The following is a 55,803-nucleotide window of genomic DNA, read 5'->3' as shown; positions in this document are numbered from 1 at the left end:
CTCGAAATCGTCCAGGTCGACGCCGAGGCGGTCCTGTATGGCTTCCAGGCGGCGGTAGAGCGCGGGCCGGGAGACATGGTGGAGCCGGGCGGTGCGGGACTTGTTGCGGCCGGTCGCCAGATAGGTGCGCAGCACGCCGAGCAGTTCGGGTTCGGCCGTGCACAGCAGCCCGTCCAGCTCCCGTTCGGCGAAGGACTGCACATGCGGGTCGTCGCGCAGCAGCCGGACCAGGCCCCGCAGATGGACGTCCTTCAGCCGGACGACGGCCGGCAGGCCGAGCGCGGCCGCGGAGCCGGCGACGGCCTCGGCGACGTGCCGGGCCTCGCGCAGTCCGGCGGGCACCTCGTCCCAGACGGTGCGCGGGTCCGCGGCGGCGACCACGGCGTCCGGCCGTCCGGTCGCCTCGCGCAGCCGGGCCGCGAAGAGCGTGAGCAGGGTCTGCGCGGGCCGGTCGCGGGGCAGGCTGAGCAGTACGGCGGTGACCCCGTCGGACAGCTCGCCGGCCAGCCCGGCCAGGCCCAGCACTCGCAGCATCCGGTCGAGCACGGCCGGTTCGGCGTCGGGGACGACGAGCGGCACGAAGGTGCGCAGATTGACCGGCAGCCCGGCCGCGCGGGCCCGCGGCAGCAGCTGCCGGGCCGGTACGACGCCGGAGACGAGGTCGGTGAGCAGGCTCTGCGCGCACTGCTCCTCCCAGCTGTGCGCGGAGCCGCCGCCGAGCATCCGGTGCAGGACCAGGGCCTCGGCGGCGCGGTCGGCGAGCAGCCGTCCGGTGGCCGCCTCGCCCCGGTAGCCGCACAGCAGCAGCCGGCCCCAGCGCTCGCCGCGCCCGCCGAGTTCGGCGCGGATCCACTCGTCGCCGGCGCCGCCGGTCTGCCGGGCGATGCGCTCCCAGTCGCGCAGCACGTCGTCCACCGCGGACCGCTCCCCCGCGGTGGCGAGGACGCGGTGGGCGAGATTGGTGACGACGACCGGGCAGCCGCCGTGCCGGGCGACCTCGTCCAGCAGCCGTTGCAACGGGGCGCCGGCCGTGATCAGCGCGGTGAGGTCGGTACGGACCGTCTCGGAGAGGCTGACGGCGGCGAACTTGCGCCGCAGCAGCAGGGACTGGACCTCCTCGGTCAGCTCGGCGAAGGGGAAGGGACGGTGCAGGACGACCAGCGGCAGCCCGCAGCGCTCGGCGGCCCGGCGCATCACCTCGGGCGGCGCGGGAAAGGCCCGGCCGAGGCCGAGGACCACGGCGGCGGCCTCGGCGCGGTGCAGGGACCGGATGTACTCGGCCTGCTTGGCCTCGTCGCCGGCGAGGAGCACACCGGTGGTGAGCACCATCTCGCCGCCGGTGAGCATCACGCCCACGTCGGCGGCCTCGGCGACGTGCACCCAGCGCACCGGCCGGTCCAGGCCGCCGGCGCCCGCCACCACCTCGGGCCGGCCGGCGAGGACCCGCTCCAGGGTCAGCACCTGGCGGACCGAGAGGGCGGGTTCCGGCGGGGCGGCGGGTCCGGGTCCCGAGGTGGTGGTCATGGCCGTATCCCCTTGGTGCTCGGCGGTGCCGGGTGTTCCCTTCGGTGTCAGTACGCGCTCCGCAGCGCGCTTTCGAGGATGGCGGCGCCCTCCTCGGCCTCGGCGACGGTCAGCGACAGGGGCGGGGCGATGCGCAGGGCGCTGGTGTCGTGGCCGCCGCCCTTGCCGATGAGCAGGCCTCCGGCGCGGGCCGCCTCGAGGACGGCGGCGGCCGCCTGCGGGTCGGCCTCGTCGGTGCCCGGTTTCACCAGCTCGATGCCGATCATCAGCCCGCGTCCGCGGACCTCGCGCACCCCGGGCAGCTGGGCGGCGACGGACCGCAGCCGCTCGATGAGCAGGCCGCCGACCCGGCGGGCGTTGCCCTGGAGGTCGTGTTCGAGGAGGTAGGTGAGGTTGGCGAGGCCGGCGGCCATGGTGATCTGCGTGCCGCCGAAGGTGGAGATGCTGTTGGCGTCGAGGCAGTTCATGATCTCGGAGCGGGCGATGACACCGCCGATGGACATGCCGTTGCCGATGCCCTTGGCGAAGGTGACGATGTCGGGCGGCCCGCTGCGGGCGTGCGCCTGCCAGCCCCAGAAGTGGTCGCCGGTGCGGCCCCAGCCGGTCTGCACCTCGTCGGAGATCCACAGGATGCCGTACGCGTTCAGCAGGGCGCGGAATTCCGCGTACAGTCCGTCGGGCGGCGAGGTGAATCCGCCGACGCCCTGGACGGGTTCCGCGATCAGCGCGGCGGGCGGACGGGTGTGCCCGAGGACGTCCTTCAGATCGGCGACGCACGCGTCGATGAAGGCGCGGTCGTCCAGGTGGGCGAAGGGGCCCCGGGTGCGGACACCGCCGTGCACGTACAGGGTCTGGAGCGGGGACAGCGAGGTCGGGGACCAGCTGCGGTTGCCGGTGATGCCGACGGTGGAGAAGGAACGGCCGTGGTAGCTGTTGCGCATGGCCAGGACGGTGTTGCTGCGCCGGTAGGTCGTGGCGAGCAGCAGGGCGGCGTCGTTGGCCTCGGTGCCGGAGGTGGTGAAGAAGACGCGGGCGTCGGGGATGCCGCTCACCTGGGCGACGCGCTCGGCGAGTTCGACCATCGGCCGGTTGAGGTAGAGGGTCGAGGAGTGCAGGATGCGCCCGGCCTGCTCGCTGACCGCCTTGGTCACCTCGGGCAGCGCGTGCGCGGTCATGGTGGTGAGGATGCCGCCGAAGAAGTCCAGGTAGCGGCGGCCGTCGGAGTCCCAGACGTGGCGGCCCTCGCCGTGGGTGATCTCGATGGGGTCGTCGTAGTAGAGGGCGAGCCAGTCGGGCATGACCCTGCGGTGTCGGGAGTAGAGGTCGCTCACGGCTGCACCAGTCCTTCGTAGGCGTCGGGACGGCGGTCGCGGTAGAAGGCCCACTGCTGCCGCACTTCGTCGATCAGGTCGAAGTCGAGGTCGCGGACGAGGAGTTCGTCGGCCTTGTCGCCGGCGGTGTCGCCGACGAACCGGCCGCGCGGGTCCACGAAGTACGAGGTCCCGTAGAAGTCGTTGTCGCCGTACTCCTCCCGGCCGACCCGGTTGATGGCGGCGATGAAGTACTCGTTGGCGACCGCGGCGGCGGGCTGCTCCAGCTGCCACAGATGGCTGGACAGGCTTCGGTGGGTGGCCGACGGGTTGTACACCAACTGTGCTCCGCCGAGGCCCAGTTGCCGCCAGCCCTCCGGGAAGTGGCGGTCGTAGCAGATGTAGACGCCGACCCTGCCGACGGCGGTGTCGAAGACGGGCCAGCCCAGGTTGCCGGGTTTGAAGTAGTACTTCTCCCAGAAGCCCTTGAGCTGGGGGATGTGGTGCTTGCGGTACTTGCCGAGGCAGGTGCCGTCCGCGTCGATCACGGCGGCGGTGTTGTAGTAGAAGCCGGGCTGCTCGACCTCGAACACCGGGGCGACGATCACCATCCCGGTCTCGCGCGCGAGCTGCGCCATCCGGGTGACGGTCGGGCCGTCCGGCACGGGTTCGGCCCAGCGGTAGTGCTCCGGCTCCTGGACCTGGCAGAAGTAGGGGGCGTTGAAGACCTCCTGGAACCCGATGATCCTCGCGCCCCGGCGGGCCGCCTCGCGGGCGTGCTCCTCGTGTTTCGCCACCATGGACTCGGTGTCGCCGGTCCAGGTGGCCTGGACCAGAGCGGCGCGGACGACGTTGGCCATGAGCTGCTCCTTCGACACGACGTCAGAGCCTCTACGCCCGTAGAGCAGGCCGTAGAGGCACGAACGTAAGCCTCTTGGCGCCCCTTGCCAAGACCATTGCCGTCAAGCCTCGGAGTCGATCCTGTTTCGCACTCCTGTGGGTGAGCGCGGGCGCGGCCCTCAGGCGGCGGCCAGGGTGCAGTGCGCGGCGAGGTCGTCCATGGACAGGCCGAGCACGGCGGCCACGGCGGCCACGGTGAAGAACGCCGGGGTCGGCGCGCGTCCCGTCTCGATCTTCCGCAGGGTCTCGGCCGAGACGCCCGCCGCGGCGGCGACCTCGACCATGCTCCGGTCGCCGCGCGCCGCACGCAGCAGTCGCCCGAGCCGCTCTCCGCGGTCGCGCTCTTCGGGGGTGAGGGGGGTGCGCACCATGCGTCCATTGTGCCCGCCCCCGCCGTCCAATTAAAATACCGGTGCACCGCATCGTCGTGGTCGCGCGGCCGGCACCCCACGACGGCGGCCCGCATTCCCACCCCGGACGACCGGCCCGGCGGCGGTTCGCCCGGCCCCGCGGTGAGCCACCCACGCCCCGCCGACCCGCGGCCCAGCGGCCTCGGCGGCGATACGTTCGGCTTCGCGACCGGCGGTCGTCGGGGGCCGCCACAGCGACGGCCCCGCTCCCCGGGCCGGGGCGCGGACCCCGTACGCACACGGGTCGCCGTGTCCCGCAGGGGCCGCTTTCGGCCCCGTCGGCGAACATGCCCGCCCCCGGAGTTCATGCCATCGTGGGCATGAGCACCCCCCACCCCGGTTACCCGGCGGAGCCACCGTCAGCGAAGGAAAGCATCGCCATGACCAACGGCTACCCTCCTGACCCCTTCGGGGAATTCCTCGCCCGCTTCTTCAGTGGTGCCGCCGGCGGAGCCCCGGGCCCGCGCCACATCGACATCGGCCGGCTGCTCAGCCAGCCGGCGCGGGAGCTGGTCAGAGGAGCCGCCCAGTACGCCGCCGAGCACGGCAGCCGGGACCTGGACACCCAGCATCTGCTGCGCGCCGCCGTGGCCACCGAGCCCACCCGCAGCCTGCTGAGCCGGGCCGGTGCCGACCCAGACTCGCTCGCCACGGAGATCGACGACCGGGCGGGCCCGGTGCAGCACCCGCCGGGCGAGGTGCCGCCGCCGACCTCCCTGTCCCTGACCCCCGCGGTGAAGCGGGCCCTGCTGGACGCGCACGACATGGCCCGCTCCAGCGGCGCCGGGTACATCGGCCCCGAGCACGTGCTCAGCGCGCTCGCCTCGAACCCGGACTCGGCCGCCGGGCACATCCTGCACGCGGCCCGGTTCCCGGCGGGCGCGCTGCCCCCGGAGCCGCCGGAGAGCACCGGCCAGGTCCGCGTGGAGCGGCAGCGGCCCTCCACCACGCCCACCCTGGACAAGTACGGCCGTGATCTGACCGACCTCGCCCGGCAGGGCCGGATCGACCCGGTGATCGGCCGGGACACGGAGATCGAGCAGACCGTCGAGGTGCTGTCCCGGCGCGGCAAGAACAACCCGGTGCTGATCGGCGACGCGGGCGTCGGCAAGACGGCCATCGTGGAGGGCCTCGCGCAGCGGATCGCCGACGGCGACGTGCCGGACGGGCTCGCCGGGCGGCGGGTCGTCGCGCTCGACCTCACCGGGGTGGTGGCCGGCACCCGCTACCGGGGCGACTTCGAGGAGCGCCTGAACAACATCGTGGAGGAGATCCGCGCCAACTCCGACCGGCTGATCGTGTTCATCGACGAACTGCACACCGTCGTCGGCGCGGGCTCCGGCGGCGAGGGCGGCGCGATGGACGCGGGCAACATCCTCAAGCCCGCGCTCGCCCGGGGAGAGCTGCACATCGTGGGTGCCACCACCCTGGAGGAGTTCCGCCGGATCGAGAAGGACGCGGCGCTGGCCCGCCGCTTCCAGCCGGTGCTGGTGCCCGAGCCGACGGTGCAGGACACCATCGAGATCCTGCGCGGGCTGCGCGACCGCTACGAGGCCCACCACCAGGTCCGCTACTCCGACGAGGCGCTGGTCGCCGCCGTGGAGCTGTCCGACCGGTACCTCACCGACCGGCGGCTGCCGGACAAGGCGATCGACCTGATCGACCAGGCGGGCGCCCGGGTCCGGCTCGGCGCCCGCACCAAGGGCACCGATGTGCGCGCGCTGGAGCGCGAGGTGGACCAGCTGGTCCGGGACAAGGACCAGGCGGTCGCCGACGAGGACTACGAGGAGGCCAAGCGGCTGCGCGACCGGATCGCGGAGCTGAAGCAGCGCATCACCGAGACCAGCGGGGACGGCCAGGCCGACGAGGGCCAGCTGGAGGTCACGGCGGAGTCCATCGCCGAGGTGGTGTCCCGGCAGACCGGCATCCCGGTCAGCCGGCTCACCCAGGAGGAGAAGGAACGGCTGCTGGGCCTGGAGGCGCACCTGCACCAGCGGGTGGTCGGCCAGGAGGAGGCCGTCGCCGTGGTCGCCGAGGCGGTGCTGCGCTCGCGCGCCGGGCTCGCCAGCCCCCGTCGGCCCATCGGCAGCTTCCTCTTCCTCGGCCCGACCGGTGTCGGCAAGACCGAGCTGGCCCGCGCGCTCGCCGAGGCCCTGTTCGGCAGCGAGGACCGCATGGTCCGCCTGGACATGAGCGAGTACCAGGAGCGGCACACCGTCTCCCGGCTGGTCGGCGCCCCGCCGGGGTACGTCGGGCACGAGGAGGCCGGTCAGCTCACCGAGGTGGTGCGCCGGCACCCGTACTCGCTGCTGCTGCTCGACGAGGTGGAGAAGGCGCACCCGGACGTCTTCAACATCCTGCTCCAGGTGCTGGACGACGGCCGGCTGACCGACTCCCAGGGCCGCACGGTGGACTTCACCAACACGGTCATCGTGATGACCAGCAACCTGGGCTCCGAGGCGATCACCCGGCGCGGCGCGGGGATCGGGTTCGGTCCGGGCAGCGCGGACGCCGACGAGGAGGCGCGGCGCGAGCAGATCCTGCGGCCGCTGCGCGAGCACTTCCGGCCGGAGTTCCTCAACCGGATCGACGAGATCGTGGTCTTCCGCCAGCTGACCGGTGAGCAACTGCGGCAGATCACCGACCTGCTGCTGGAGAGCACCCGGCGGCTGCTGGACGGCCAGGGCGTCTCGGTGGAGTTCACGGACGCGGCCGTCGACTGGCTCGCCGAGCGCGGCTACCAGCCGGAGTACGGCGCCCGGCCGTTGCGCCGCACCATCCAGCGGGAGGTGGACAACCGGCTGTCCCGGCTGCTGCTGGACGGCACCATCTCCGAGGGCAGCCGGGTCACGGTGGACGTCGCGGACGGGCGGCTGGACTTCCGTGGTACGCCCGGGCCGTCGGCGCCCGCGCCCGAGGCCCGGCCGGCCCCGCCGCCCGATCCGATGGGCTGAGAGTCCTGCGGTGCCGGGGGCGGCTCGCTCCCGGCACCGCAGGGACGGGCGCTACGGCGCCGGGTCCACCACCATCGCCGAGCCGCCGCCGCGTCGTACCTTCTCGGCGGCGGCCAGCCATCTGCCGTCCGGGAGCCGCTGGACGCCGGTCGCGGCGCCGATCTCCGGGTTGCGGCTGAACCGGTGCCCGATGGCCTCCAGCTGCCCGCGCAGCGGGCTGTCGTACAGGGCGGGTTCGAGTTCCGTCCGGGCCGCGTTGCGCTGGCTGGCGCGGGGTGCGGCGATGGCGTCGACCAGCGGCAGCCGCCGGTCGAGGAACTCGGTCAGGGTCTGCAGGACGGTGGTGACGATGGTCGCGCCGCCGGGCGAACCGAGGGCCACCACGGGCCGGTTGTGCCCGTCGAGGACGATGGTCGGCGAGATGGACGAGCGCGGCCGCTTGCCCGGTCCCGGCAGGTTCGGGTCGGGCACGGACGGGCTCGCCGGGGCGAAGGAGAAGTCCGTCAGCTCGTTGTTGAGCAGGAAGCCCCGGCCGGGCACGGTCATCGCGCTGCCGCCGGTCTGCTCGATGGTGAGGGTGTACGACACGACGTCGCCCCACCGGTCGGCCACCGTCAGATGGGTGGTGTTCTGGCCCTCGTACGTCGTCGGGGCCGCCTTGCCGCCCTTGGCGCACGGCGCGGGGTGGTACGGGTCGCCGGGGGCGAGCGGGCTGGTGAGGACGGCGTCGTCCTTGACGAGGCAGGCCCGCGAGTCGGCGAACCGCTGCGACAGCAGCTGCTTGGTGGGGACCTTCTCGAAGGCGGGGTCGCCGACCCAGCGCCCGCGGTCGGCGAAGGCGATCCGGCTGGCCTCGATGAAGTGGTGCAGGTACTGCGCCTCGCTCATCCTGGACAGGTCGGAACCCTCCAGGATGTTGAGCGCCTCGCCGACCGTGGTGCCGCCCGAGGAGGACGGAGCGATGGAGTAGACGTTCAGACCGCGGTACGACGTCCTGGTGGGGGCCTGCTCCTTGGCCCGGTAGACGGCGAGGTCCTTCTCGGCGAGCTTGCCGGGGCGGGCCTTCCAGCCGGAGGCGGGGTCCACGCGCGGGTGTTCGACCGTCTTGACGATGTCGTCGCCTATGCCGCCGTGGTAGATCGCCCCCACGCCCTTCTGCGCCAGCTCCTCGTAGGTGCGGGCCAGCTCCGGGTTCTTGAAGGTGGAGCCGACGGCGGGCAGCTCGCCGCCCGGCAGGAACAGCTTGGCGGTGTCCGGGAAGTGACGGAACCGGGTCTCGTTGGCGGCGGTCTGGGAGCGGAAGGTGTCGTCCACGGTGAAGCCGTCGCGGGCGAGCCGCTCGGCGGGCCGCAGGACCGAGGCGAGGCCCCTGCTGCCCCATCGGTCCAGGGCCGTCTGCCAGGTGGCGGGCGTGCCCGGAGTGCCGACGCTGAGGCCACTGCTGACGGCGTCGTCGAAGGAGAGCGGCTTGCCGTTCTCCAGGAACAGGTCGGAGCCGGCGGACAGCGGGGCGGTCTCCCGGCCGTCGATGGTGTGGACCGTGCGCGTCCTGGCGTCGTAGTAGACGAAGTAGCCGCCCCCGCCCACGCCGGACGAGTAGGGCTCGGTGACGCCGAGCGCGGCGGCCGTGGCGACGGCCGCGTCGACGGCGTTGCCGCCGTGCTCGAGGACCTCGATGCCGGCGGCCGTGGCGCCCTTGTCGACGCTGGCCACGGCGCCGCCGTAGCCCACGGCCACGGGGGTCTTGCCGGCCGGTCCGCTCGCCCTCGGGGCGGGCGGTGCCGCGGCCCCCACCGTCACCATGGCGGCCGACACCGCCAGAACCGCCAGTCTGCGCGTGCCTGGACGACGCATCCGTACCTCCCGTCGGGACAGTTCGCGCAGCGTAACCAGATTGTCGCACTACCGACAGTACGCCTGGGGCACCCGCCACACGACCGTCACATTTCGAACGCCGGTACGCCCCCGCTCCCCTGGCCCGTTAGCATGCGCGGCCATGAACGACGACGTGCGCAACATCGTCCTCGGGCTGGTGGCGACCGGCATCTCGGCATCGCTGGGCTGGCTCGCCCGCACCTGTCTGTGGCGCCGCAAACTGCGGCGCAAGCAAGCCTTCTTCGGGCTGCCGGAGAACGCGGAGGCGCTGCTCGTCGTGAACCGTGACCCGGCCGCCGCCGAACCCGCGGTCCACCGCTACGACGTGTTCGCGCTGCTGGAGCTGTCGGCGCTCATCAAGGAGTGCGGGGCGCACGCCGACCTGGTCACCCAGGACGCGGTCCGCCAGGGCTTCGGCGAGCGCGCCGAATTTTGCGTCGGCGGCCCGGCCTCCAACCGCCGTACGGCCGCCCACATGGCGGCGATGCTGCCGGGGCTGCGGATCACCACCGATCCCGAACCGGTCGCCGAGCGGGGCACGTTCCACATCGGCGGCGAGCGCTACCGCAGGGAGCGGGGCGTGGCGGAGTACGTGCTGCTCGCCCGGGTCACCGCCGAGGAGCGGGCCCGCCCGGTGTTCCTGTTCTGCGGCCAGAGCGCGATCACCAACCAGGCTGCGACGCGCTATCTCGCCCGCCATCACGAGCGGTTGGCCCGCCGTTACGGCGACGGCACCTTCGTGCTGCTGCTGAAGGTCCTCAACTCCGAGGCGTACGGCCCGGACGTGGTGGAGCCGGTCGCGGATGTGACCCGGGCGGCCCGGACGCCGCCGGAACCGGCGGCGGCCGCTGCGGAGTGACGCCCTGTCGGGGTGAGCGCGCGTCGGGGTGACTGCCTGTCGGGTGGGGTGGCCGTTGGGCGGGGCGCCGTCTGCCCGCCCGTACGGCGAGCGCAACTCGTCCGGCGCGCAGCTGACCTTCTCCTCGCCCGCGCGAGCAGTGATCTCCGGCTGCCGCCGGACGAGCCTGGCCCGTGTGAACTGCCGCCCCTCTCACGGTGCGGGGACCATGGGGTCCCCGCCCGGCGGCAGTGCCTCCGTCCCGGTGCGGTGCGGCGGGATTGCCTCACCACGGGGCGGAACGCACCATCGTAGTCGAGGCCTCGGGGACCGGTGGTCCCGGCATGGGAGAACGGCCCTCGGGCCGTCCCCGGGGCCGCGTGGCGGATGGTCAGGGAATCCCGGGTAACGGACGGGAATCCACGGGGCGCCGGGTGAACCGGCCGGTGCGCGTCGCCTCGTACGCCTTCTTCCAGTCGCCGTTCGTCGGTTCGATCAACGGATCGACGGCCATACGCAGCCCTACTCCACTCTCCGCTGTGTGGTGGTGGTCGCCGCAAACTATCCAGACGGCCGGGGAGCCGAGGGACGACACGCACCTTTCCGGCATTAGCCGTATTTAAGCCCGTGTTGGGCGGCGGGTTCAGATCTCGGCGATCTCGCCGTAGAGCTGGGAGAGTTCGGGCACTCCGCTCATGGCCCACTGCCGCCCGGCGTCCACCACCTCCACCTCGCGGCCGGAGGCGAGGCACAGGACGGGCTCGCCGTCGGCGCGGATCCGCCAGGCGGCGCCGGGCACGGTGCGGACCAGCACCGTACCCAGGTACAGCCCGGCGTCATTGCCCAGCCAGGGCAGCGTCTCCGCGTCGTCGCGCCAGCGCGGGACCATCTGGTCCAGGGCCTCCAGGGAGGCCGGGGTGTCGTCCAGGCGCACTCCGGCCCGGGCCGCCTGGGCGCGCAGCAGCTCGCACTCGGACAGCAGCGCGGCGACCGACTCGGGGTCGGCCGGGAGCGCCGCGGTGGCGTGCTTCTTGTGCCGGGGGCCCAGGAACGGAAGGTTCATGGACCCAGCGTGGCATCAGACGTCGAGGTCGACCACCACGGGCGCGTGATCGGAGGCGCCCTTGCCCTTGCGCTCCTCGCGGTCCACGTAGGCGTCCTTGACGGCCTTGGCGAAGGGCGCGTTGCCGTACACCAGGTCGATGCGCATGCCGCGGTTCTTGGGGAAGCAGAGCTGGCGGTAGTCCCAGTAGGTGAAGGGCTGGTCGTACTTGAGCGGGCGCGGGACGACGTCGCTCAGGCCGGCCTCGCGCAGGGAGGCGAGGGCGGCGCGCTCGGCCGGGGTGACGTGGGTGGCGCCCTCGAAGGCGGCGGTGTCGTACACGTCGTCGTCGGTCGGTGCCACGTTGTAGTCGCCGAGGACCGCGAAGGGACGGCTGCCCTGCGCGTCGCCGAGCACGGCCGCGCGCAGGGCCTCGAACCACTGGAGCTTGTACGCGTAGTGCGGGTGGCCGACCTCGCGGCCGTTGGGCACGTACACCGACCAGACGCGGACCGGGCCGCAGGTGGCGGAGACGGCGCGGGGTTCGGTCACGCCGTCGTACCCGGGGTCGCCGGGCAGCCCCTTGACGACGTCCTCCAGACCCACGCGGGAGAGCACCGCCACGCCGTTCCACCGGCCGGTGGCGTGCACGGCGGCCTCGTAGCCCAGCTCGCGCAGCGGCTCGACGGGGAACTGCTCCTCGGCGACCTTGGCCTCCTGGAGGCAGAGCACGTCGGTGCCGCTGCTCTCCAGCCAGGCCAGCAGGCGCGGGAGGCGGGCGGTGATCGAGTTCACGTTCCAGGTGGCGATGCGCATGTCTCACAACCTACCTGGCGGGTACGACAACCGGTCCCGCTCACACCTCGGCGGACGCCCCGGGGCGCAGCCGCTGGTGGTCGGCGCCGCCCAGGGCGCCGATCTGGTGGTCGTAGATCGGCCGGGCCAGATCGGTGAGGAGGGCGTCGTGGATGTCGTAGGCGCGCCGCGGGCGCACCTCGCGGACGTAGTCGATCACCTCGGAGATCTTGCTCCAGGGCGCCATGACCGGCAGCATCAGCGTCTCCACCGCCTGGTCCGGCACGGTGAGGGCGTCGCCCGGGTGGAAGACCTTGCCGCCGTCGATCAGATAGCCGACGTTGGTGATGCGCGGGATGTCCGGGTGGATCACGGCGTGCAGCTCGCCGTGCACCTGCACGTCGAAGCCGGCGGCGCGGAAGGCGTCACCGTGCCCGACGGTGTGCACCCGCCCCGGGAACGCCGCCGCGATCCGCTCCGCGACCGACTTCAGCGTGTAGATCTCCGCCGCCGGGTTGTTCTCCATCGCGGCCCGCAGCCGGAACTCGTCGAAGTGATCGGCGTGCTCGTGGGTGACGAGGATGACGTCCGCCCCGAGCGCCGCGTCCTCCTCGCTGAACCCTCCCGGGTCGATGACGAGCGTCTGCCCGCCCTTCTCGATCCGCACACAGGCGTGGGACTTCTTGGTGAGCTTCATGGCACCCCATCCTGCCGGACGGGGTGCGAGGACGCGTGAGGTGGAGGCGGTGCCCGGGGCGCCGGGCGCGCTCACTCGGTGGGGGTCGTCTCCTCCTGGATGACCCGCTGGGCGACCCGGAACGCCCCTGCGGCGGCGGGCAGGCCGCAGTACAGGGAGGTCTGGAGGAGGACCTCGCGGATCTCGTCGGGCGTGAGGCCGTTGCGGAGGGCGGCGCGGGTGTGGGCGGCCAGGTCCTCCAGATGGCCGCCGGCGGCCAGCGCGGTGAGCGCGATGCAGCTGCGGGTACGGCGGTCCAGGCCCGGCCGGTCCCAGATCTCGCCCCAGGCGTAGCGGGTGACGAACTCCTGGAAGTCCCCGGAGAACCGGTCGGCCCCGGCCAGCTCCTGGTCCACGTGCGCGTCCCCCAGCACCTCCCGCCGGATCTTCAGCCCGGTCTCGTACCGGTCGGGCCGGCCCTCGGACGGCGCCGCGGCGGCGGCCGGGGCGATCTCGGCGACCGGCACGGGCGCCTGCGGCGGCACGGCCGGCACCGGCATCGCGGCCGACGCCCCCGGCAGCGCGATCTGGCCGGTGTCGAAGGGCTGCTGCCAGGCCGTGGCGAAGTGGTGGACCAGCAGGTCCGTGACGGCGGCCGGCTGCTCGACGGGGACCAGATGGGAGGCGCCGGGCACGACCGCGAGCCGGGCGTCCGGGATGCCCGCGACCAGCGTGCGGGCCTCGGCCGGGCCGGTGACCTGGTCCTCCGAGCCGACCAGCACCAACGTCGGCACACCCACCCGGCCCAGCTCGGCCCGGACGTCGAACGAGGCGAGGATCTCGCAGGCGGCGATGTAGCAGCCGGGGTCCGTGGTGCGCACCATCTGCACGGCCCACTCGGTGATCGCAGGCTGCGCCGCGGCGAACCCGCCGGTGAACCAGCGCTCGGGTGAGGTCCGCGCGATCGGGTCGAGCCCGTTGGTGCGGACGATCACCCCGCGCTGGCGGAACTCGTCGGCCGTGCCGAACCGGGGCGAGGCCGCGACCAGCGCGAGCGAGGCCACCCGCTCGGGGTGGCGCAGGGCCAGCTCGATGCCGATGGCGCCGCCCAGCGCGCAGCCCGCGTATCCGAACCGCTGCACACCGAGCCCGTCCAGGGTCGCCAGCAGCCGCGCGGCCAGCTCGCCCGCCGAACCGGCCGGATGGGCGGGCGCTCCGCCGTGCCCGGGCAGGTCGAACCGGAAGACCCGCCACTGCTTGGCCAGTTCCGGAACCTGGCGGTCCCACATGTGCCATGTGGTACCCAGTGAGGGACCGAGGATCAGGACGGGCGCCTCTTCCGGCCCGTCAAAGCGGTATTGCAGGGTGTTCGACGGTGTCTCACTCACGCCGTAGACCCTCTCACGTCTCACGGACGCCCCTATAACGCGGGGGCGCGGGAAACCGGTCCGACCAGGGTGAAGACCTCGCGGGCGGCACACCGCTCGAGACATCGGATGATCTCGCGTCGGCCTTGCCTTCCGGGGTGCGGCGTTCTGCACGGCCGGGGCACGACGTCCGCTCATTGTCCTCTCCGGCGGGCGAGGTACCAGCGTCGGCCAGTGGCAAAGGCGCGCCGTGTCGTGCGGACGGCGGCGATCTGGGTGGCAAGGTGGAGTTGATGATGCCAGGGGTTCTGGCCCCCGTGGCGTACCGACATGGCGTGCGCGAAGGCCACAGCATCGCGGTCGATGTACGGGTCCAGGTGCTCGAACCACGCCATGCTGGTACGCGCGGCCGCCTGCACCGGATGGAGTTCCGCGCGGCGATGGCGGTCGTACTGACGCAGCGCGTCCTCCACATCGAGGTATTCCTTCAGACTGTGTGCGAGGACGATCGCGTCGATGATTGCCAGTCTGGTGCCCGAACCCAGCGTGAAGTGGGTGGTATGGGCAGCGTCGCCGACGAGTGCCGTCGTGCCGTGGTACCAGGTCTTGTTCGTCACCTGCGCGAAGCGCTGCCAGTGCGGCGGTGCCTGCCGCGACCGGCTGATCAGGCGGTGGCCGTCGAGTGCGCGTTTGAAGGTGTCCTCCAGCAGTCGCGTTCCCTGGTCGTGGGCCAGCTCGTCGAGCCCCAGACCATGCCAGGTCTGCGGTGAGCATTCGACGATGCAGGTGCTGATTCCCGCGACCGACGGATAGGCGTGAAACCAGATCCATCCGGCCGACGTCCGCTCGAAGTCGAACACGAAACTGCGGAACGCCTGGTCCGTGCCGAGCCAGATGTAGGGATTGAGACCGAACTCGATGCGCGTTCCGAACGCTGCGCTCTGTCCACGGACTCGGCTGTTCGCACCGTCGGCGGCAACGAGAAGGTCCGCCTCGGGAAGCGTCGAGGCATCCGCGACACGGTGGCCGTACCGGAGGTCGACGCCGAGTTGTGCGGCACGCCGGGCCAAGACGTCGAGCAATGCTGATCGGCTGATGCTGTATCCGTAACCCCCGAAGTACGCCGTCTGCTCGCCGCCGGAGCCGTGCACCCGCACCTCCTGGTCCTGCCACAGCACGGACCTGGCGGTGACTTCCCGGGCGCTTTCCGGATCGTTGCGGTAGAGGACATCCAACAGGTCGTCCCCGTACACGACGCCCCACCCGTAGGTGGCCGCGGGCGGGTCGCGGTCGTACACGGTGACCTCGTGCCCGGCATCGCGCAACTTGGCCGAGATCGCGAAGTACAGTCCGGCAGGCCCCGCACCGACACACACGATCTTCACCGCCGCGCACCGCCCGTCCACCGGTCGATTGGAAGGCCTGCCGCCTTGGAGCGGTCCGGATGCCCGAGTTGGCCCGGGCATCCGGATACAGCACTCACACAACTGCCGCACGTTGATCGCGAACTCACTGCGCAGGAGCGTCAGTAGCCATGCCCGCCACCACCGTGATCGCCACCGCCACCGTGGTCACCACCGAACCCGTAACCACCACCGAACCCGTAGCCACCACCGAACCCGTGGTCACCACCGAACCCGTGATCGAAGCCCCAGCCGTCGCCGGAATGGCCGTTGTCTCCCCAGCCCCAGCCCCAGCCGTCGCCGAAGAAGCAGCGATCTCCCCAGCCGTCGCCGAAGTAGCAGCGATCTCCGCGGCTGTTGCCGTCATAGGAGGGGGCCGAAGCGACATGGGAGGACGAGGGGAAAGCGGCCGCGCTTGCAGCGCCGGCTCCGGCCGCGAGGGCAAGGATGGGAGCCGTGCACACCACAGCGGCTATGCGCCGCATCTTGCTCGTAGTTGCGCGCATTCTATGTACCCCCCTCCGGGGGTGGGAACAGGAACCTCGGGCGCTCACGGGGAACGCCTGCACGCGCCAGATCCTGCGCGCGGGTCCGGCGTGCGGTGATCCATCCGCCGGAGGCACTGGACGACGTCACAGCATTTTCCAGGCAGGCTTGCGGATCTTACTATTGAGTACAAGTGAGGCTTTACGGTACGAAACGCCCCGTTTCGTCAACAGTGACTCGCTTTATGGACAAAGTCAACGGGGGTCAGTGGCGAACAGAGGGAGGCATGCGGTGGACGTTCCGAGGTCGCAGGACGGCCGTCCGAACAGGATGACTCCTCAGTGTGCCGAGCCCGACCGCAGCACGCATGACTCGCGGCGGCGCCGCCCGGAGTCTCACAAAGCGGTGCTCAAGGCGACGAAAGACCTCCTCGGCGAGGTCGGATACCAGCGGCTCGCCTTCGAAGGCATCGCCCGGCGGGCCGGTGTCAGCAAGGCCACCATCTACCGGTGGTGGCCGAACAAGGCCGCACTCGTGATCGAAGCCCTCAGTGGGGAAGTTCCCCTGCCTGCCATCGACGAGACCGGTGATCTGGAAGCCGACCTACGCGCCGCCGTCCGTCTCACCATCGACCTCGTCTCCGCCATGCCCACGTGCCTGATCCTTCCGGCGCTTCTCGCCGACGTGATCGAGGACCCCACCGGCACCGGTGCCTTCGCCGAGCTCATCGAACCACGCCGCGCTTCGGTCGTGAACCTGCTGGAGCGGGCCCGCCTCGCAGGCCGGTTGCCGCCGGACACCGATACGTCACTGATGGTCGACATCTACTCCGGAACGGTCGTGTACCTGGCTGCGGTGAATCGCATCGCGCCGGACGAGGCGGTGGTCGAGCAACTCGTCAGCCTCCTCTTGCACGGCCGTCTCCCGGTCCCCCCGAAGCTCGTCCCCGCGGACCGCGACGGATCGCCCAGCGAGCGAGTCGGCCCCGCGTAGAAGTCGCCGCCCGCGGGGACGATCCCTGCCGACGGTGCCGTAAGCCGCGCGATCGAGGGCAGCGGGCTCGCCGACTCGTGGTCACCCACGGCACCGAGACCATGGTGCTCGTGCTCCTCGACATCCGCGGCCGGGCCCCCATCGGCGCGATCGTCTCCCCCGGGCTGTCCCCGGAAGAGGCAGCCCACGTCCACGACCACTTGACTGGCGTACGGACGCTGCAGGATCTGAGGAACTCGCCGCTGTTGATCAGCCCCGATCATTCGGGCCTGTTGCCGTCGTCGTCGTGCGCCGGCCGCGTCCAGTTCGGCTACCCGGCCGTACGACTGCCTCGCGCACCGGTTCGGGAACGCAGGCAACCATCCGGACAGGCGGCCGGGCTGTCCCCTGGATGTGGTGCGGTCAGTTGGTGGACGGGACGGGAGCTGAGGAGAGTGGCGAGTTGGTGTCGAATGCCGGAGCTGGCCGGCCGCGGCGCGACCTTGCAGCTGCCCTCGACTGCCGTGTCAGCCGTCCCCCTGCTCGATATCCAGATGGAGGGGGCCCCGAAGAACGGGGCTGGGCCGGTACGGGGGCGGATCGGCGACCAGTCTGGGTCGGTCGAGGCGGTGAACCAGCTCGGTCAGCGCGATCTGGGTTTCCCGCCGGGCCAGCGGGCCTCCGAAGCACAGGTGGATGCCGCTGCCGAACCCCAGGTGCTGGTTGTCACGTCGGTCCGGATCGAAGCGGTCCGGATCGTGGAAGCGCTTCGGATCGCGGCTGCCTGAGGCCAGCATGAGCATGATCCGCGAGCCCTGGGGGATGACGGTGTCGGCGACGGTGATATCGCTGTACGCCGCCCGCCAGGGAATGATGTGCACGGGCGGCTCGTAGCGCAGGAGTTCCTCGACCAGCGGCACGACGAGGCCCGGTTCGTGGCGCAGTCGCTGTAGCACCCGCGGATGACGCAGCAGCGTCAGAACGCCGTTGGTGATGAGGTTGACGACGGTCTCATGGCCGGCGATGAGGAGCAGTCTGGCGGTGGCGACGATATCGGCGTCGGCCATCCGGCCGCCGGGCCCGTCTTCGTTGGCCAGTCGTGACAGCAGGCCGTCTCCTGGCCGGCCGTGGCACTGTTCCACCAGCTCGCCGAGGCGCTGGCGCAAGTCCTTGCGGGCCCGCACGCCCTTGTCGCGCTTCTCCTTCGGGTCGGTCTCGGGGTTGTAGTCGATCGAGTTCATGATGTCGTTCACCCAGAGGTGGAACCTCGGCTCGTCCTCGCGTGGCACACCGAGCAAGTGACAGGTCACGGTTACGGGCAACGGGAAGGCGAAGTCGTCGACGACGTCGATCCGCTTCCTGCCCGCAAAATCGCCGATCAGGCCGCCGACGGTGGCGGTCAGGAAGCCTTCGAGTCCGGTCACCAGTCCAGGGGTGTGCGGGGGACCGAAGTGACGCATCGCCATACGCCGCAGGCGATCGTGCTCGGGCGAGTCCATGTGGATGAACGCCGAGGCGGCCCCTTCCTCGGCCGGGGGCACCGGACACGACAGATTGCGCAGGTCGGAACTCAGATGCGGGTCATTCAGCATGTCCGTGATCTCGCGATAGGTGCTGACGACGTAGCTGTCGTCCTCCTGCCGAACCACCGGCGTCCTGCGCAACTCGGCATACAGCGGGTAGGGGTCGGCCCGGGCGGAGTAGTCGAAGATCCGTTCCAGCATGCCGGGTGCCCCGGTCGTGGTCGTCTGGTCTTCCTCCTGCTGATGCCGTTGCACGGCCGTGGCACGGCACTCACCCGGGTCATGGCCCGCGACGACCACCGTGGCACCCTGCGCGAGCAGGGCGGGGCCGGGGAAACCGACGGGCACCGGTCTCGTGTCGGCCGGCTGGTCCGGCGTGGGGCAGGGAGGCGGGAAAGGTGCGGCCGTCTCGATCAGCCGTCGGTAGTGGTCCAGCCACTTGCCGTTGTCGAAGCTCACTGCAGCCGTGACGCGGCCCCGACAGCCGTATGCGGTGACGAAACGGTGGTCGTCCAGCGATCCCTGGGTGACGACGACCTCGTCGGCGAAGGTCGGCACGCCGACGGACTTGATGTTGACGCCGAACTGGATCGACCAGAACAGCGGGATGGACCGGTAGGGCCGGCGGTCCGCCCGGGCGCTGACCATGTTGTGTGCCGCGACTTCTGCCTGCTGCACCGCGTTGGCCCAGTGCTCCTGTGCGATGAGCCGGGACTCGTAGAAGGGGTTCGGGCAACGTGCCACGTCTCCCGCGGCGAAGACGTCGTCGAGGGCGCGGCCATTGATGTCGAGGGCGCGGCAGCCCGTGTCACAGGTGATGCCCCGCAAGCCCGCCGCCAGTCCCGCCCCCCGCAGCCACTCGGTGTTACGGATGCTCCCGAGTGCCACCACTGCCACATCGGCGTCAACCGTGCTGCCGTCGTCGAAGTGAGCACGGCGAAACCGTCCCTGCGCGTCGCCCTCAAGCCGGGCGACCTTGACTCCGCACCGCAGGTCGACACCGTGAGCGCGCTGCATGTCCGCCGCAACCCCACCGATCACTGCGCCGAGCGCCCCGAGCAGCGGGGCCGCCCAAAGTTCGGCGACGGTCACCGGGATGTCCCGATCTCGGCAGACGGAGGCGATCTCGGAGCCCGTGAATCCCGCACCGATGACCAGAACCCGGGAAGGCCCGGCGGCGAGGGCCCGCTCCAGGCTCTCGGCATGCTCGCGCGTACGTACGACGAACACTCCGTCCAGGGCCGCCTCGGACTCGACGAACCACGGTCGGGCCCGTACCCCGGTAGAGATCAGCACCCGGTCGAAGGGAACCTCGCGTCCGTCGGTGAGCGTCACGTGGTTGGTCGCGAGGTCCAGCCCGCCGGCGGGCACGCCCAGCAGCCACTCCGCATCGATGCCACGTCGGCGGGGCAAAGTGGTTCCCCCCGCCGGCACCCACCCGGTCAGTACTTGCTTGGACAGGGGAGGCCGGTCGTACGGCTCGCCCAACTCGTCACCGATCATGGTCAACGATCCGGTGAAACCCTCGTCTCGCAGAGCCTCCGCGGCCCGCAGCCCCGCCAGCGAAGCTCCGACGACCACGATGCGGCCATCACGCTTGAACGCACGCAGGTTGTCGGCACTGGTCATGACGGCGGCGCCTCCGCCGGTGCGTGCGACGCCTCCAACTGGTCGACCAGGATTGCCTGGACCGGGCATGCCGCCGCGGCGCGTAGCACCTGGTCGCGCCAGACGTCATCGGGGTTCGGGTCGTATACGAGCGCTTCGTCACCGCGCATCCGGAACGCCTCCGGCGCCAGGAACGCGCACTGCGCATACCCCTCGCATCGGGAAAGATCAACGACAACTCTCACCCCGACCTCCCCAGAGAACGGGAGCTCCAGACCCGCCAAGCCGGCGCCACTCCGGGCGCGGATCCGGCCGTTGCCCAGCCCCACGAAAGTGTGCGGGGGGGGTGACCGCGCTCGTCGGGATCCCCATGAAAGGATCGATCATCGCGGCTCAGGCGATGGGCGCCTGACCACGGACGCATCCCTGGTCGGCTGCATTCTGTTCACGCAAGCCACGCTCTTCGGGCTTGCCGTTTCGACGGAATCCATGTGGCACGGTTGGCCGGAAAGCCGTCACAGAACGAGCGTAACAGCGGCACCGATACCTGCGAATCGGATGGCCCGGGAGACGAACGCCTGGTGTCCGACGTTGACATCGACGACGCTGGACAGCGGCCCTCGACCGGGCAGCGGTGAGACGCACGGCGGGCAATGCCTGCCTCGGCGTGCCTGTCGGCCTCGCGCGCACAGCAGCGTGATCAAATGGGGCATGGCATCGTCCTGGACCGGTAATCGGGTACGCCTGCGCGCTGTCGAGCCTGGCGACTGGACGGCGTTCGCGCGTTTCGCCGACGATGACGGGCCGCAAGGAGGCCGGCTGGACCTGCCGAAGTCTGCCGAGAGCTACCGTGCCTGGGCGAAGGAGCAAGCCGTCGCCGAGTGCGATGACGACCGCTTCCGGTTGGCGGTCGAAGCGACGGCCACGGGAGAGCTGGTCGGTGCAGTCGGCTCACACCGCACCGGCCCTCGCTCAGGCTGGTTCGAGTTCGATATCACCATCAGCGCCGGCCACCGGCGCAAGGGCTACGCGACGGAAGCCGCGGTGCTGCTGCTGCGCTTCATGTTCGCCGAGCGGCGCTATCACAAATGCCTGGCGGCGGTCTTGGCCCCCAACAAGGCATCGCTGGCCCTTTTTCGTGGGCTCGGTTTCACCGAGGAGGGGCGCTTGCGGGAACACGTTTTCTTCGCCGGCCGGCACCACGACCTCGTCATGATGGGCTTGCTCGTCAACGAGTTCGACCGGCGACACACGATGAGCGAACCATGAGCCGGTGATCCGCGCGTGTCTGGAACGGCGCTCGGACTTGATCGACGTTCGTGGTTCGCGGGTGGAGGCGGCCTGCCACCGAGAGGAGCAGTGCCCTCAGCCGCGCAAGGTGGCACGCAGGTGCAGGCCGGCGGTTGCGAGACCTTCGAAGGTGGTGAGGCGGTAGCCGGGTTCCGCGCCGGGCAGCTCGCTCAAGTGGTAGCGGCGGGCGGTCTGCGCGGTCATGAGCGTGAGCATGGCCATGGCCAAAGCGGCTCCCTCGCAACCGTGCGGCCCGGTACCGAAGCCGAGGAAGACCCCGGGTCTCGACGACGAGTCCGGATCGTCGAGCCAGCGTTCGGGCCGGAACCGGTCCGGTTCCGGGTGTTCCCGTGCGTCGCGGTGGGCGGTGTAGGGGCAGACGAGAACGGTGGATCCGGCGTCGATGGTGTAGTCGGCGAGCTGAGTCCGCCGCGGGGCGCGCCGGGTGAGCAGCCAGCTCGGGGGGTGCAGTCGGAGCACTTCGCGTACCAGCGCCTGGGTGTACTGCAGGTTGTCGAGGTGGGTGCTGGTCGTCGTGGCCGGGTCGGCGGGCAGCAGGGCGGCTTCGGCCGCAACGCGGTCCGCGGCCTGGGTGTACCGGGCCAGGTGGAGCAGGATCCATGCGGCTGCCCGGGTGGGTGTCTCGAAGGTGGCGACGGTGATTCCGGGGAGGGTGTCGAGGATGACTTCTTCCGACAGCGGGCCGTAGCGGGACGAGGGCCGGAGCATCTGTCCCAGCACGTCGTCACCGAGCCGGCCCGATGAGCGGCGCCGGCGGACGATGGACCGCAATGCGTTGGTGAAGGCGACTTGCCGCCGCGTGCGGAACCGCCGTGCCGGTGTGGGAACCCAGCGAGGCCACACCCAGTGCGTGGGGCGAACGAGCACCTCCCGGGCCACGAAGAGCTGCCAGGCGAAGGGCAGCAGGGCAGGAGCGTCTTCGGAGAAGAGGTAGCGCACGCCGATCTCTGCCAGGACGGGCCGGACCACGGGCAGAATCTCGACATCCCGGTCCGGGGGCCACTGCTCAGCAAATCGAGCGGTCCCGGGCGCGATCTCACCGATCCGGGCGGCAACCGCCTGCGGGCGCAGTCCGCGCATGCGTGCAGCGCGAGCGTGCACCCATTCCTCGGGCATCTGCGCTCCGCCGGCCCGCTTCAGCGGCGGGAAGAGGGGCGAGGAGAGCTTGCGGAAGTCCTGCGCGCGGCGCAGGACCGCTTCACACACCCTGGCCGTAGCGGCTACGTAGACACCCGACTCCAGTTGCCACACGTCCCCGCACTCGTCAGCGCCACGGCGCGCCACCGCCAGCCGGTCGCGGCTCCAGGCCGCGAAGCCGCCTCCGGGCAACCGCGGCGGCTCGTGCACTGCGCCCATGGGATCGCCCCTGACTTCTCGCACCCTGTCAGGTCGACAGCGTCGGCACGCGGCCAGAAGCCGGCGGGAGCCCAAGGGCGCCCGCCGGGCGTGTCGTCACACCCTGTCGTCGCCGGTGTGCGTGCCCCAGTCGTGGGCCCCGTACGCACCGTAGTTGCGGGTGAAGGACAACTTGGCGAGCAGCTTGGCGATCATGAGCCACTCCTCTCGCTTGCCTGCCGCATAATGTGCCGATACGTACCAGCTTTTCGCATATGGTGCATCGGTGCAAGGCTGGATCAGAGCCGGTCCCGACAGAGCGCTGCCCAGCTGAGCGATCAGCCGCCCTCGCCGTCGGGGGACAGAGAGCGCCCACGTTCACGAACCCATGGAGCAGCACGGCGCCCAGTGCGGAGACGGACACCAGGAACGCGCACACCCACACCGGCCGCCGGCGACCGAGCAGCAGGACCAACAGCGCGGCCGGCGACGCCGCGGCGGCTTCGAGGCGGAACAACGTTCCCTGGCGGATCTGCCGCCCGACCCAGGATGCCGGTGAGCGTCTGATCGCCCTCTGCCGGCAGGGCGAAGTTCGGCACCTTCGCCGGGTCCGTCAGGGCAACCCCCTATAAACGTCACAAGCTGCGTCGCCGCCGTTGCCCCCCCCTCAGAGGCAATGGATCATCCTGCGCCGTTCTCCGGGTACCGTCAGGGTATGAGTCATCCGCACCCCGAGCTGAAAGCCGCACCGCCCCTTCCCCGAGGAGGGCTGCGGGTCATCGCCCTGGGCGGCCTGGGTGAGATCGGCCGCAACATGACCGTCTTCGAGCACGCGGGCAAGCTGCTCATCGTCGACTGCGGCGTCCTGTTCCCCGAGGAGACCCAGCCCGGCGTGGACGTGATCCTGCCGGACTTCACCTCGATCCGGGACCGGCTGAACGACATCGTGGCCGTGGTACTCACCCACGGCCACGAGGACCACATCGGTGGCGTGCCGTACCTGCTGCGCGAGCGGTCCGACATTCCCGTCGTCGGCTCCAAGCTGACTCTGGCGTTCCTGGAGGCGAAGCTCAAGGAACACGGCATCCGGCCGCGCACGGTGCGGGTGCGGGAGGGCGACCGGCGTGGCTTCGGGCCCTTCGACTGCGAGTTCGTGGCGGTCAACCACTCCATCCCCGACAGCCTCGCGGTCGCGATCCGCACCCGGGCCGGGATGGTGTTGCACACCGGCGACTTCAAGATGGACCAGTTCCCGCTCGACGACCGCATCACCGACCTGCGCGCCTTCGCCCGCCTCGGCGAGGAAGGGGTGGACCTGTTCCTCACCGACTCCACCAACGCCGAGGTACCCGGCTTCACCACCTCCGAGCGAGAGCTGAACCCGGCGATCGAGCAGGTGATGCGCACCGCGCCGCGCCGCGTCATCGTCTCCAGCTTCGCCAGCCACGTGCACCGCATCCAGCAGGTCCTGGACGCCGCCCACCAACACGGCCGCAAGGTCGCCTTCGTCGGCCGGTCGATGGTCCGCAACATGGGCATCGCCCGTGACCTGGGCTATCTGAAGGTCCCCTCCGGTCTCGTCGTCAGCACGAAGGAGCTGGAGAAGCTCCCGGACCACAAGATCGCTCTGGTGTGCACCGGCTCCCAGGGCGAACCCATGGCCGCGTTGTCACGGATGGCCAACCGCGACCACCTGATCCGCATCGGCAAGGGCGACACCGTCCTGCTCGCCAGCTCCCTCATCCCCGGCAACGAGAACGCCATCTACCGGGTGATCAACGGACTCACCCGGTGGGGCGCCCACGTGGTCCACAAGGGCAACGCCAAGGTGCACGTCTCCGGGCACGCCAGCGCGGGCGAACTCGTCTACTGCTACAACATCGTCAAACCCCGCAACGTCATGCCCGTGCACGGCGAATGGCGCCACCTGCGGGCCAACGCCGACCTCGCCATCCGCACCGGTGTCGACCCCGACCGGGTCGTCATCGCCGAGGACGGGGTCGTCGTCGACCTGGTCGACGGACGCGCATCCATCACCGGCAAGGTCCCCGCCGGCAACGTCTACGTGGACGGCATGGAAGTCGGCGGCGCCACCGAAGCGTCCCTCAAGGACCGCCTCACCCTCGCCGCCGAAGGCGTGGTCACGGTGGTGGCGATCGTCGACGCGGACACCGGCGCCCTCGCCGAGGCCCCCGACTTCCTGGCCCGGGGCTTCGTCCACGACGACGCCACCTTCGAGCCGGTCGTCCCCGTCATCGAGAAGACCCTGGCCACCGCGGCCGAGGAGGGCGTCGGGGACGCGCGCCAGCTCGAACAACTCCTCGCCCGCGCCGTGGCGGACTGGGCGTTCCGCACCCATCGCCGCAAGCCCCTCATCATCCCCGTCATCATCGACGCCTGAGCCACAGCCGGCAGCGCTGTCCCGTTCCGTCCCGCGGGGCCGCCGGCGTCGAGGTCGGGCACGGGGGCCGGCAGCCGCCCCAGCGGGCGGCCGGGGGGCGGGCCGGTACGTGCGCGGCACCGGCCGGAGCACCATCGTGGTGCAGCCGACCGCGCGTGCCGTCCGACCCCGGCGTGGGACAGCGTTGCCGGCCAGCCGAGGGCGGCGCGGAGCCCGTCGAGGGCGTCCACGCCGGCGGTGACGTAGTCGCGCATCTCCACCACGGTTCGCACAGCGCGGGACACATGCTCGTCGTCGTTGAGTCCGGCAATGCCGCCGGCGATCTGTGCCTGGCCCATGTCCCAGATGGGCTTGATCAGCCACAGCGACCTCGTCGAGCACCACCGGAGAGTTCTCTGGTGCGGCTTCCAGGACCCGGCGGACGTCCGTCTCGGACAGGAGCCGGCCGCTGGGATGGTGCGGGTTGACCGACTGTTCGACGTCGGCGGGCGCGGGCGGGCCCACGCGGTTCAGCGGCCGGCGGCCAGGGTCCGCAGTCGGTCCAGCGTCTGGCGAATGATGTCCTGCAAGTCTTGATCGTCGGTGGCGGTGACCCATCGCGAGAAGGCGACGCGGAACACGGCGATGCTGGTTTCGGCGGCCAGGCTGGCCTCGATGTCGTCGATGCCTCGCTGTCGCAACCTGTCGGCCAGGGCGGCCGACAGGGAGGTGAGCTTGATCAACTCGCGTTCGCGGAGATCGGCGTTCGCCATGATCACGGTCTGTCGCTTCCGTGCGAGCTCACGGTCGCCGCCCACCATCCGGGCCACGGTGTCGAGTACGGCCGCGACGGCATCCAGCGCCGACGTCGTGGCCGGCACCCCCTCGAGAGCAGCCAGCGCCTCCTCCTCCAGGGCGGAGGAATCGCCGAAGAGGACCTCGCGCTTGTCGGCGAAGTACCGGAAGAACGTGCGGGCGGTGACGCCCGCCCGCTCGGCTATGTCCGCCACCATCGTCTGCTCGAAGCCACGCTCCAGATAGAGCGATAGTGCGGCCTCGCGCAGCCGGTCACCGGCCCCAGGCTTCCACCGTCCCATGCCGCGAGTGTAGGTGATGTCACCTCGTGCCACTCCGCTCCACTCGCGCGATGTCACTTGATGACATCACCGTGGTAGGGTGATGTCATTCGATGACATCGGCTTGTGGAGGCCCAGGATGAAGCGCATCCAGTACCACCAGTACGGCGGACCCGAAGTGATGCGTCTGGAGGATTTCGAGCCGGCTCGACCTGCCTCCGGCGAGGTCCTGGTCCGCGTGCGGGCAGCCGCGGCCAATCCGATGGACTGGGGTGTCCGCAGCGGCGCGATGAAGATGGTGACGGGGCGGAAGTTCCCGCGCGGACTGGGCTACGACTTCGCGGGCGTCGTCGAGGCCGTCGGCGAGGGCGTCACTCGGCTCGCCATCGGCGACGACGTACTCGGCGGGGCGTCGATCAAGGCGTCGGGAGCTTTCGCCGAGATGGTCCTGGCCGCGGAGAAAGGGGTGGTGAAGAAGCCCGAGAACCTCTCCTTCGAGGAGGCCGCCGCCATCCCGACCGTTGGTCTCACCGCACTCCAAGCCATGGTCAGGAAGGGAAAGCTGCAGCCCGGGCAATCGGTCTTCGTCAACGGCTGCCTCGGTGGAGTCGGCCGAGCCGGCGTGCAGATCGCGCTGGCGCACGGCGCCGCAGTGGGAGGCAGCTGCCGCGGCAGCGCCACGCACGACGTGCGCGACCTCGGCCTCGACCCGATCGTCGAATTCGGCTTCGACCCGACGCCGCTCAGCGGCCGATTCGACCTCGTCGTCGACACCGCCGGCACGCTCCCGACCGACGCTGCGAAGAAGATGCTGAGGCCAGGCGGACGCATCGTCGGCATCCACCCCACCCCCGCGAACCTCGCAAGGAGCGCACTCCCGGGCCCGTACAACGTCTTGATCGCCACGCCCGTCACGGCGGATCTCGAGGAGGTCGCGCGCGCCGCCGGCCGCGGCACATTGCGGGTGCCGGTCGCCCGCACGGTGCCGCTCACCGAGGCCGTCAAGGCGCTCACCGAACTCGAACGCGACGGCACGCCCAAGGGCGGCAAGCTCGTCATCACGACCGCCTGACCCTCACATCCGCCCGCCTCTCGGCCTTTCCCCATGACAGGAACTCTTCGAATGAATGCACAGGTCTGGGTGCTCGGCGGCACCGGGCGCAGTGGCCGCAGCATCGCAGCACAGCTCGCCCGGCTCGGCCTGAGCGCCGTCCTGGTCGGCCGGGACGCGAACCGCCTGCACGCCGCGGCGCAGCCGACCGGCAGCGAAACGCTGCCGGCCCCTTCCCTTGCGGCCGCCGTCGCGGAAATCCGGCAGCGACGCCCCGCCGTGGTCATCAACACGGTCGGACCGTTCACCACCACGGCCCCTGAGGTCATCTACGCCTGCCGCGCCGCCGGCAGCCACTACATCGATCTGGCGAACGATGTCGCGGCGGTCTCGGCCACGTACGAGATGCACGACGCGGCCGTCCAGGCGGGCCATACGCTGGTCACCGGTGCCGGGTTCGGCGTGACCGCCACCGAGAGCGTCGTAGTGAAGCTGTGCGAGGGCCGTCCCGCGCCGCTTCGGGTCCGGGTCGACATGGTGCCCTCGATCGCGATGGAGGAAGGCACCGCCGGTGAAGCCTTGATCGGCACCCTCCTGGGCAGCCTCCACGGTCGTCGCATCACCGACGGCCGCCTGGTACCCGCCCGGATCTTCGGCGACACGGTTCGCCTCACCCTGCCCGACGGCTCGCAGGTCACCACCGCGAGCATGCCGTCGGGCGAACTGCTCGCGGCACACCGAGCGAGCGGAGCCCGCCACGTACTCTCGGCGACCAGCGAAGCACCGTCCTCGCCCCTGATCCGGGCCATGATGCCCGCCCTGAGCACCCTCATGCGATGGGAGCGGCTGCGTTCATTCACCACCCGCCACCTCGCCCGGGTACGAGTCGAGGCGAAGGAGCGTCCGCGCGAGCACTCCTGGGGTCACGCCGTCGTGACCTGGACAGACGGCGAGACCCGAGAGGGCTGGCTGCGCCTGGGCGACGCGCAGGAGTACACCGGAGCAGTGCCCGCGGAGATCGCCCGCCGGCTGCTGGCCGGTGAGGGCCGGCCTGGCGCCTACACTCCGGCCGCCCACTTCGGCCCCACCCTCGCCGAATCGTGCGGTGCCACGTACCTGCTGCCGCAGAGCGGCCGACAGTGACCTGCCGCCGATCCTGCCCGATGCGCCGGCTTGGCGGTGGCGGTCGCCGCTGACCACCACTGCGGAGGTCGTTGTGTCCACCCCGATGCGCGGCTGACCGTCCATGGCCGCAGGCCCCTGGTCGACCAGGTCCGGTCCGGCAGGACCGTCGCCCACGTAACCGATGAGATGGGCATCTCCCGCGCCACCGCCCGCAAGTGGGTCCGCCGCCGGCGCGGCAAAGGCGATGCGGGCCGCGTCCTTCGGAACCCCAACAGAATGATCTTCGAGTGGTCAGGACAGGTCCGGGGCGGGGATGGCCTGGCCGAAGTCGCCGACGTGCAGTGCCGCGGTGGGCATCGCCCAGTGCAGGGTGCCGCCGTCGGGAAGAGCCCGCGTACCGTCCGCTGCCCCGACCGGATGAAGCCTCGGCGAGAGGGCCGCAGAACCGAGCCGGCCGCCGGGGCCGGGGCGGCGTGTCCCCGTGTGCCGACGGCCGGCCGCCGGCGCCGGAGCGGACGGCACGGGACCTGTGGCCTCCGGCAGAAGGCCTCGGAGGGTTCGAGCCGTCGGGACGGTCGGACGGCGGTGATGCGCGCCGTGCCCGGTCGGGGGCACCGTGACGCCTCCGACCGGTCGCGGGATCGTCTGTCAGCCGTTCAGGGCTTGGCGCAGGACCTTGCCGGTCTGTGCGACGGCGTCCTTGGCGGACGGTGTGTCGCGCAGCGCGTCGAGCATCATGAAGTCGTGCACGGTCCGCGGGTAGTGGAGGTGCTGGACGTCGACGCCCGCGGCGCGCAGCTTGCCGATGTAGGTCCTGGCGCCGTCGAGGAGGACGTCGGAGTCGGTGACGACGAGCGCGGGGGGCAGGCCGCGCAACTGCTCGGTGGTGGCCTTGTTGGGCGAGGCCAGCGGGTTGTCGCGGTCGGCGGCGCGTGGGGCGTACTTGTCCCAGAACCACTTCATGTTGGCGCGGGTGAGCCAGCAGTTCTCCGAGAACCGCTTGTAGGAGGCGGTGTCGAAGTTCGCGTCGGTGACGGGGTAGAGCAGGACCTGCCGGCGGAACTTCACGCCGCCGCGCTGCTTGGCCATCATGGTGACGGCGGCGGTCATGTCGCCGCCGACGGAGTCGCCGGCGACGGCGAGGCGTTTCCCGTCGATGCCGATCTCGTTGCCGTGCTGGGCCACCCACTTGGAGGCGGCGTAGGCCTGCTCGATGGCGACCGGGAAACGCGCTTCCGGGGAGGGCGTGTAGTTGACGAAGACGACTGCCGCGCGGGCTTTGTTCGCGAGCTGGCGTACCAGGCGGTCGTGGGTCTTCTCGTTGCCCAGCACCCAGCCGCCGCCGTGGATGTAGACGAGGCCGGGAAGGGTTCCCTTGACTCCGGCGGGACGGACGATGCGCAGGGACACCTGTCCGGTGGGGCCGCCGTCGACGGTCTTTTCGGTGATGTCGGCGGGGAGTTCGGGCACGGGGCCGGCCTGGAGCTTGTCGAGGACCTCCCGGGCCTGCGCGGGGGTCTGCTCGAACAGCGGCTTGCCGTCCTGGTGGGCGAGCTGGTTGAGGAAGGACTGCGTGGTGCGGTCGAGCGAGATGGGCGGCACCCCGCAGGGGACATCGCCGTTGGAGGTGTCGCCGCCGGCCGTGCCGCCGCCGGTGACGACCGACGCGGGGAGGGTGGTGGCGGCGCCGGGTGCGGCGCCGTATCCGGCCAGGACGGCGCCTGCGGCCACGGCCGCCGCCACGGTCGACAGGCTCCTGCGACGGGCTTGTCCCTCGGTTGCACGCATCAACGTCTCCTTCTGGGTGAACTTTCCCCCCTCCACGTACAGTTGCGGGCAACTCGACCGGTCGCGCAGCGGACGGGCCGTTCGGGTGATCGGGCTCTGCCGACGGAGTGACGACCGGTACCAACCGGTGTGCGCGGTCGTACACCCCTTCAGCGCCGCTGCCCCCGGCGTTCGTCACCGTGCTTCACGCCCCGCGGAAACGACCCCGCCCGCGCCCTGCGCCGGGCAGCACGCGAAAGGCCCGGATTGCCGCCCGGGTGCCGAGCCCGGATAGTGAAAGGGAGGCCGGAGAGCAGCAGGCGTCTCCGCGTACGTCGTGTGCCCCTGCCGACCGATGAAGCACGTGCTGCCCGAGCATCCGTTGCCTGCCGTTCCCGCCGTCATCAGCTTTCCGCGGAGTGCCCCGTCACCGCGAAGGAGTCCGTCATGGCCGCCCCGGTCACCACCGATGTCACGCGATGCACGATGGCCGGCCTCTATGTGGTGCGTCAGCGGCTCCGAACGGCGCATCCGGGTCGAGTGCCACCGCGAGTCCGACCGCCACGGACACTCCGTTACGAGGCCGGCGGGTGATGCTTTTGACGAGCCGGTCGCGCTGGGGCCGCCACAGGAGTCGGGGGCGTAGGGCCGTGCGACCTGCGGTTCGGTGCAGCGCGTCGCTCGGCCCTCGGGAGAACATCGACGCCGCGGTCGGCGGTCGCGTCGCGGACGCCTTCGTCTGAACCCGCCCCCGTGCCACCGCCTTCCGGGCCGCTCACGGCCGGGGGGCACCCGCACCCTCCACCGAAAGGACCGGATCATGCCCGTATGCTCCACCCGCGACGGAGTCGAGATCTTCTACAAGGACTGGGGCCAAGGACGCCCGGTCGTGTTCATCCACGGCTGGCCGCTCAACGGCGACGCCTGGCAGGACCAGCTCAAGGCGGTCGCCGACGCCGGGTACCGCGGCATCGCCCACGACCGGCGCGGCCACGGCCGCTCCACACCCGTCTGGGACGGCTACGACTTCGACACCTTCGCCGACGACCTCAACGACCTGATCAACCACCTCGACCTGACCGACGTCACCCTGGTCGCCCACTCGATGGGCGGTGGCGAACTCGCCCGCTACATCGGCCGGCACGGCACCAGGCGCCTGCGCTCGGCGGTACTGCTGTCCGCGGTCCCGCCGATCATGGCGAAGTCGGAGAGCAATCCCGCGGGTGTGCCGGACGAGGTGTTCGACTCGATCAAGAACGGCATCCTCAACGAGCGCTCACAGTTCTGGAAGGACACCGCGGAGGGCTTCTTCTCCGCCAACCGCTCCGGCAACAAGGTCACGCAGGGCAACAAGGACGCCTTCTGGTACATGGCCATGGCGCAGACCATCGAGGGCGGCGTGCGCTGCGTGGACGCCTTCGCCTACACCGACTTCACCGACGACCTCAAGAAGTTCGACATCCCCACCCTCGTCGTCCACGGCGACGACGACCAGGTCGTCCCCATCGACGCCACCGGCCGCAGGTCGGCCGAGATCATCGCCGACGCCGAGCTGAAGGTCTACGAGGGCGGCTCGCACGGCATCGCGATGGTCGCCGGCGACAAGGAGAAGTTCAACCAGGACCTGATCGAGTTCCTGCGCCGCTGACCGCCATCGGCCGCGCCACCGGGCGCAGCCGCGCAGCGCCACAGCAGCAGATGCGGCCACCCGGGCCTCGCAACTGCCGGGGCAGCTCGCGGTGTTCGACCGTACGGCGGCACTGCTCCCGGTGCGCGGCGACCGGCCGCGGTCGGGGTCGCCGGTGGTCCACTCCCCCGCGCTGGTGGCGGCACTGACGACGCTGTTCGAGACCGTGTGGGCGGCGGCCACGCCGGCGTCGACGGAGAGCCGGGACGACCGGCCGGTACCCGGCGGGGCGAACGGTCCCCGGAACACGGCTGGTTCGACGGCACCGAACGGCCCGAGCGACCCGGACCCCTGCGCCGGGCACCGGCCGGCTCGCCGTCCGCCCGTGCGGGTCCTGACCGGCACCGGCGATCCCGCGGGAGCGAGCCCCTGGGCCGGGGCTCACCGCCGCGAGGGGTTCAGGAACGCACGAGGGGCGTGTCCACCAGGTGTTCGGCCAGGAACCAGGACTGGAGCTCGCCGGTCCTGATCACCTGCGAGACGAGGAGGTCGTTGGTGCCGTCGTCGCCCAGGTCGGCGGTGCGCGCGGCGGCGTCGTGGGCCTCGACGAGGATGGTCTCGTGGGCCTCCAGCAGCCGCGACAGCATCGCCGGGACCTCCTCCACGCCGTCCGGGGGCCGCGGGATCGACGTGATCTCCGCGACGTGCCGGGAATCGCCCACGGCGACGCCGCCCAGCGACTGGACGCGTTCGGCGAGGGTGTCGACCAGCTCCAGCTGCTCGCCCGCGTGCTTGTCCAGCACCAGGTGCAGCTGGTAGAAGGTCGCGCCCCGCATCAGCCAGTGGTGCTTCTTGTAGAGGCCGTAGAGGATCTGCGTGTCCGCCAGGACCTTGTTCAGGCGCTGGCAGGAGTACATCCGGGCCTCGTACGACAGGCCGAGCGGGAACTGCTTGACGGTCCCGAAGTCCTGGATCACCTCGCCCTTCTGGTGCAGCCACGGCTGGCTGCCGCTCACGTGATGAGAGCTGGTGGTCATGATTGCCGCCTCCTGCGGTGCCGTGCTGTGCGTACCCAGGTGACGCTAGGCGGCCGGGCGGCCCCGGCTTGCCCGGCAGCGCACACCCCGGTGCCCGTCAGCGCACAGTGCCCCCGCCGTACGCCGTCGGCACACGCGCGAAGGCCGCGCGGCGCCCCCCGCAGGGAGTTCCGCGCGGCCTTCGCGCCGGACGACCGGTCACGGCCGCCTCACGTGGCCGGGCGCACCGCGTGGTGGATCAGTCGTGCAGGGCGGAGCGGAGGACGAACGCCGCCTGCTTGATGGCCGCGTCGGCGGCGTTGGTCTCGCGCAGGGCGTTGAGCATGACGAAGTCGTGGATGACGCCCGAGTAGCGCACGGCGGTGACGGGCACGCCGGCCCGGCGGAGCTTGCTCGCGTAGGCCTCGCCCTCGTCGCGCAGGACGTCGGCCTCCGCGGTGATGACCAGGGCCGGCGGCAGGCCGGTGAGCTGCTCGGTGGTGGCGCGCAGCGGGGAGGCGGTGATCTGCGCCCGCTCCGCCTCGTCCGTCGTGTACTGGTCCCAGAACCACTGCATGCCGTCGCGGCGCAGGAAGTAGCCGGTCGCGAACTGGTGGTAGGAACCGGTGTCGAAGCTCGCGTCGGTCACCGGGTAGAACAGCACCTGCTGCACCAGCGCGACGTCCCCGCGCTCCTTGGCCATGAGCGTCAGCGCCGCGCTCATGTTGCCGCCGACCGAGTCGCCGGCCACGGCCAGCCGCGCGCCGTCCAGTCCCTTGGTCCCGCCCTGCCGCACGATCCACTGGGCGACCGCGTAGTTCTGCTCGATGGCCACGGGGTAACGGGCCTCGGGGGACAGGTCGTACTCCGGGAAGACGACGGCCGCGTTCGCGCCCACGGCGAGTTCCCGGACCAGGCGGTCGTGGGTGTGGGCGTTGCCGAAGACCCACCCGGCGCCGTGGATGTACAGCACCACCGGCAGGGTGCCCTCGGCACCGGCCGGCTTGACGATCCGGGCGCGGACGCTGCCGGTCGGACCGCCCGAGACGGTGATCCACTCCTCGTCCACCTCGGGCTTGGCGATGTCGCCGGACTGCACCTCGTCGACGGCCTTGCGGCCCTCGGCCGGGGGCAGGTCGAAGAGGTAGGGCGGGTTGGCGGTCGCCTCGGCGAACGCGGCCGCGGCCGGTTCGAGCACCGGCTGAACCGGCTCGTGGACGTAGGACATGGGAACTCCTGACTCAAGTACGCGCCGGCTCCTCCGGCGACGCGGCCCGCCTCGGCGCGGGGTCCGCCGGGCCGTGCTCCGGGCCACGCTAGGTCCGCGGGGCGCGCGGTCGTTGCCCGTGCGCGCACCGGTCCTGGCCCCATCGTGCACGGCGCCGGCCCGCCGTGCACTCACGGACAAATGCCGGTGCGCTGACCGGACTCCGGGCCGCGACGGCCGGGCCTAGCGTGCTGGTGAAGCAGCCGCGGCACGGTCTCTCGTGCGTCAGATCCCAGCCTGACTCGGACGCGGCCCCCCTCACATCCCGCGCTGTGCGCCCCGCAGGAGGTTGTCGAAAGGTGTCCACGATGCCGGTCGGCGGGCTGATACCCCGCGCCACCGACGACGCGGCGGACCTGATCGTCCGCAACGCCAAGATCCATACCGGTGATCCCCGCCTCCCGCAGGCCGAGGCGATCGCCATCCGCGACGGCGTCATCACCACCGTCGGCGCGGACAAGGACGTGGCCGACCAGGTCGGTCCCGCCACGAGGGTGATCGACGCGCTCGGCCGCAGGGTGATCCCCGGTCTCAACGACGCTCATCTGCACGTGATCCGCGGCGGCCTCAACTACGTGCTGGAGCTGCGCTGGGACGGCGTCCGCTCCCTGCGCGAGGGCCTGGCCATGCTGCGCGAGCAGGCGGCCCGCACGCCCAAGGGCCAGTGGGTGCGCGTGGTCGGCGGCTGGTCGGCCGAGCAGTTCGCCGAGCGGCGGCTGCCCACCGTCGCCGAGCTGAACGCCGCCGCACCGGACACCCCGGTCTTCGTCCTGCACCTGTACCAGGCCGCGATCCTCAACCGCGCGGCCATCAAGGCGGTGGGCTACGACAAGGACACCCCGGACCCGCGCGGCGGGCAGATCGTGCGCGGCCGCACCGGCGAGCCCACGGGCATGCTGCTGGCGGCGCCCAGCGCCCTGATCCTCTACTCGACGCTGGCCAAGGCGCCGGTGCTGGACGAGGAGCACCGCAAGACGTCGACCCGTCACTTCCTGCGGGAGCTGAACCGGTTCGGGCTCACCTCGGCGATCGACGCGGCGGGCGGGTTCCAGAACTTCCCGGAGAACTACGAGACCGTCACGGAACTCGCCCGGGACGGCGAGCTGTCGCTGCGCATCGCCTATCACCTGTTCCCGCAGACCGCGGGCCAGGAGATCGACGACCTCACCCGCTGGATCGGCATGGTCCGCCCCGAGGACGGCGACGAGTGGCTCCGCCTCAACGGCGCCGGCGAGAACCTCACCTGGGCGGCGGCGGACTTCGAGAACTTCGCCGAGCCGCGTCCCGAACACGCCCCGGACTACGAGGTGGAGTTCGAGAAGGCCGTGCGTCTCCTCATGGAGAACGACTGGGGCTTCCGCCTGCACGCCACCTACGACGAGACCATCCGCCGCGACCTCGCCGTGTTCGAGAAGCTCGCCGCGGAGGGGCTCTTCCCCGGCGGGAACCGCTGGCTGTTCGACCACGCGGAGACCGTGTCGGCCGACAGCCTCGACCGGGTCGTCGCCCTCGGCGGCGCCATGTCGGTGCAGAACCGGCTGTCGTTCCAGGGCGAGGCGTTCGTGCGCCGGTACGGCATCGGGGCCGCCGCGGACGCCCCGCCGATCCGCGCGATGCTCGGCCGGGGCCTGACCGTGGCCGCCGGCACCGACGCCACCCGCGTCTCCTCGTACAACCCGTGGATCGCGCTGCACTGGCTGGTCACCGGCCGCACGGTCGGCGACCTGACCATCCACCCGCCGCACAACCGGGTCGACCGGGAGACGGCGCTGGAGATGTTCACCACGGCCGGTGCCGCGCTCACCGGCGAGCAGGACCGCAAGGGCGTGCTGCGTCCCGGCTTCCTCGGCGACCTCACCGTGCTCTCGGAGGACTACTTCGCGGTCGCCGACCCGGAGATCCCGCACATCGAGGCCCTGCTCACGGTCGTCGGCGGGCGTGTCGTCTACGGCGCCCGCGAGTACGAGGGCATGGACGAGCAGATGCCTCCCGTGACACCCGAGTGGAGCCCGGTGGCGCACTTCGGCGGCTACCGGGCCGCCCCGCCGACGGGCAGGTCGGGAGTGCGCCAGGCCGAACTGCTCGGCGAGGCCGCCGCGGAGTCGGAGCTGCACCGCCAGTGGCGTGCCCGCCGGGGTCTCGCGCCCGAGCAGGACAACCCGGTCTTCGACCCCTGCTTCTCCCTCTGAACCGGTCGCGCCCACCGCGATCCGGCCCCAGGACTTTCCCTCCCCCGGTCCCGGACGACCGTCCGGGACCGCTGCAACCCTTCTGTGAAAGGCATACTCATGGTCACCATCGCCGACGTCACCGCCGCCCCCGGCCCGGACCTGCTGACCCCCGACAACTGCGCGGTGCTCTTCGTGGACCACCAGCCGCAGATGTTCTTCGGCACGGGCAGCGGCGACCGCACCGCCATCATCAACGCGACCGTGGGCCTGGCCAAGGCCGCCAAGGTCTTCGACGTTCCGGTCGTCCTGAGCACCGTGGCCGCCGAGTCCTTCTCCGGCCCGCTCATGCCGCAGCTCGCGGACGTCTTCCCGGACCAGAAGATCATCGACCGCACCACGATGAACGCCTGGGAGGACGTCGCCTTCGTCGAGGCCGTCAAGGCGACCGGCCGCAAGAAGCTGGTCATCGCCGGTCTGTGGACCGAGGTCTGTGTCGTGCTGCCCGCCCTGTCCGCGCTGGCCCAGGGCTACGAGGTCTACGTCGTCACCGACGCCTCGGGCGGCGTCAGCCCGCAGGCCCACGAGCACGCCGTCCAGCGGATGGTCCAGGCCGGCGTGGTGCCGGTGACCTGGGTGCAGGTGCTGCTCGAACTCCAGCGTGACTGGGCGCGTGCGGAGACGTACCTGCCGGTCATGGACGTCGTGAAGGAGCACGGCGGCACCTACGGCCTGGGCGTCGTCTACGCGCAGGCCTTCATCGGCGAGCACGCCGCCGGCTGACGCGCGGTTCACGGTCGACGACGGACGTCAGGAACAGGCAGAGAACGCAATGGACAGCGGACTGTTGGTGCTCCGGCTGGTGGTGGGACTCCTCATCGCCGGACACGGGGTTCAGAAGGTCAGTTTCCGGTTGGGCGGCAACGGGCTGGCCGGGGGGACCGAGGAGTTCCGCCGCGACGGCTTCCGCGGCGGGCGGCTCACCGCCGTCGCGGCGGGCGGCAGCCAGATCGGTGCCGGCCTGTTCCTGGCGGCCGGACTCCTCACCCCGCTGGCGGCGATGGCCGCCATGGGGGTGATGACGGTGGCCGGCACCGTCAAGTGGCACAAGGGGCTGTGGGTCCAGAACGACGGTTACGAGTACCCGCTGGTCCTCGTCACCGTCGCGGCGGTCCTCGCGCTCACCGGGGCGGGCCGCTGGTCGCTCGACCACCTCCTCGGGGCGGCTTCCTGGCCGCTGTGGACCTCCCTGGCGGCGATCGTCGTCGGCCCGGCCAGCGGGCTGACCACCCGCGCCGTGCTGGGTCACGCGCCCGCCCCCGCCCCTGCCACGGACGGGAGGTGACGGCATGCGCAGGCTGCTGACCGACGCCGCCCACACCCTCGTCCCGCCGAAGGGCGACCGGCACGGGCCGCTGCCGCCGCTGATGCTGGGGCTGACCGTGGTGACCGGTCTGATCGACGCCGTCACCTATCTGGCGCTCGGGCACGTCTTCGTCGCCAACATGACCGGAAACGTCGTCTTCCTGGGCTTCGCCCTGGCGGGCGCGCCGGGCCTGTCCGCGGCCGCGTCCGTCGTCTCGCTGCTGTCGTTCCTCGCCGGGGCGCTGGCGGGCGGACGCTTCGCCACCCGCCACGCCGCGCACCGCGCGCGGATGCTGACGGCGGCCACCGCGGTCCAGACGGTCCTGGTCGCCGGCGCGGTGCTCGCCGTCGCGGTCGGGCACGGTGAGGTGACCGGCCCGGTGAAGTACGCGCTCGTCGTGCTGCTGGGCCTCGCCATGGGGCTCCAGAACGCCGTCGCCCGGCGCCTGGGCGTCCCGGACCTGACCACCACCGTCCTGACGCTGACCCTGACCGGGCTGGCCGCCGACTCCGCCCCGGCCGGCGGGGCGGCCCCCCGGCCCGGCCGGCGCATCCTCTCCGTGCTGGCCATGTTCCTCGGGGCCCTCGTGGGCGCCGTGCTCCTGCGGCACGCCTCGCTCCTCCTGGTCCTGGTCCTGGCCCTGGTGCTGCTCGCGGCGGCCCTGGTCACCGTCCGCCGCCACTGGTCCTCCGCCGCCGAGTGGACGAGGCCGCAGTCGTGAAGCAGGCGCGCGACTCGGCCTGGGCGCCGCTCGCGGCACGCGTCTTCCGCGCCCTGTGGATCGCGCAGCTCGTGTCCAACACCGGCAGCTGGATGCAGACGGTCGGCGCCCAGTGGCTGCTCGTCGGGCACGACGCCGCCCTGGTGACGCTCGTGCAGACCGCGTCCAGCCTCCCGGTCGTCCTGCTCGCGCTGCCGTCCGGTGTGCTGGCCGACCGCCACGACCGCCGAAAGGTGCTCCTGGCCGCCCAGTTCGCCATGCTCGCCGTCTCCGCCGCGCTCACGGTGCTCGCCTTCCGGGGGGCGCTCTCCCCCGGCCTCCTGCTCGGTCTGACCTTCCTGCTGGGCTGCGGCACGGCGCTGATGGGCCCGGCCTGGCAGGCGATCCAGCCGGACCTCGTGGAGCGCGAGCAGCTGGGGCAGGCGGCGGCGCTGGGCGCGGTGAACATGAACCTCGCCCGCGCCGTCGGTCCGGCCCTCGGCGGCGCGGTGGTCGCCGCCGCGGGCGCGGGCTGGGTCTTCGCCTTCAACGCCCTGTCGTACCTGGGCATCTCGGGGGTGCTGCTGCTGTGGCGACGGCCGGCGGGGCACGAGCCCGCCGCCCGCGGCGAAGGGCTCTTCGCCGCCGTCCAGGCCGGCCGCCGCTATGTCTGGCACGCTCCCGGTGTGCGCCGGGTCCTGCTGCGCACGGTCCTGTTCATCCCGGGCGGGGCCGCCCTGTGGTCGCTGCTGCCCCTGGTCGCGAGCCGTTCCCTGGGACTCGGCTCGGGCGGGTACGGGCTGCTGCTCGGTGTCGTCGGCGCGGGCGCGGTCGGCGGCGCCTTCGCGCTGCCCGTGATCCGGCGGCGGCTGGGTGCCAACGGCACCCTGGCCGCCGGGGCGGCGGTCTTCGCCGTGACGCTGGTGGTGCTGGCCACGACCCGTCTTCCCTGGCTCGCGGTGGCGGCCCTGCTGCCCGCGGGGCCGGCCTGGATCGGCGTGCTGTCCACCCTCAACGCCGCCGTCCAGCAGCGGCTGCCCGGCTGGGTGCGGGGCCGGGGACTGGCGATCTATCTCGTGGTGTTCCAGGGCGGGCAGGCGCTGACCGCGCCCGTGTGGGGCGCGCTGGCCGACGCGCTGGGACTGACCGTCTCGCTGCTGACCGGGGCCGGGCTGCTGGTGGCCGGGGCCCTGAGTGTGCGCCGCTGGCCGCTGCACAGCGTGGACGGCCTCGACCCGAGCCCCTCGGACCACTGGCCCGTGCCGCCCCTGGTGTTCGAGCCCGGACCGGCCGACGGCCCGGTACTCGTCTCCGTCACGTACCGGGTCGCCCGCGAGAACTGGGGCGCCTTCAGCGACCGCATGCGGCAGGTGGCCCGCTCCCGGCGCCGCACCGGTGCCCTGACCTGGGGCCTCTACCAGGACGGCGCTGATCCGGACCGGTTCGTCGAGAACTACCTGGTGGCCTCCTGGTCCGAGCACCTGGCCCAGCACCACAGCCGGCTGACGGCCAACGACCGCCGGTTCGAGGAGCGGGCCCGCGCCCTGCTCGTGGCCGGCACCGCCCCGGAGGTGACCCATGCCTTCGACGCCACGGCCGGTTCCGTGGCCGTCGCCGGGGAGCACGGCGCGGGCCACCGGGCCCGGGGATCGACGCGTCCGAGCGGTCGCCCGGCCTGACCCCGGGGGCCCGGAAAACCCCGGAAGCCGGGGGTGGGATCGCCCGATCCCACCCCCGGCTTCGGCTCTTTCCACCCCGGCTTCGCGGGCGTGACGCACGGCTTGTCCGGCCGTCCCGCCCGGCTATCGCGGGTGCACACGGACCGCGGAACGGCGCTCGGCCTCGGTGTAACCGCCCCAGACGCCGTAGAACTGCTGGGACGTCAGGGCGAAGCGGCCGCAGGGACCGCTCACCGGGCAGCTGTCGCAGATCGCTCGCGCCGCCTCCTCGCGGTGCCGGCGGGCCCGCCCGCGTTCACCGGCGGGCGAGAAGAAGACCGAGCTGTCCATACCGCGGCACGCGGCCTCGGCCTGCCATTCCCACATCCGCGCAAGCGGCTTCGTCCGAGTCTTCATCGACCTCTCCTCCCACGGCCCGAAGGCGTCACAGCTCCGTGGCGGGATGCGGCCGGGTACGGCCGGGGAGCCGCTCGAGTGCGGCGAGCCGCTGCGCGAACGGCACCGGTTCCAGACTCTGTCCGGCGGGCTTCGGGGCCGTGCCGAGCCCGCTCACCAGGGCCGCCAGTTCGCCCGCGGCCCGTGCGATCCGGCGGTCGAGGCCCTCGGCTCCCCAGTCCTCGGAGGCGGCGTAGACCCCGGTGGGGACGACGACGGCCTTCAGGTAGGAGAAGAGCGGACGCAGCGCGTGGTCCAGGACCAGCGAGTGCCGTGCCGTACCGCCGGTCGCGGCGATCAGCACCGGCTTCCCGGCCAGGGCGCCCTCGTCGTGCACGCTCAGCGCGTCGAAGAAGGACTTGAACAGCCCGCTGTACGACGCGGAGAACACCGGCGTGACGACGATCAGCCCGTCGGCCGCGGCCACCGCGTCGAAGGCGTCGGCCAGTTGCGGCTCGGGAAACCCGTTGGTGAGGTTGTGCGCGATCTCCACCGCGAGGTCGCGCAGCTCGATCACCCGGAGGGCGGCCGGCTGGGGTTCGGGAGCGGTGGCCGCCGGGGCGGCGACCGCGGCCAGCCGGTCGGCGAGCAGCCGGGTGGAGGACGGGACGCTCAGTCCCGCCGATACGACGACGAGCTTCATACGGTGCTCTCCTCCTTCGCGTCCGTGCCCCGCGCGGCCTGCGCGTTCTTCGCGGCCAGCAGCGACCGGTGGTCCGGGGCGTCCGGCACCTGCGCCGGGCGGTTCTTCGCGAACTCCTCGCGCAGCACCGGCACCACTTCCTCGCCCAGGAGGTCGAGCTGCTCCAGGACGGTCTTCAGCGGCAGCCCCGCGTGGTCCATCAGGAACAGCTGGCGCTGGTAGTCACCCGCGTACTCGCGGAACGACAGGGTCCGCTCGATCACCTGCTGCGGCGAACCCACCGTCAGCGGGGTCTGCGCGGTGAACTCCTCCAGCGAGGGACCGTGCCCGTACACCGGCGCGTTGTCGAAGTACGGCCGGAACTCACGCACCGCGTCCTGCGAGTTCCTCCGCATGAACACCTGACCGCCCAGCCCGACGATCGCCTGCTCCGGCGTGCCGTGCCCGTAATGGGCGTACCGGTTGCGGTACAGCTCGATCATCCGCCGGGTGTGACCCATGGGCCAGAAGATGTTGTTGTGGAAGAAGCCGTCGCCGTAGTACGCCGCCTGCTCCGCGATCTCCGGCGACCGGATCGAACCGTGCCACACGAACGGCGCCACCCCGTCCAGCGGCCTGGGCGTCGAGGTGAAGCCCTGCAGCGGCGTGCGGAACTTGCCCTCCCAGTCCACGACGTCCTCACGCCACAGCCGCCGCAGCAGCGCGTAGTTCTCCACCGCCAGATCGATGCCCTCGCGGATGTCCTTGCCGAACCACGGATACACCGGGCCCGTGTTGCCACGTCCCATCATCAGGTCCACCCGCCCGTCCGCCAGGTGCTGGAGCATCGCGAAATCCTCCGCGATCTTCACCGGGTCGTTCGTGGTGATCAGCGTCGTCGAGGTGGACAGGACCAGGTTCTGCGTACGCGCGGCTATGTACCCGAGCATCGTGGTCGGCGACGACGGCACGAACGGCGGATTGTGGTGCTCACCCGTCGCGAACACGTCCAGACCGACCTCCTCCGCCTTCAACGCGATCGCGACCATGGCCTTGATCCGCTCACGCTCGGACGGCGTACGCCCCGTGGTCGGGTCCGGCGTGACGTCACCGACCGTGAAGACGCCGAATTGGGTACTCGGCGCTGTTTTTTCCGGGGGCATCGGGGATTCCTTTCACCGTGGGAGAAAGCCGGGCGGCACACGATTCGGCGATCCGAATGACGAGGTCGCCGGCAAGGGCGCTCACGGCCCTTTCAGGGCGCTGACGCGCTTTCTTCCGGCGACCCTAGAACGCGGTGACCAGCGGGCCTTGCCGGGGAACGCACGGGGTTTTGCCCGGGAAAGCACTTCCGCCCGGCTTCCGGTACGGAAGCGGCGCCGTCCGGGATTCACTGTTCATGAGGAACGCCGGACACCGGAGGCCCATGGAACACAACGGTCCCCTGGGGTGTTCAGCAGGATGCTTGCAGCTCTTGATGCTTACTCAGAAACGGACAAAAGTAATGTTCCAGCGTATTCTTGTCGCTGTTGACCCCAGCCCCGCCCGCCACTCCGTCATCCGCCTGGCCGGCGACATGGCCCGCCTGACCGGGGCCAAGGTCGGTGTTCTGCACGTCGCCCCTTCCTCGGCGTCGCTCGCCGCCGTGGTGCCCCTGGAGGACGACGCGGAGGCCAAGGCCATCCTCGACGAGGCGCTCGCCTCGCTGCGTGACGCGGGCGTGGAGGCCGAGGGCACCGTCGCCCACGGGCTGACCACCCAGATAGCCACCACCATCTCCGCCGCCGCCGTGGAGTGGCAGGCCGACCTCCTGATCCTCAGCCCCCACCACCGCGGTTCGCTCGAAGCGCTCGTCAACCCCCGGGTCAGCGACAGCGTCGCCCACCACAGCCGTGTCGCCGTACTGCTGGCGCCCGCGGACGACTCCGCCGACCGGGACTGATCCGCCGGTGGCCGGGTGAGCCACGAAGCCCGTCGCGCGCAAGGTGCGGCCCGCGAGTGCGGGCCGCACCCGGCCGCTCCCGGTCGCGTCCGGAACACGGCCGGGTCGCGAGCGGTGCGCTGCCGGACCGGTAACGGTGCACGGAGGAACAACCGGCCCCCTCCTCGTCTCCTTAGCCTGGCGCGGCCCCGTGAGCGACCACCCGAGGAGCACCATGGCCGGACAGTCCGTAGCCGAGCAGTACGTCGACCTCCTTGCCCGCGCCGGCGTGCGCCGCATGTACGGGGTGGTCGGCGACAGCCTGAACCCCGTCGTCGACGCGGTCAGACGGCACGGCTCCCTGGAGTGGATCCAGGTCCGGCACGAGGAGGTCGCGGCCTTCGCCGCCGGTGCCGAGGCCCAGTTGACCGGGAAGCTCGCCGCGTGCGCGGGGTCGTGCGGGCCGGGCAATCTGCATCTGATCAACGGCCTGTTCGACGCGCACCGCTCGATGGCCCCCGTGCTCGCGCTCGCGGCGCAGATCCCGAGCGGGGAGATCGGCACCGGCTACTTCCAGGAGACCCACCCCGACCGGCTGTTCCAGGAGTGCAGTCACTACTCCGAACTGGTCTCCTCCCCCCGCCAGATGCCGCGCGTGGCGCAGACGGCGATCCAGCACGCGGTCGGCCGGCGCGGGGTGTCGGTGGTGTCGTTGCCCGGAGACGTGGCCGCCGAGCGCGCCCCGGCCGGCGGGGCGGAACTCCACCTGCCGCTGGAGAGGCCGGCGGTCCGGCCCGCGGACGGGGAACTGGCCCGGCTGACCGAGCTGGTGGACGCGGCCGAGAAGGTGATGGTGTTCTGCGGCCGGGGCGTCGAGGGCGCCCACGCCGAGGTGATGGCGTTCGCCGGGAAGGTGAAGGCCCCGGTGGGCCACGCGCTGCGCGGCAAGGAGCACATCCAGTACGACAACCCGTACGACGTCGGCATGTCCGGTCTGTTGGGCTACGGCGCCGCCTACGAGGCGATGCACGAGTGCGATCTGCTGCTGCTCCTCGGCACGGACTTCCCGTACACGGACTTCCTGCCGCGCCACGTGCGGACCGTCCAGGTCGACATACAGCCCGAACGGCTCGGGCGCCGTACGCAGTTGGACTTCGCCGTCTGGGGTGACGTGCGCGAGACGCTGCGGTGCCTGACCCCCGCCGTCCGGGAGAAGCCGTCCCGCCGGTTCCTCGACCGGATGCTGCGCCACCACGTCCGCGCGCTCGAGGGCGCCGTCGGCGCGTACACGCACGACGCAGGCCGGCACACCCCGATCCACCCCGAGTACGTGGCGTCCGTGCTCGACGAAGAGGCCTCGGACGACGCGGTGTTCACCGTGGACACCGGCATGTGCTGCGTGTGGGCGGCCCGCTATCTGACGCCGAACGGACGGCGCCGCGTGCTCGGCTCCTTCGTGCACGGTTCGATGGCCAACGCGCTGCCCCAGGCCATCGGCGCACAGTTCCTCGACCGCTCGCGGCAGGTGGTGTCGCTCTCGGGCGACGGCGGATTCTCCATGTTGATGGGCGACTTCCTCACGCTCGTGCAGTACGGCCTGCCGGTGAAGGTGGTCGTCTTCAACAACTCCTCGCTGGGCATGGTCGATCTGGAGATGATGGTCGACGGCCTGCCGCCGCACGGCACCGGCTACCCGCACACCGACTTCGCGGCCATCGCCGACGCGGCCGGCGCGCGCGGCATCCGGGTCGAGAAGCCGGCGCAGGTACGCGAAGCCCTGCGGGAGGCGTTCGCTCACGACGGTCCGGCGCTGGTCGACGTGGTCACCGACCCCAACGCCCTCGCACTGCCGCCCAAGATCACGACCGAGCAGGTCACCGGCTTCGCGCTGTCGGCCGGCCGCGCCGTCCTCACGGGCGGCGTCGGACGCATGATCGACCTGGCCCGGGCGAACCTCCGCAACGTTCCGCGACCGTGAGCAAACGGCCGTCCGGCGGTGAGCACGGACAGGCCATACCCCGGGCGCTGACGGACAAACACCCCCGGCGCCCGTCACTAGGTTCTCTCGCATGCCGGCGGTGCTCCGCCCGTCCGCCACCGCCCCGACCGCCAGGCCGGCGCGGGCACCGCCCATGACACCCGAAAGCGAGTCCTCCCATGTCCGGTTCCTCCAGGCCGACCGTCGTCCTCGTCCACGGCGCGTTCGCCGACGCCTCCAGCTACGCACAGGTGATCCCGCGGCTGATCGCCCGCGGCCTGGACGTGGTCGCCCCGGCCGTCCCCAACCGCAGCCTGATCGGCGACGCCGCCTACATCGCCTCGGTCGTCCGCCGGATACCCGGCCCCGTCGTTCTGGTGGGCCACTCCTACGGCGGCGCCGTCATCACGGTCGCGGGCACCGAGGACAACGTGAGCGCCCTCGTCTACCTCGCCGGCTACGCCCTGGAGAAGGGCGAGAGCCTCGGTGAACTGCAGGGCCGCTTCCCGGACTCCGACCTCGCCGCCGCGCTCGTCCACACGCCGTTCCCCATGGAGGGCTCGACCGAGACCGGCACCGATGTGTCGGTACGGCCCGACAAGTTCCCGGCCGTCTTCGCCGCCGACCTCGACCACCGCCTCGCCGAGGTCCTCGCCGTCTCCCAGCGCCCGCTGGCGGCCCAGGCGTTCGCCGACGCGGCCCCGGCCGCCGCCTGGAAGACCAAGCCCTCCTGGGGCCTGGTCGCCTCCTCGGACCGCACCATCAACCCGGACGTGGAGCGCTACGGCTACCGGCGGGCCGGCATGAAGACCGTCGAGGTCGACTCATCCCACCTGGTGATGCTCGCCCACCCCGACCGCGTCGTCGAGCTGATCGAGGAAGCCGTCCGGGCCACCTCCGCCTGAGCCACCCGCCGCGCCCCGCCCGTCCGTCCGGCCGTGCCGAAGCGGCCGTACCCTCCGCAGAGAGCGAACCATGAACTCACCCGTCTCGCGCCGTACCGTGGCCGTGTCCCTCCTGGCCGGCGCCGCCGCGCTGGGCACCGGGGGCGCCGCGTTCTCCGTGCCGGCGGCGGCGGCCGACCGGCCGCGCCGACCGCACCAGCACCCGGACGCACCCACCGTCGTACTGATCCACGGCGCGTTCGCCGACGCCTCCAGCTGGAGCGGCGTGATCGAGCGCCTGCAGCGGCAGGGCCACCGCGTCCTGGCACCGGCCCTGCCGCTGCGCGGACTGGCGAGCGACGCCGCCTACATCCGCAGCGTCCTGGACAGCGTCAACGGCCCGATCGTGCTGGTCGGGCACTCCTACGGCGGCGCGGTCATCAGTCAGGCCGCGGCCGGCTCCCGGCAGGTCGAGGCCCTGGTCTACATCGCCGCCTTCGTGCCCGAGATCGGGGAGAGCGCGCTCCAGCTCACCGACAAGTTCCCCGGCAGCACCCTGGGGCAGGCCACCACCACCCAGTACTACCCGCTGCCGGACGGCGGGCAGGGCGCGGAACTGGTCATCCGAAAGGACCTGTTCCGCGAGCAGTTCGCGGCCGGTGTCCCGGTCCGCACCGCGCAGGTCATGGCCGCGGGCCAGCGACCGATCACCCTCGCCGCCCTCCAGGAGCCGGCCACCGCCGCCGCGTGGCGGGAGATCCCCAGCTGGTACCTCGTCGCGAGCGAGGACCGCAACATCCCGCCGGCCGCCGAGCGGTGGATGGCCGAGCGCGCCCGCGCCCGCACCGTCACCGTCCGCGCGCCGCACGCCGTGTCCGTGACCGACCCCGGGCCCGTCACCGACCTGGTCCTGAAAGCCGTCCGGTCCGTTCGCCCCGGTCGCTGACCCGTTCCGGAAGGCGCGGCGGACCGTGACGCTCGCCCCCGAAGCCGCCCCCTGGTCGGTGATGACGTACACCGACCCGGCGGTCACCGGGGTCACCACCGAGACGCCGCGGTCCTGCGGATCACGCCGCCCGACGAGACGGCCTTCATCCCGGTCCGCCGGACCGGTGGCGAGGTCTCCGGCACGGGCAAGGCATCGGTCCCCCGGCTGAGCCCCCTCAGGGCGGGCGACGGCACCTGATCCCGCGCACGACGGCGGACGCGGACCCGGCACGAGCACGGACACGGACACGGACACGGAGGCGCATACAGATGCGGAAGGGAAGGCGGAGGCGCGGATGACTGCCGAGACGATGGGCGACGAGGTGTACCAGCCGGACGGGGCCGAGGTGCGCGACGACGCCGGTCTGCTGGACGCGTCGGACACCCTGGACCACGGGGTCGGCGACGAGGTCCTGGACGAGGGCTACTCGCCCCCGGACAGGCCGTGGGGCGTGGAGCACACCGGTGTCACCGCGTCCGAGCGGTGGCACGGGGAGAGCCTGGACGAGCGCCTCGCGGAGGAGGTGCCCGACATCGGGGTCCCGGAGGGCGACGGGATCGGCGACGCCTGGGACACGGACGGCGAGCCGATCGACGACGAGGTCGGTGCCGAACGCGCGGGCCGGCTCGTCGCGCCGGACGAGGGCAGCCACGAGAACACCGAGTCCGACCTGCTCGCGTCCGACATGGGGCTGGACGGCGCCGGTGCCTCGGCGGAGGAGGCCGCGATGCACGTGATCCCCGGCACCGGGCCCTTCTGATGTTCCCGCCCGCCCGTCCCGTCGTCCCGTGACGGGCGGGCGGGAACGGGTCAGCGCACGGGGAACCCGAAGGCGTACCCCTGGTCCTTCAGCCGGGGCAGCAGCGCCGCGAGCGCCGCCACGGTCTCGGAGCGGTCGCCGCCGCCGTCGTGGAAGAGGATGGTGGGACCGCCCGGCAGTTCACGCTCGACCGTGTTCAGGATCGCCTGGACACCGTGCCGCTTGTAGTCGTCGGAGTCGACGTTCCAGCCGAGCGGGCGCATCCCCGCCGAGGCGGCGATCTGCCGGCTGTAGGGGGTGAACGCACCGCCCGGCGCCCGGTAGTACTGCGGCTTCACCCCACCGGAGGCCTGTTCGATCATCCGGGCCGCCCCGGTGACCTCGGCGTACTGGAAGGAGCGGGACCTGTGGTCCATCGTCGTGTCGTGATGGACGCTGTGGTCGCACAGCCGGTGTCCCGCCGCGACGACCTGCCGCACCACGTCGGGGTGTTCGGCCGCCTTCGACCCGATCATGCAGAAGACGGCCCTGGCCCCGTTGTCCTTGAGCACCTTCAGGACACGCGGGGTCCACACCGGGTCGGGACCGTCGTCGATGGTTATGTTCACGGCGCGCGGCCCCTTGTCCGAGGCGTGGGCGATGTCCATGCTGACCACAGGGGCGGGCAGTCCGGGTTCCGGCACGGAGGTCTGGCCCGGCACCGGCTGGCGCGCGCCGGGGTGGGCCGGCGCCGCGGGCGGGGCGGCCGCCCGCGCCCGGCCGTCGGGACGGCTCGCGGCCGCGCCGCCCGCGCTGGTACCGGCGAGGGGGCCCAGCACGGAGGCTCCCACCACGGTGACGACGGCCGCCGCGACCGCCGCCCAGCCCGTCCCGCCCCGTCTCATACCGCGCCGCATCATGCCCTGACCTTTCGTTCACTTCCTGCCCCCGCACAAGGCAGGACGCGCGGAACGACGTGCCGGATGCGTCTTTCGCGAAGTCAGGAAGCGGTGGTGCGCGGTGGGTGACGATGCGACGGGGGCCGATGGACGCGGGGACCCGCGAAGCGATGCCCTCGGACGTCCGCTCCGGTCAGTTCAGCAGAGCGGCCGTGAACGTCGTGCGGTGGTCCGCCAGCCAGGTCCGCACGCGGTCCCAGCGCTGCCATCCGCCACGCTCGGCCAGCGCCTGGAGGAAGACGGGGTCACCGTCGGCCACGCGGCGGGCGACGAAGGCCCGGCAGACCTCCGTGGCCTGCTCGACGACGCCGGGCAGGTCGGCGCGCTCCCCCCGCGAGAGCCCGTAGCCGTCGGCGAGGATCCGCAGCCGTGCGGGCGCGTCCAGCCCGCAGGGGTGGAGGGCGGACGCGGATCGGGGATCGAGCATGGGCACCCAGTAGCGGGCGGTCATGGCGAGGTCCCAGAGGGGACGGCCCGGGGCCGCCAGGTCGAAATCGATCAGGGCGGCGGCACGGCCGTCCCGGAAGACGACGTTCTCCGGGCACACGTCGTTGTGGCACAGCGTCGTTCCCCCCTCCGGGTCGGCCAGGTCCCGGGGCCACTCGGCTCGGGGGTCGAGCCCGACGGCCGCGCCGGCCTCGTGCAGGCGCCGCAGCAGGCTCCCCACCGATGCGAGGGCCGTCTGCGTCATCGCCCAGTCCGGGAACGGCGGCAGAGCCACGTCGCCGGGGACGAAGGTCAGCAGCTCGCGGCCGTCCGCGGTGAGACCGACGGGGGTCGGCGCGGCGTCGAAGCCGTGCTCCTTCAGCGCGCGGAGACAGGCGTGCAGGGCGCGCGCGCCCGGCGGTGCGGGGCGCTCGACCAGCTCGCCCCGGCGGAAGACCGCTCCCGCGTTCGCCATCCCGCCGACCAGCGCCTCGCCCTCAGCCGTCATGCGGATCACGCTATCGCCGGATCGGCCCCGCGCGGGCCGGGAGGGATACGGACGGGTTGCCCCGTGCGCCGGGGCGCACGGGGCACCGTACGGGTCAGAGGCCGCGCAGGCGGGCCAGCGTGGCGTCCAGGTCGGCCTTGCCGGGCCGGTTGTAGGGCAGCTTGCCGAGCATGGCCGCCATGCCGCAGGTGTTGGTCACGGCGGAGAACACCAGACCGCCCGCGACACCGGCGGACAGCAGCCGGAAGGCCGGGTGGACGAACTCGCCGAGCGCAAGGCCGAGCAGGACGAGCGATCCGGCGGTGAGGCGGACCTGGCGGTCCATGCTCCAGGCGGTCTTGACGTCGCAGGCCAGGGGGCGGTCCAGCTCGTGGCCCTCGGCGGCCCAGGCGCCGGTGCCGCCCGCGAGGGTCGCGGTGCGGATGCCCTTCGCGGCGAGCTGCGTGCAGGCCTTCTCGGAGCGGGCGCCGGAGGCGCAGACCACGAGGACCTCGCCGCGCTCGGCGGCGACACGGATGTCGGGCAGCGCGCGGTCGAGCTGGTCCAGCGGGATGTTCAGGGCGCCGGGGACGTGACCGCCGGCGTACTCGCCGGGGGTGCGCACGTCGATGACGGTGAGTTCGTGGAGCCGGCTCTTGGCCTGGCGGGGATCGATGGCGGTGATGGTCATGGCAGAGGTGATCCTTGCGTGTCGGTGTTGTCCGGAGCGGGGGTGTGGGTGCCCCGCGCGCGGTGACGGTGAGGGGGGTACCGGACCGCGGCGGGGCGGTCAGAGGAGCGCGTCGACGAGCATGAACACGGCGACCGCGAGCAGGACGTACGCGAAGACGCGTTGCAGCGTCCCGCCCTTGAGCTTCTTCGACAGGCGTTTGCCGTCCCAGGCGCCCAGCACGGCCGCCGCGGTGAACGGCGCGATGACCGCCCAGTCCAGGTGCGTGCCGCTGCCGGCGCGGGCGCCGAGCGCGGCCAGCGAGTTGATCGTGATGACCAGCAGGCTGGTCCCGACGGCCCGGCGCATGGGCAGTTTGAGCACACCCACCAGGGCGGGGACGGCGAGGAAGCCGCCGCCCACGCCCAGGAACCCGGTCACGGCGCCCAGACCGGCGCCCGCGGCACCCGCCCTGCCGGGGCTCACCCGGCCGGTGGACCCGGCACGGGCGGGGCGCAGCATGCGCACCGCGGCGAGCGCCGCGATGACCGAGAAGGCGATGGTCAGCACCGCCTGGGGCAGATGGCCGGCGGCGGCCCCGGCGAGCATCGCGGGCAGGATGCCTGCCGCGGCGAACAGCAGTCCGGTGCGCCAGACGACGTTGCCGTCCCGGGCGTGTCCGGCCAGCGCCGTGACCGAGGTGAGGGTGACGATGACCAGGCTGGCCGTCGTCGCCTCGGCCGGGGTGAAGCCGAGGAGGTAGATGAGGGCCGGTACGGCGAGGACGCTGCCGCCCCCGCCGAGCCCGCCCAGGGCCAGGCCGATCACGGCACCGGCGACGAGCGCGAGAACCAGGGTCGTCATGCTATCGAGCCGCTGTTCCCGTGCTCGTCCACGACCGGGTGCTTGGCGGCGGCCCACGCCCGCATGCCGCCCGTGACGTCCACCACCCGCGCGGCCCGCGCGGCCGGCAGCCCGGCGGTCTGCTGCGTGCACTGCCCGCTGCGGCGGATCACCACCAGCGGCCGGGCCTGTGCCGCCGCCGGCAGCGCCGCCCCGGCCACCGGGCCGGACAGCGGCGCGTACACGGCGCCGGGCGCGTGGCCGGCGTCCCACTCGCGCCGCTGACGCACGGCGAGCAGAACGGCCGGGGCGCCGCCGGCCCGGATGCGCCGGGCGGCCTCTTCGGCGGTGGCCCGGTCCTCGCCGGTGGGGAAGAGGGACATCACACAACCTCTCGGAACTGGGAAAGGGCGGACGGGAGGGCGTTCCGGTCACGCCGGCCGCCCCTCGCGGCGGCGATGGCGCGGCCGTCGTCCACGGTCACCGCGCCCCGCCGGGGCGGGGCGCGAGACCGGTTCAGCATTACCCCCGGGGGTATATGCCTCACGATAACACGAGTACCCCTGGGGGTATCGCCCCCCCTCGCTCGATCCCAGGTGAGCCGCCTCACCGGCCCGCGACCGGGAGGCCGCGGACACCCGGCGCCGGGCCCGCCACCCCAAGGCGCGGCCGACTTGCCTCCATATACCCCCGCGGGTATACGGTACTTCCCATCAATACCCCCGTGGGTATCTCTCGATCCCTTTCTCCCATACCCCGCCGGGTATCCAGGGAGCCAGTCCCCCGCACCACCCGCGCCAGGAGGCACCTCATGTACTTCGCGCAGCACTACCTCGACTGCCTGTCCCAGGCGGCCTACGTCATCGGCGACCCGACCAGCGGGAAGGCGGTCGTCGTCGACCCCCGCCGGGACGTGGACGAGTACGTCGCGGACGCGGAGGCGCACGGGTTCACCGTCGAGGCGGTGATCAACACCCACTTCCACGCCGACTTCCTCGCCGGCCACCTGGAGCTGGCCCAGCGCACCGGCGCCTGGATCGGCTACGGACAGCGCGCCGTGACCGAATACCCCATCCGCGGGCTCGCCGACGGCGAGCGGATCTCCCTGGGCGAGGTCACCCTCCGGATCCTGGAGACGCCGGGCCACACCCCCGAGTCGATCAGCATCCTCGTCTTCGAGAAGCCCGAGGACACCGTCCCCTACGGGGTGCTCACCGGGGACGCCCTGTTCGTCGGCGACGTCGGCCGCCCCGATCTGCTCGCCTCCGCCGGTGTCACCGCCGAGGAACTGGGCGCGATGCTCTACGACAGCGTCCACCACAAGCTGATGGCCCTGCCCGACGAGGTCCGCGTCTTCCCCGCCCACGGCGCCGGCTCGGCCTGCGGCAAGAACCTGTCCACCGAGCTCCAGTCGACCATCGGCATCCAGCGCCGGACCAACTACGCCTGCCGGCCGATGGACCAGGACGCCTTCGTCCGGCTCGTCACCACCGGCCAGTCGGCCGCCCCCGGCTACTTCTCGTACGACGCCGACCTCAACCGCCGCAACCGCGGCCTGTTCCAGGCCGTCGAGGGCGCTCCGGCGCTGGACGCGGCCGAGTTCGCCCGGCTGCGTGCCGGCGGTGCCGTGGTCCTCGACGCCCGCGACCAGTTCGCCTTCGCCGCCGGACACCTGGCCGGCTCGGTCAACGTCCCGCTCGACGGCCGTTTCGCCGAACAGGCCGGCAGCGTCCTCACCCCGCGGGACGAGATCCTCATCGTCGCCCCCGCGGACCGCGCCGAGGAGACCGTCACCCGCCTCGCGCGCATCGGCTTCGACCGCGTCCACGGCTACGCCGCCGATCCCGAGCAGGTCTTCGCCGCCCTCTGCGACCGGACGCGCCGGGCCGGGCGGCTGACCGCCGAGGCCCTGCGCGAGGAACTCGCCTCCGCCGAGCCCCCGCTGGTGCTGGACGTGCGCAACTGCGGCGAGCGCGACGGCGGCCGCTTCATCGAGGGCGCCCTGCACATTCCGCTGGCCGAACTGGCCGAGCGCCTCGGCGAGGTCCCGGCCGAGGGCCGTCTGGTGGTCCACTGCGCCGGCGGCCACCGCTCCTCCATCGCCGCCAGCCTGATCCGGCGCAGCGGCCGCACCGAGGTCTACGACCTGCTCGGCGGCTACGGCGCCTGGGAATCGGCCGCCGCCTGAGCGGGGAGCGGCAGCCGCGGTGCGGCCGCCGCCCGCGGCCGGCCGCTCCGGGCGGCCCTTCGGCCCGGCGCCCGCACGGGCGCCGTCCGCTCACGCGCCGTCCGCTCACACCGCACGTACACACGCCTACGCGCCGTCATGGCTCGCGGGGCTCCCGCCGGCCCCCCGTTGAGTACCGGTACTCACGTGCCCCGCCGCCACGCCACGGCACCCCGTACTCATGACCGACACCCTCCCGGCCCCGCGGCACCGTCGCCCCCGGGCGCGCCGAGCCCGTCCGGGCGCGGACCTCGCCCTCGCGATCGCGCCGTTCCCGCCGGAGACCGGGCGGCTCGTCCCGGACTGGACACAGCTACGGCCTGGACGCACGGGCCGCCCGAGGCGACCGGGCGGTCATCGACGCGGCCGCCCTCGCGCACACATCGGGCGGCCGCGGGCCGTACTGATCGCCGCACTCGTACCAGCGGTCCTCGCGGCGGCCTTCCGGGCCCGCCGGACGGTGGTCGCGCGCCTGCCGGTGGCCCTCCCGGCGGGGGGCTCGCTCGTGGCCGCGCGGCACGAGTGGACCACAGCCACACCCCGCCACCCGGATGCGTCCGCTGCGGCGCGAACCGCTGAGGCCGCCGGACGCGGACCGAGCCCCGTCAACCGGTTCCACCTCGTGCGAATCGGGCCGTTTTCACGCCGTTTTGGGGCCCTTTCCTGTGACGCCACCCATAGGAGCCAGATCACGTCCTAAGCAGGGCCGTAGGACGGGACCGGCCTGAGCAGGGCAGAAATCTCCATATTGGCCCATTTCGGACATTACTCCGAAGTTGGGTAGTACGTCACATGCTTGCCAGCCGCTTCGGCCCTGGCTAACTATTGCTGTCGTTGCCGGGACACAACGGGCCGGACCGAGCGGAACTCCGCCGGAACCGCCCGGTCCACCCGCAGCACGGGGCCCGCGCCCCACCGCCACCGCGACCATCGCGGCCGGCACGACCATGACCCCCAGGGAAAGAGTTCCTTTCGTATGACCATGGCCAACCGCACCCGCATCGCCCGCCTGCGCACCCTCGCCATCACCGGCATCGCCACCACCGGCGCCGCGGCCGCGGCACTGACCCTGATGCCGACGAACGCCCAGGCCGCCGAGATGCCCCAGGTGCACGCCGCCGCCGTGGCCAAGGCCTCGAACGGCAGCGCGGCCAAGTCCGGTTCCGGCAACCTCGACGGCTGGATCAAGCAGTCGCTGGCCATCATGAAGGCCAAGGGCATCCCCGGCAGCTACGAGGGCCTGAAGCGCAACATCATGCGCGAGTCCGGCGGTAACCCGAACGCCCAGAACAACTGGGACGTCAACGCCAAGAAGGGCACCCCGTCCAAGGGCCTGCTCCAGGTGATCGACCCGACGTTCAACACCTACCACGTGGCCGGCACCGCCCACAGCGTCACCGACCCGGTGGCCAACATCACCGCGGCCGCCAACTACGCCGCGCACCGCTACGGTTCGATCGACAAGGTGAACTCCGCGTACTGATCGACCGCGGCCCCCGCACCGAAGGCCGGTGCCGGCAGCTCCACGCTGCCGGCACCGGCCTTTTCAACGTCCGCGCGCGGATGCGGCGTCGGTCACCACTCGTCCGCGGCACCGAGCCCGGTGAGCGCGCCGACCGGGTCCGGGTCGGGGGTGCCCCGGGGCCACCAGTCGTCCTGGCCCGGCTCGGACTCGTAGCCGTACCACAGTCCGTCGCGGCCGAGGCGGAGCTGCACATGGCCGCGCGGATGGGTGAGCCGGTTGCGCCAGGGCCGGAACGCGGGCAGGTCGGCGGCGAGCAGCAGCGGGCGCGCCCGGTCGAACCGGCCGGCCGGCGGGTCCCACGGCTCCTCCAGCACGGCCAGTCCCTCCTCCCCGCCCTGCCGCCAGGCGGCGACGGCCCGCGCGAGATCGCCCGGGGTACGACCGGTGGCCGCCGCCAGTGTCGCGTACAGCGCACGGGTGGTGACGGTCAGACCGGAACCGGGGCGGCCCGCGGCGAGCCGCACCGCGTCCTGCCAGGGGCTCAGCTCGCCGACCGGATCGCGACCGGTGGCGAGCAGCGCGTGTGCGCGGGCGGCGGCGTCGGTCGCCAGCTGGTCCAGCGCGAACGGATCGGGGCCGCCGGGCGCCGCGGGGTACGCCGGAGGCTGCTCGGGGTGCGCCGGAACCGGCAAGGGCGGGGGCGGCGGCGGGAGTTCACGCGCGGCCAGCGCCTCGGTGGCCCGGATGCCCGGCAGTGCCGCGGGCTGCCGCTCCCGGGCGGCGCGGGCCGCGCGGGCGGCGTTGCGCCGGGAGAGGGCGTCCAGCAGCTCCCGCTCGCCCCGGCCGCGGAGCAGCAGCAGGACGAAGGGGTCGGCGTCGAGCAGCCGCGCCGTCTGGTAGCACAGGGCGGCCGCGTGCTTGCAGGGGTGGCCCGAGTCGGGGCAGCTGCACCGCGGGACGAGGTCGCCGGGGCCGGGCAGCAGCGGGACGCCGCAGTCGGCGAGGGACTGGGGCAGTTCCCTGTCCAGCAGGGCGGCGATATGGCCCGGCCGGTCGGCGGCCGCGTCCAGGAACCGCTCCCACTCCTCGTCCTCCAGCGGGCGCACCCGCACCTGGACCCGGTACGGACGGGGCCGGCTCCCCCGCACGTACGCGAGCACCAGCCCCGGCGTCACGGTGATGGCGTCCACATGCCCCCGGTCGGCGTATCCGCGGCCCCGCGCCACCCGCTTGGCGTCGAGCGCGCCCCGCTCCAGCGCCGCCGTCCACGCGTTGCCCCACCAGGTCGCCGCGAACTCCTCTCCCCCGGCCGCCCGGGACGCGAACGCCGGGAAGGTACGCCGGAGTTCACCGTCCCGGTGAGGGGTCCCCATGGTCGGCGGTACGTGCGGGACGGCGCCGGCGGCCGACGCGCCGTCCCGCACGTACCGCCGACCATGGGGACCCCTCACCGGGACGGTGAACTCCGGCGTACCTTCCCGGCGTTCGCGTCCCGGGCGGCCGGGGGAGAGGAGTTCGCGGCGACCTGGTGGGGCAACGCGTGGACGGCGGCGCTGGAGCGGGGCGCGCTCGACGCCAAGCGGGTGGCGCGGGGCCGCGGATACGCCG

At 72.2% G+C, this 55,803-nt stretch carries 49 protein-coding genes and 2 pseudogenes (1 of these 51 only partly in view); 22 read left to right on the top strand and 29 right to left on the bottom strand.

The annotated features are described in order from the left end of the window. The 4 genes from FRZ03_RS17950 to FRZ03_RS17935 all read right to left on the bottom strand — a co-directional run. A protein-coding gene (locus tag FRZ03_RS17950) for a PucR family transcriptional regulator (protein ID WP_146466173.1) crosses the window boundary here: on the bottom strand, positions 1-1,524 show its 5' portion. The gene continues 54 nt to the left of window position 1, outside the view; the window shows 1,524 of its 1,578 coding nt (coding positions 1-1,524); the start codon lies at positions 1,522-1,524; its stop codon lies off the left edge, out of view. Between the two features lie 47 nt (positions 1,525-1,571). After that, positions 1,572-2,855: an aspartate aminotransferase family protein gene (locus FRZ03_RS17945; RefSeq protein WP_146466172.1), complete on the bottom strand. Its 1,284-nt coding sequence runs from the start codon at positions 2,853-2,855 to the stop codon at positions 1,572-1,574. Continuing rightward, positions 2,852-3,694, bottom strand: a complete 843-nt coding sequence (locus FRZ03_RS17940; protein WP_146466171.1) for a nitrilase-related carbon-nitrogen hydrolase — start codon at positions 3,692-3,694, stop codon at positions 2,852-2,854. The genes FRZ03_RS17945 and FRZ03_RS17940 overlap by 4 nt, the downstream gene beginning before the upstream one ends. A gap of 159 nt (positions 3,695-3,853) precedes the next feature. Continuing rightward, positions 3,854-4,105 (bottom strand): helix-turn-helix domain-containing protein, encoded by a 252-nt coding sequence (locus FRZ03_RS17935; RefSeq protein ID WP_146466170.1) that lies wholly within the window; start codon positions 4,103-4,105, stop codon positions 3,854-3,856. 419 nt (positions 4,106-4,524) lie between these two features. Between FRZ03_RS17935 and FRZ03_RS17930 the strand changes: the two genes are divergently transcribed. Then, positions 4,525-7,098 (top strand): ATP-dependent Clp protease ATP-binding subunit, encoded by a 2,574-nt coding sequence (locus FRZ03_RS17930; RefSeq protein WP_146466169.1) that lies wholly within the window; start codon positions 4,525-4,527, stop codon positions 7,096-7,098. Between the two features lie 51 nt (positions 7,099-7,149). On the opposite strand, the gene ggt is transcribed toward FRZ03_RS17930, so the two are convergent. Then, positions 7,150-8,952: a gamma-glutamyltransferase gene (gene ggt, locus FRZ03_RS17925; protein ID WP_146466168.1), complete on the bottom strand. Its 1,803-nt coding sequence runs from the start codon at positions 8,950-8,952 to the stop codon at positions 7,150-7,152. Positions 8,953-9,094: 142 nt separating this feature from the next. On the opposite strand from ggt, the gene FRZ03_RS17920 reads away from it, so the two are divergent. After that, complete coding sequence (locus FRZ03_RS17920) at positions 9,095-9,832, top strand: hypothetical protein (protein WP_146466167.1); 738 nt, start codon at positions 9,095-9,097, stop codon at positions 9,830-9,832. A 370-nt stretch (positions 9,833-10,202) separates the two neighbouring features. Here the strand turns inward: FRZ03_RS17920 and FRZ03_RS40370 are convergent, their stop codons facing one another. The 7 genes from FRZ03_RS40370 to FRZ03_RS17890 form a co-directional block, all read right to left on the bottom strand. Further along, positions 10,203-10,325, bottom strand: coding sequence for a hypothetical protein (locus FRZ03_RS40370; protein WP_261399225.1), 123 nt, complete (start codon positions 10,323-10,325; stop codon positions 10,203-10,205). A gap of 129 nt (positions 10,326-10,454) precedes the next feature. Continuing rightward, positions 10,455-10,874 (bottom strand): DUF6278 family protein, encoded by a 420-nt coding sequence (locus FRZ03_RS17915; RefSeq protein WP_146466166.1) that lies wholly within the window; start codon positions 10,872-10,874, stop codon positions 10,455-10,457. 15 nt (positions 10,875-10,889) lie between these two features. Further along, a complete protein-coding gene (locus tag FRZ03_RS17910) occupies positions 10,890-11,669 on the bottom strand; it encodes an exodeoxyribonuclease III (RefSeq protein ID WP_146466165.1) in 780 nt (259 codons plus the stop codon). 40 nt (positions 11,670-11,709) lie between these two features. Then, positions 11,710-12,345: an MBL fold metallo-hydrolase gene (locus FRZ03_RS17905; protein WP_146466164.1), complete on the bottom strand. Its 636-nt coding sequence runs from the start codon at positions 12,343-12,345 to the stop codon at positions 11,710-11,712. 71 nt (positions 12,346-12,416) lie between these two features. Then, on the bottom strand, positions 12,417-13,712 hold the full coding sequence (gene pcaDC, locus FRZ03_RS17900; protein ID WP_146466163.1) for a bifunctional 3-oxoadipate enol-lactonase/4-carboxymuconolactone decarboxylase PcaDC: 1,296 nt from the start codon (positions 13,710-13,712) through the stop codon (positions 12,417-12,419). 173 nt (positions 13,713-13,885) lie between these two features. Continuing rightward, positions 13,886-15,076 (bottom strand): FAD-dependent monooxygenase, encoded by a 1,191-nt coding sequence (locus FRZ03_RS17895; RefSeq protein ID WP_146466162.1) that lies wholly within the window; start codon positions 15,074-15,076, stop codon positions 13,886-13,888. A 140-nt stretch (positions 15,077-15,216) separates the two neighbouring features. After that, positions 15,217-15,600: a hypothetical protein gene (locus FRZ03_RS17890; protein ID WP_186785478.1), complete on the bottom strand. Its 384-nt coding sequence runs from the start codon at positions 15,598-15,600 to the stop codon at positions 15,217-15,219. Between the two features lie 385 nt (positions 15,601-15,985). Here FRZ03_RS17890 and FRZ03_RS39170 point away from each other — a divergent pair, with 385 nt between their 5' ends. Further along, complete coding sequence (locus FRZ03_RS39170; RefSeq protein ID WP_186785477.1) at positions 15,986-16,573, top strand: TetR/AcrR family transcriptional regulator; 588 nt, start codon at positions 15,986-15,988, stop codon at positions 16,571-16,573. 506 nt (positions 16,574-17,079) lie between these two features. Here the strand turns inward: FRZ03_RS39170 and FRZ03_RS41225 are convergent. The 3 genes and pseudogenes from FRZ03_RS41225 to FRZ03_RS17870 form a co-directional block, all read right to left on the bottom strand. Beyond that, positions 17,080-18,276, bottom strand: a complete 1,197-nt coding sequence (locus FRZ03_RS41225; protein ID WP_146466199.1) for a cytochrome P450 — start codon at positions 18,274-18,276, stop codon at positions 17,080-17,082. Between the two features lie 51 nt (positions 18,277-18,327). Beyond that, positions 18,328-19,704, bottom strand: a pseudogene (locus FRZ03_RS17875) (NAD(P)/FAD-dependent oxidoreductase); the annotation flags it as partial. Then, a complete protein-coding gene (locus tag FRZ03_RS17870; RefSeq protein WP_146466159.1) occupies positions 19,701-19,928 on the bottom strand; it encodes a ferredoxin in 228 nt (75 codons plus the stop codon). The gene FRZ03_RS17870 and the pseudogene FRZ03_RS17875, both read right to left, overlap by 4 nt. 466 nt (positions 19,929-20,394) lie before the next feature. Here FRZ03_RS17870 and FRZ03_RS17865 point away from each other — a divergent pair, with 466 nt between their 5' ends. Beyond that, positions 20,395-20,952 carry a GNAT family N-acetyltransferase gene (locus FRZ03_RS17865; protein ID WP_146466158.1) on the top strand — a complete coding sequence of 186 codons (558 nt, stop codon included), beginning with the start codon at positions 20,395-20,397 and terminating at the stop codon, positions 20,950-20,952. A 96-nt stretch (positions 20,953-21,048) separates the two neighbouring features. Here the strand turns inward: FRZ03_RS17865 and FRZ03_RS17860 are convergent, their stop codons facing one another. Then, positions 21,049-22,341, bottom strand: a complete 1,293-nt coding sequence (locus FRZ03_RS17860) for a cytochrome P450 (protein WP_261399223.1) — start codon at positions 22,339-22,341, stop codon at positions 21,049-21,051. A 703-nt stretch (positions 22,342-23,044) separates the two neighbouring features. Between FRZ03_RS17860 and FRZ03_RS17845 the strand changes: the two genes are divergently transcribed. Then, positions 23,045-24,730: a ribonuclease J gene (locus tag FRZ03_RS17845; RefSeq protein WP_146466155.1), complete on the top strand. Its 1,686-nt coding sequence runs from the start codon at positions 23,045-23,047 to the stop codon at positions 24,728-24,730. A 509-nt stretch (positions 24,731-25,239) separates the two neighbouring features. Here the strand turns inward: FRZ03_RS17845 and FRZ03_RS17840 are convergent. Next, positions 25,240-25,806, bottom strand: a complete 567-nt coding sequence (locus FRZ03_RS17840) for a TetR family transcriptional regulator (protein WP_146466154.1) — start codon at positions 25,804-25,806, stop codon at positions 25,240-25,242. A gap of 118 nt (positions 25,807-25,924) precedes the next feature. On the opposite strand from FRZ03_RS17840, the gene FRZ03_RS17835 reads away from it, so the two are divergent. The 3 genes and pseudogenes from FRZ03_RS17835 to FRZ03_RS17825 form a co-directional block, all read left to right on the top strand. Continuing rightward, on the top strand, positions 25,925-26,857 hold the full coding sequence (locus FRZ03_RS17835) for an NADP-dependent oxidoreductase (protein WP_146466153.1): 933 nt from the start codon (positions 25,925-25,927) through the stop codon (positions 26,855-26,857). A gap of 51 nt (positions 26,858-26,908) precedes the next feature. Next, a complete protein-coding gene (locus FRZ03_RS17830; protein WP_261399222.1) occupies positions 26,909-27,979 on the top strand; it encodes a saccharopine dehydrogenase NADP-binding domain-containing protein in 1,071 nt (356 codons plus the stop codon). Positions 27,980-28,015: 36 nt separating this feature from the next. After that, positions 28,016-28,237, top strand: a pseudogene (locus FRZ03_RS17825) (helix-turn-helix domain-containing protein); the annotation flags it as partial. 372 nt (positions 28,238-28,609) lie between these two features. Here FRZ03_RS17825 and FRZ03_RS17820 read toward each other — a convergent pair. Next, positions 28,610-29,749 carry an alpha/beta hydrolase gene (locus FRZ03_RS17820; protein ID WP_261399220.1) on the bottom strand — a complete coding sequence of 380 codons (1,140 nt, stop codon included), beginning with the start codon at positions 29,747-29,749 and terminating at the stop codon, positions 28,610-28,612. A 799-nt stretch (positions 29,750-30,548) separates the two neighbouring features. On the opposite strand from FRZ03_RS17820, the gene FRZ03_RS17815 reads away from it, so the two are divergent. Beyond that, complete coding sequence (locus FRZ03_RS17815; RefSeq protein ID WP_146466151.1) at positions 30,549-31,376, top strand: alpha/beta fold hydrolase; 828 nt, start codon at positions 30,549-30,551, stop codon at positions 31,374-31,376. A gap of 437 nt (positions 31,377-31,813) precedes the next feature. On the opposite strand, the gene FRZ03_RS17805 is transcribed toward FRZ03_RS17815, so the two are convergent. Both FRZ03_RS17805 and FRZ03_RS17800 read right to left on the bottom strand, forming a co-directional pair. Then, entirely contained in the window at positions 31,814-32,392 is a 579-nt protein-coding gene (locus FRZ03_RS17805) for a Dps family protein (RefSeq protein ID WP_146466150.1), read from the bottom strand. 238 nt (positions 32,393-32,630) lie between these two features. Then, on the bottom strand, positions 32,631-33,599 hold the full coding sequence (locus FRZ03_RS17800; RefSeq protein WP_146466149.1) for an alpha/beta hydrolase: 969 nt from the start codon (positions 33,597-33,599) through the stop codon (positions 32,631-32,633). 338 nt (positions 33,600-33,937) lie between these two features. Between FRZ03_RS17800 and FRZ03_RS17795 the strand changes: the two genes are divergently transcribed. From FRZ03_RS17795 to FRZ03_RS17775, 5 genes are all read left to right on the top strand, one after another. Then, positions 33,938-35,827 carry an amidohydrolase gene (locus tag FRZ03_RS17795; RefSeq protein WP_146466148.1) on the top strand — a complete coding sequence of 630 codons (1,890 nt, stop codon included), beginning with the start codon at positions 33,938-33,940 and terminating at the stop codon, positions 35,825-35,827. Between the two features lie 99 nt (positions 35,828-35,926). Next, complete coding sequence (locus FRZ03_RS17790) at positions 35,927-36,589, top strand: hydrolase (RefSeq protein WP_146466197.1); 663 nt, start codon at positions 35,927-35,929, stop codon at positions 36,587-36,589. 49 nt (positions 36,590-36,638) lie between these two features. After that, positions 36,639-37,151 (top strand): DoxX family protein, encoded by a 513-nt coding sequence (locus tag FRZ03_RS17785; protein WP_146466147.1) that lies wholly within the window; start codon positions 36,639-36,641, stop codon positions 37,149-37,151. Positions 37,152-37,155: 4 nt separating this feature from the next. Further along, positions 37,156-37,893 carry a YoaK family protein gene (locus FRZ03_RS17780; RefSeq protein ID WP_146466146.1) on the top strand — a complete coding sequence of 246 codons (738 nt, stop codon included), beginning with the start codon at positions 37,156-37,158 and terminating at the stop codon, positions 37,891-37,893. Further along, positions 37,890-39,551 carry an MFS transporter gene (locus tag FRZ03_RS17775; protein ID WP_261399218.1) on the top strand — a complete coding sequence of 554 codons (1,662 nt, stop codon included), beginning with the start codon at positions 37,890-37,892 and terminating at the stop codon, positions 39,549-39,551. The genes FRZ03_RS17780 and FRZ03_RS17775 overlap by 4 nt, the downstream gene beginning before the upstream one ends. 123 nt (positions 39,552-39,674) lie before the next feature. Here FRZ03_RS17775 and FRZ03_RS17770 read toward each other — a convergent pair whose 3' ends face one another. Genes FRZ03_RS17770 through FRZ03_RS17760 form a run of 3 tightly spaced genes read right to left on the bottom strand, consistent with a single transcriptional unit; the run spans position 39,675 to position 41,771 of the window. Next, on the bottom strand, positions 39,675-39,947 hold the full coding sequence (locus FRZ03_RS17770; protein ID WP_146466144.1) for a WhiB family transcriptional regulator: 273 nt from the start codon (positions 39,945-39,947) through the stop codon (positions 39,675-39,677). A gap of 28 nt (positions 39,948-39,975) precedes the next feature. Beyond that, entirely contained in the window at positions 39,976-40,629 is a 654-nt protein-coding gene (locus FRZ03_RS17765; RefSeq protein WP_146466143.1) for a CE1759 family FMN reductase, read from the bottom strand. Then, positions 40,626-41,771 (bottom strand): LLM class flavin-dependent oxidoreductase, encoded by a 1,146-nt coding sequence (locus FRZ03_RS17760; protein ID WP_146466142.1) that lies wholly within the window; start codon positions 41,769-41,771, stop codon positions 40,626-40,628. Before FRZ03_RS17760 ends, FRZ03_RS17765 begins: the two co-directional genes overlap by 4 nt. A 341-nt stretch (positions 41,772-42,112) precedes the next feature. Between FRZ03_RS17760 and FRZ03_RS17755 the strand changes: the two genes are divergently transcribed. The 5 genes from FRZ03_RS17755 (at position 42,113) to FRZ03_RS17735 (ending at position 47,139) form a co-directional block, all read left to right on the top strand. Then, entirely contained in the window at positions 42,113-42,550 is a 438-nt protein-coding gene (locus FRZ03_RS17755; protein ID WP_146466141.1) for a universal stress protein, read from the top strand. Between the two features lie 214 nt (positions 42,551-42,764). Next, the gene (locus FRZ03_RS17750; RefSeq protein ID WP_146466140.1) at positions 42,765-44,507 is read left to right on the top strand and encodes a pyruvate dehydrogenase; all 1,743 of its coding nucleotides are present in this window, start codon (positions 42,765-42,767) and stop codon (positions 44,505-44,507) included. 179 nt (positions 44,508-44,686) lie between these two features. Beyond that, complete coding sequence (locus FRZ03_RS17745; RefSeq protein WP_146466139.1) at positions 44,687-45,412, top strand: alpha/beta fold hydrolase; 726 nt, start codon at positions 44,687-44,689, stop codon at positions 45,410-45,412. 70 nt (positions 45,413-45,482) lie between these two features. Continuing rightward, a complete protein-coding gene (locus FRZ03_RS17740; protein ID WP_186785476.1) occupies positions 45,483-46,337 on the top strand; it encodes an alpha/beta fold hydrolase in 855 nt (284 codons plus the stop codon). A 337-nt stretch (positions 46,338-46,674) separates the two neighbouring features. Continuing rightward, positions 46,675-47,139 (top strand): DUF5709 domain-containing protein, encoded by a 465-nt coding sequence (locus FRZ03_RS17735; protein WP_146466138.1) that lies wholly within the window; start codon positions 46,675-46,677, stop codon positions 47,137-47,139. 50 nt (positions 47,140-47,189) lie between these two features. Here FRZ03_RS17735 and FRZ03_RS17730 read toward each other — a convergent pair whose 3' ends face one another. The 5 genes from FRZ03_RS17730 to FRZ03_RS17710 form a co-directional block, all read right to left on the bottom strand. Continuing rightward, entirely contained in the window at positions 47,190-48,023 is an 834-nt protein-coding gene (locus FRZ03_RS17730; RefSeq protein ID WP_146466137.1) for a polysaccharide deacetylase family protein, read from the bottom strand. A gap of 187 nt (positions 48,024-48,210) precedes the next feature. After that, positions 48,211-49,011, bottom strand: coding sequence for a phosphotransferase (locus tag FRZ03_RS17725; protein WP_146466136.1), 801 nt, complete (start codon positions 49,009-49,011; stop codon positions 48,211-48,213). Between the two features lie 94 nt (positions 49,012-49,105). After that, on the bottom strand, positions 49,106-49,681 hold the full coding sequence (locus FRZ03_RS17720) for a rhodanese-like domain-containing protein (RefSeq protein ID WP_146466135.1): 576 nt from the start codon (positions 49,679-49,681) through the stop codon (positions 49,106-49,108). Between the two features lie 99 nt (positions 49,682-49,780). Then, a complete protein-coding gene (locus tag FRZ03_RS17715; protein WP_146466134.1) occupies positions 49,781-50,524 on the bottom strand; it encodes a sulfite exporter TauE/SafE family protein in 744 nt (247 codons plus the stop codon). Next, entirely contained in the window at positions 50,521-50,886 is a 366-nt protein-coding gene (locus FRZ03_RS17710; protein WP_146466133.1) for a rhodanese-like domain-containing protein, read from the bottom strand. The genes FRZ03_RS17715 and FRZ03_RS17710 overlap by 4 nt, the downstream gene beginning before the upstream one ends. A 428-nt stretch (positions 50,887-51,314) precedes the next feature. On the opposite strand from FRZ03_RS17710, the gene FRZ03_RS17705 reads away from it, so the two are divergent. The 3 genes from FRZ03_RS17705 (at position 51,315) to FRZ03_RS17695 (ending at position 54,213) form a co-directional block, all read left to right on the top strand. Continuing rightward, the gene (locus FRZ03_RS17705; protein WP_146466132.1) at positions 51,315-52,691 is read left to right on the top strand and encodes an MBL fold metallo-hydrolase; all 1,377 of its coding nucleotides are present in this window, start codon (positions 51,315-51,317) and stop codon (positions 52,689-52,691) included. Positions 52,692-52,911: 220 nt separating this feature from the next. Next, positions 52,912-53,430, top strand: coding sequence for a DUF6234 family protein (locus tag FRZ03_RS41220; protein ID WP_222443387.1), 519 nt, complete (start codon positions 52,912-52,914; stop codon positions 53,428-53,430). Between the two features lie 276 nt (positions 53,431-53,706). Further along, entirely contained in the window at positions 53,707-54,213 is a 507-nt protein-coding gene (locus FRZ03_RS17695) for a transglycosylase SLT domain-containing protein (protein ID WP_146466131.1), read from the top strand. Between the two features lie 92 nt (positions 54,214-54,305). On the opposite strand, the gene FRZ03_RS17690 is transcribed toward FRZ03_RS17695, so the two are convergent. Beyond that, on the bottom strand, positions 54,306-55,803 hold a 1,498-nt coding region (locus tag FRZ03_RS17690), incomplete at its 5' end, for an SWIM zinc finger family protein (protein WP_261399214.1).

The organism is Streptomyces misionensis, assembly GCF_007896895.1.
Taxonomy (GTDB): Bacteria; Actinomycetota; Actinomycetes; order Streptomycetales; family Streptomycetaceae; genus Streptomyces; species Streptomyces misionensis_A.
The sequence above is the reverse complement of the archived record's forward strand: the minus strand, read 5'-3'. Positions and strand labels throughout refer to the sequence as shown.

What these genes read in the sequence shown, in the direction of transcription:
- FRZ03_RS17940 (WP_146466171.1), bottom strand. Translation starts at nt 3,694, where the DNA reads ATGGCCAACGTCGTCCGCGCCGCTCTGGTCCAGGCCACCTGGACCGGC.
- FRZ03_RS17935 (WP_146466170.1), bottom strand. Translation starts at nt 4,105, where the DNA reads ATGGTGCGCACCCCCCTCACCCCCGAAGAGCGCGACCGCGGAGAGCGG.
- FRZ03_RS17930 (WP_146466169.1), top strand. Translation starts at nt 4,525, where the DNA reads ATGACCAACGGCTACCCTCCTGACCCCTTCGGGGAATTCCTCGCCCGC.
- ggt (WP_146466168.1), bottom strand. Translation starts at nt 8,952, where the DNA reads ATGCGTCGTCCAGGCACGCGCAGACTGGCGGTTCTGGCGGTGTCGGCC.
- FRZ03_RS17920 (WP_146466167.1), top strand. Translation starts at nt 9,095, where the DNA reads ATGAACGACGACGTGCGCAACATCGTCCTCGGGCTGGTGGCGACCGGC.
- FRZ03_RS40370 (WP_261399225.1), bottom strand. Translation starts at nt 10,325, where the DNA reads ATGGCCGTCGATCCGTTGATCGAACCGACGAACGGCGACTGGAAGAAG.
- FRZ03_RS17915 (WP_146466166.1), bottom strand. Translation starts at nt 10,874, where the DNA reads ATGAACCTTCCGTTCCTGGGCCCCCGGCACAAGAAGCACGCCACCGCG.
- FRZ03_RS17910 (WP_146466165.1), bottom strand. Translation starts at nt 11,669, where the DNA reads ATGCGCATCGCCACCTGGAACGTGAACTCGATCACCGCCCGCCTCCCG.
- FRZ03_RS17905 (WP_146466164.1), bottom strand. Translation starts at nt 12,345, where the DNA reads ATGAAGCTCACCAAGAAGTCCCACGCCTGTGTGCGGATCGAGAAGGGC.
- FRZ03_RS17890 (WP_186785478.1), bottom strand. Translation starts at nt 15,600, where the DNA reads ATGCGCGCAACTACGAGCAAGATGCGGCGCATAGCCGCTGTGGTGTGC.
- FRZ03_RS41225 (WP_146466199.1), bottom strand. Translation starts at nt 18,276, where the DNA reads ATGCTGGAACGGATCTTCGACTACTCCGCCCGGGCCGACCCCTACCCG.
- FRZ03_RS17865 (WP_146466158.1), top strand. Translation starts at nt 20,395, where the DNA reads ATGGCATCGTCCTGGACCGGTAATCGGGTACGCCTGCGCGCTGTCGAG.
- FRZ03_RS17845 (WP_146466155.1), top strand. Translation starts at nt 23,045, where the DNA reads ATGAGTCATCCGCACCCCGAGCTGAAAGCCGCACCGCCCCTTCCCCGA.
- FRZ03_RS17840 (WP_146466154.1), bottom strand. Translation starts at nt 25,806, where the DNA reads ATGGGACGGTGGAAGCCTGGGGCCGGTGACCGGCTGCGCGAGGCCGCA.
- FRZ03_RS17835 (WP_146466153.1), top strand. Translation starts at nt 25,925, where the DNA reads ATGAAGCGCATCCAGTACCACCAGTACGGCGGACCCGAAGTGATGCGT.
- FRZ03_RS17830 (WP_261399222.1), top strand. Translation starts at nt 26,909, where the DNA reads ATGAATGCACAGGTCTGGGTGCTCGGCGGCACCGGGCGCAGTGGCCGC.
- FRZ03_RS17820 (WP_261399220.1), bottom strand. Translation starts at nt 29,749, where the DNA reads ATGCGTGCAACCGAGGGACAAGCCCGTCGCAGGAGCCTGTCGACCGTG.
- FRZ03_RS17815 (WP_146466151.1), top strand. Translation starts at nt 30,549, where the DNA reads ATGCCCGTATGCTCCACCCGCGACGGAGTCGAGATCTTCTACAAGGAC.
- FRZ03_RS17805 (WP_146466150.1), bottom strand. Translation starts at nt 32,392, where the DNA reads ATGACCACCAGCTCTCATCACGTGAGCGGCAGCCAGCCGTGGCTGCAC.
- FRZ03_RS17800 (WP_146466149.1), bottom strand. Translation starts at nt 33,599, where the DNA reads ATGTCCTACGTCCACGAGCCGGTTCAGCCGGTGCTCGAACCGGCCGCG.
- FRZ03_RS17790 (WP_146466197.1), top strand. Translation starts at nt 35,927, where the DNA reads ATGGTCACCATCGCCGACGTCACCGCCGCCCCCGGCCCGGACCTGCTG.
- FRZ03_RS17785 (WP_146466147.1), top strand. Translation starts at nt 36,639, where the DNA reads ATGGACAGCGGACTGTTGGTGCTCCGGCTGGTGGTGGGACTCCTCATC.
- FRZ03_RS17780 (WP_146466146.1), top strand. Translation starts at nt 37,156, where the DNA reads ATGCGCAGGCTGCTGACCGACGCCGCCCACACCCTCGTCCCGCCGAAG.
- FRZ03_RS17770 (WP_146466144.1), bottom strand. Translation starts at nt 39,947, where the DNA reads ATGAAGACTCGGACGAAGCCGCTTGCGCGGATGTGGGAATGGCAGGCC.
- FRZ03_RS17765 (WP_146466143.1), bottom strand. Translation starts at nt 40,629, where the DNA reads ATGAAGCTCGTCGTCGTATCGGCGGGACTGAGCGTCCCGTCCTCCACC.
- FRZ03_RS17760 (WP_146466142.1), bottom strand. Translation starts at nt 41,771, where the DNA reads ATGCCCCCGGAAAAAACAGCGCCGAGTACCCAATTCGGCGTCTTCACG.
- FRZ03_RS17755 (WP_146466141.1), top strand. Translation starts at nt 42,113, where the DNA reads ATGTTCCAGCGTATTCTTGTCGCTGTTGACCCCAGCCCCGCCCGCCAC.
- FRZ03_RS17750 (WP_146466140.1), top strand. Translation starts at nt 42,765, where the DNA reads ATGGCCGGACAGTCCGTAGCCGAGCAGTACGTCGACCTCCTTGCCCGC.
- FRZ03_RS17745 (WP_146466139.1), top strand. Translation starts at nt 44,687, where the DNA reads ATGTCCGGTTCCTCCAGGCCGACCGTCGTCCTCGTCCACGGCGCGTTC.
- FRZ03_RS17740 (WP_186785476.1), top strand. Translation starts at nt 45,483, where the DNA reads ATGAACTCACCCGTCTCGCGCCGTACCGTGGCCGTGTCCCTCCTGGCC.
- FRZ03_RS17735 (WP_146466138.1), top strand. Translation starts at nt 46,675, where the DNA reads ATGACTGCCGAGACGATGGGCGACGAGGTGTACCAGCCGGACGGGGCC.
- FRZ03_RS17730 (WP_146466137.1), bottom strand. Translation starts at nt 48,023, where the DNA reads ATGAGACGGGGCGGGACGGGCTGGGCGGCGGTCGCGGCGGCCGTCGTC.
- FRZ03_RS17725 (WP_146466136.1), bottom strand. Translation starts at nt 49,011, where the DNA reads ATGACGGCTGAGGGCGAGGCGCTGGTCGGCGGGATGGCGAACGCGGGA.
- FRZ03_RS17720 (WP_146466135.1), bottom strand. Translation starts at nt 49,681, where the DNA reads ATGACCATCACCGCCATCGATCCCCGCCAGGCCAAGAGCCGGCTCCAC.
- FRZ03_RS17715 (WP_146466134.1), bottom strand. Translation starts at nt 50,524, where the DNA reads ATGACGACCCTGGTTCTCGCGCTCGTCGCCGGTGCCGTGATCGGCCTG.
- FRZ03_RS17710 (WP_146466133.1), bottom strand. Translation starts at nt 50,886, where the DNA reads ATGTCCCTCTTCCCCACCGGCGAGGACCGGGCCACCGCCGAAGAGGCC.
- FRZ03_RS17705 (WP_146466132.1), top strand. Translation starts at nt 51,315, where the DNA reads ATGTACTTCGCGCAGCACTACCTCGACTGCCTGTCCCAGGCGGCCTAC.
- FRZ03_RS41220 (WP_222443387.1), top strand. Translation starts at nt 52,912, where the DNA reads ATGACCGACACCCTCCCGGCCCCGCGGCACCGTCGCCCCCGGGCGCGC.
- FRZ03_RS17695 (WP_146466131.1), top strand. Translation starts at nt 53,707, where the DNA reads ATGACCATGGCCAACCGCACCCGCATCGCCCGCCTGCGCACCCTCGCC.